48 protein-coding genes and 1 pseudogene (1 of these 49 running past the window's edge) are annotated in these 57,671 nt (G+C 41.9%); 15 read left to right on the top strand and 34 right to left on the bottom strand.

The annotated features are described in order from the left end of the window. The 4 genes from FD716_RS06870 to gltP form a co-directional block, all read left to right on the top strand. Positions 1-769: the 3' portion of an HlyD family secretion protein gene (locus FD716_RS06870; RefSeq protein ID WP_139851598.1), read on the top strand. It extends 434 nt beyond the left edge of the window; 769 of the gene's 1,203 nt are visible here — the last part of the coding sequence; the start codon falls outside the window, past its left edge; it ends in the stop codon at positions 767-769. Next, positions 769-1,899: an ABC transporter permease gene (locus FD716_RS06865; protein ID WP_139851597.1), complete on the top strand. Its 1,131-nt coding sequence runs from the start codon at positions 769-771 to the stop codon at positions 1,897-1,899. Before FD716_RS06870 ends, FD716_RS06865 begins: the two co-directional genes overlap by 1 nt. Then, positions 1,896-3,005 (top strand): ABC transporter permease, encoded by a 1,110-nt coding sequence (locus FD716_RS06860; protein ID WP_139851596.1) that lies wholly within the window; start codon positions 1,896-1,898, stop codon positions 3,003-3,005. The genes FD716_RS06865 and FD716_RS06860 overlap by 4 nt, the downstream gene beginning before the upstream one ends. A 323-nt stretch (positions 3,006-3,328) precedes the next feature. Next, positions 3,329-4,624, top strand: coding sequence for a glutamate/aspartate:proton symporter GltP (gene gltP, locus FD716_RS06855; protein WP_139851595.1), 1,296 nt, complete (start codon positions 3,329-3,331; stop codon positions 4,622-4,624). Between the two features lie 42 nt (positions 4,625-4,666). On the opposite strand, the gene FD716_RS06850 is transcribed toward gltP, so the two are convergent. The 5 genes from FD716_RS06850 to FD716_RS06830 form a co-directional block, all read right to left on the bottom strand. Beyond that, the gene (locus tag FD716_RS06850) at positions 4,667-5,191 is read right to left on the bottom strand and encodes a hypothetical protein (protein ID WP_215895455.1); all 525 of its coding nucleotides are present in this window, start codon (positions 5,189-5,191) and stop codon (positions 4,667-4,669) included. Positions 5,192-5,440: 249 nt separating this feature from the next. Next, positions 5,441-5,989 (bottom strand): hypothetical protein, encoded by a 549-nt coding sequence (locus tag FD716_RS06845; RefSeq protein WP_139851593.1) that lies wholly within the window; start codon positions 5,987-5,989, stop codon positions 5,441-5,443. A 245-nt stretch (positions 5,990-6,234) separates the two neighbouring features. Then, positions 6,235-9,243 (bottom strand): DNA gyrase subunit A, encoded by a 3,009-nt coding sequence (gene gyrA / locus FD716_RS06840; RefSeq protein ID WP_139851592.1) that lies wholly within the window; start codon positions 9,241-9,243, stop codon positions 6,235-6,237. Between the two features lie 384 nt (positions 9,244-9,627). Then, complete coding sequence (locus FD716_RS06835) at positions 9,628-10,560, bottom strand: electron transfer flavoprotein subunit alpha/FixB family protein (protein ID WP_139851591.1); 933 nt, start codon at positions 10,558-10,560, stop codon at positions 9,628-9,630. A gap of 18 nt (positions 10,561-10,578) precedes the next feature. After that, entirely contained in the window at positions 10,579-11,328 is a 750-nt protein-coding gene (locus FD716_RS06830; RefSeq protein WP_139851590.1) for an electron transfer flavoprotein subunit beta/FixA family protein, read from the bottom strand. A 541-nt stretch (positions 11,329-11,869) separates the two neighbouring features. Between FD716_RS06830 and FD716_RS06825 the strand changes: the two genes are divergently transcribed. After that, positions 11,870-12,427 (top strand): GNAT family N-acetyltransferase, encoded by a 558-nt coding sequence (locus FD716_RS06825; RefSeq protein WP_139853632.1) that lies wholly within the window; start codon positions 11,870-11,872, stop codon positions 12,425-12,427. A 43-nt stretch (positions 12,428-12,470) separates the two neighbouring features. Here the strand turns inward: FD716_RS06825 and FD716_RS06820 are convergent, their stop codons facing one another. The 7 genes from FD716_RS06820 to FD716_RS06790 all read right to left on the bottom strand — a co-directional run bounded on the left by FD716_RS06820 (position 12,471) and on the right by FD716_RS06790 (position 19,006). Beyond that, positions 12,471-13,358 (bottom strand): tyrosine recombinase XerC, encoded by an 888-nt coding sequence (locus tag FD716_RS06820; protein WP_171477086.1) that lies wholly within the window; start codon positions 13,356-13,358, stop codon positions 12,471-12,473. Positions 13,359-13,473: 115 nt separating this feature from the next. After that, positions 13,474-13,911 carry a DUF7832 domain-containing protein gene (locus tag FD716_RS06815; RefSeq protein ID WP_139851588.1) on the bottom strand — a complete coding sequence of 146 codons (438 nt, stop codon included), beginning with the start codon at positions 13,909-13,911 and terminating at the stop codon, positions 13,474-13,476. Between the two features lie 75 nt (positions 13,912-13,986). Further along, positions 13,987-14,925: an ADP-ribosylglycohydrolase family protein gene (locus tag FD716_RS06810; protein WP_139851587.1), complete on the bottom strand. Its 939-nt coding sequence runs from the start codon at positions 14,923-14,925 to the stop codon at positions 13,987-13,989. 172 nt (positions 14,926-15,097) lie between these two features. Beyond that, positions 15,098-15,943, bottom strand: a complete 846-nt coding sequence (dapF, locus tag FD716_RS06805) for a diaminopimelate epimerase (protein WP_139851586.1) — start codon at positions 15,941-15,943, stop codon at positions 15,098-15,100. Positions 15,944-15,949: 6 nt separating this feature from the next. Beyond that, entirely contained in the window at positions 15,950-17,200 is a 1,251-nt protein-coding gene (gene lysA, locus FD716_RS06800) for a diaminopimelate decarboxylase (protein WP_139851585.1), read from the bottom strand. A gap of 32 nt (positions 17,201-17,232) precedes the next feature. Next, positions 17,233-17,463, bottom strand: coding sequence for an LPS translocon maturation chaperone LptM (lptM, locus tag FD716_RS06795; protein ID WP_139851584.1), 231 nt, complete (start codon positions 17,461-17,463; stop codon positions 17,233-17,235). Between the two features lie 139 nt (positions 17,464-17,602). Next, positions 17,603-19,006, bottom strand: a complete 1,404-nt coding sequence (locus FD716_RS06790; RefSeq protein WP_139851583.1) for an amino acid permease — start codon at positions 19,004-19,006, stop codon at positions 17,603-17,605. A 398-nt stretch (positions 19,007-19,404) separates the two neighbouring features. On the opposite strand from FD716_RS06790, the gene FD716_RS06785 reads away from it, so the two are divergent. From FD716_RS06785 to FD716_RS06775, 3 genes are all read left to right on the top strand, one after another. Beyond that, positions 19,405-20,760 (top strand): alanine/glycine:cation symporter family protein, encoded by a 1,356-nt coding sequence (locus FD716_RS06785; RefSeq protein WP_139851582.1) that lies wholly within the window; start codon positions 19,405-19,407, stop codon positions 20,758-20,760. 205 nt (positions 20,761-20,965) lie between these two features. After that, positions 20,966-22,357 (top strand): DNA repair protein RadA, encoded by a 1,392-nt coding sequence (gene radA, locus FD716_RS06780; RefSeq protein ID WP_139851581.1) that lies wholly within the window; start codon positions 20,966-20,968, stop codon positions 22,355-22,357. A 115-nt stretch (positions 22,358-22,472) separates the two neighbouring features. Then, the gene (locus FD716_RS06775; protein ID WP_139851580.1) at positions 22,473-23,438 is read left to right on the top strand and encodes a Tim44 domain-containing protein; all 966 of its coding nucleotides are present in this window, start codon (positions 22,473-22,475) and stop codon (positions 23,436-23,438) included. 70 nt (positions 23,439-23,508) lie between these two features. Here FD716_RS06775 and FD716_RS06770 read toward each other — a convergent pair whose 3' ends face one another. The 4 genes from FD716_RS06770 to FD716_RS06755 form a co-directional block, all read right to left on the bottom strand. Continuing rightward, on the bottom strand, positions 23,509-24,855 hold the full coding sequence (locus FD716_RS06770) for an MFS transporter (RefSeq protein WP_139851579.1): 1,347 nt from the start codon (positions 24,853-24,855) through the stop codon (positions 23,509-23,511). 90 nt (positions 24,856-24,945) lie between these two features. Then, positions 24,946-26,232, bottom strand: a complete 1,287-nt coding sequence (locus FD716_RS06765; protein WP_139851578.1) for an L-fuconate dehydratase — start codon at positions 26,230-26,232, stop codon at positions 24,946-24,948. Positions 26,233-26,446: 214 nt separating this feature from the next. Next, positions 26,447-27,298, bottom strand: a complete 852-nt coding sequence (locus FD716_RS06760) for a fumarylacetoacetate hydrolase family protein (RefSeq protein WP_139851577.1) — start codon at positions 27,296-27,298, stop codon at positions 26,447-26,449. A gap of 24 nt (positions 27,299-27,322) precedes the next feature. Continuing rightward, positions 27,323-28,075, bottom strand: a complete 753-nt coding sequence (locus FD716_RS06755; RefSeq protein WP_139851576.1) for an SDR family oxidoreductase — start codon at positions 28,073-28,075, stop codon at positions 27,323-27,325. Positions 28,076-28,202: 127 nt separating this feature from the next. On the opposite strand from FD716_RS06755, the gene FD716_RS19045 reads away from it, so the two are divergent. Then, positions 28,203-28,532: a FadR/GntR family transcriptional regulator gene (locus tag FD716_RS19045; RefSeq protein WP_228714922.1), complete on the top strand. Its 330-nt coding sequence runs from the start codon at positions 28,203-28,205 to the stop codon at positions 28,530-28,532. Here FD716_RS19045 and FD716_RS06745 read toward each other — a convergent pair. Continuing rightward, positions 28,439-29,529, bottom strand: a protein-coding gene (locus tag FD716_RS06745; RefSeq protein WP_139851575.1) for an IS4-like element ISAba1 family transposase whose coding sequence is annotated in 2 segments (ribosomal slippage) — positions 28,439-28,989 and positions 28,989-29,529 — 1,092 coding nt in all. Because the reading frame shifts where the segments join, the coding sequence is not laid out codon by codon here. The two genes, FD716_RS19045 and FD716_RS06745, sit on opposite strands and share 94 nt — an antisense overlap. An 87-nt stretch (positions 29,530-29,616) precedes the next feature. On the opposite strand from FD716_RS06745, the gene FD716_RS06740 reads away from it, so the two are divergent. After that, on the top strand, positions 29,617-30,117 hold the full coding sequence (locus FD716_RS06740; RefSeq protein WP_228714921.1) for a FadR/GntR family transcriptional regulator: 501 nt from the start codon (positions 29,617-29,619) through the stop codon (positions 30,115-30,117). Between the two features lie 584 nt (positions 30,118-30,701). Then, positions 30,702-31,739, top strand: a complete 1,038-nt coding sequence (locus tag FD716_RS06735; RefSeq protein WP_139851573.1) for a linear amide C-N hydrolase — start codon at positions 30,702-30,704, stop codon at positions 31,737-31,739. A 289-nt stretch (positions 31,740-32,028) separates the two neighbouring features. On the opposite strand, the gene FD716_RS06730 is transcribed toward FD716_RS06735, so the two are convergent. The 11 genes from FD716_RS06730 to efp all read right to left on the bottom strand — a co-directional run bounded on the left by FD716_RS06730 (position 32,029) and on the right by efp (position 44,412). After that, positions 32,029-33,006: a linear amide C-N hydrolase gene (locus FD716_RS06730; protein WP_139851572.1), complete on the bottom strand. Its 978-nt coding sequence runs from the start codon at positions 33,004-33,006 to the stop codon at positions 32,029-32,031. A 253-nt stretch (positions 33,007-33,259) separates the two neighbouring features. Next, a complete protein-coding gene (locus tag FD716_RS06725; RefSeq protein WP_171476999.1) occupies positions 33,260-34,183 on the bottom strand; it encodes a LysR family transcriptional regulator in 924 nt (307 codons plus the stop codon). Positions 34,184-34,420: 237 nt separating this feature from the next. After that, the gene (locus tag FD716_RS06720) at positions 34,421-35,437 is read right to left on the bottom strand and encodes a histone deacetylase family protein (protein WP_139851570.1); all 1,017 of its coding nucleotides are present in this window, start codon (positions 35,435-35,437) and stop codon (positions 34,421-34,423) included. Between the two features lie 107 nt (positions 35,438-35,544). Next, positions 35,545-36,783 carry a Zn-dependent hydrolase gene (locus tag FD716_RS06715; protein WP_139851569.1) on the bottom strand — a complete coding sequence of 413 codons (1,239 nt, stop codon included), beginning with the start codon at positions 36,781-36,783 and terminating at the stop codon, positions 35,545-35,547. Then, positions 36,784-37,707: a 2-hydroxyacid dehydrogenase gene (locus FD716_RS06710; protein WP_139851568.1), complete on the bottom strand. Its 924-nt coding sequence runs from the start codon at positions 37,705-37,707 to the stop codon at positions 36,784-36,786. Next, entirely contained in the window at positions 37,704-38,456 is a 753-nt protein-coding gene (locus FD716_RS06705; protein WP_139851567.1) for a class II aldolase/adducin family protein, read from the bottom strand. The genes FD716_RS06710 and FD716_RS06705 overlap by 4 nt, the downstream gene beginning before the upstream one ends. An 18-nt stretch (positions 38,457-38,474) precedes the next feature. Further along, entirely contained in the window at positions 38,475-39,785 is a 1,311-nt protein-coding gene (locus FD716_RS06700; RefSeq protein ID WP_139851566.1) for an MFS transporter, read from the bottom strand. 455 nt (positions 39,786-40,240) lie between these two features. After that, on the bottom strand, positions 40,241-40,951 hold the full coding sequence (locus tag FD716_RS06695) for a hypothetical protein (RefSeq protein WP_139851565.1): 711 nt from the start codon (positions 40,949-40,951) through the stop codon (positions 40,241-40,243). Positions 40,952-41,192: 241 nt separating this feature from the next. Then, complete coding sequence (locus tag FD716_RS06690; protein WP_139851564.1) at positions 41,193-41,495, bottom strand: YbdD/YjiX family protein; 303 nt, start codon at positions 41,493-41,495, stop codon at positions 41,193-41,195. A gap of 54 nt (positions 41,496-41,549) precedes the next feature. Continuing rightward, positions 41,550-43,649 carry a carbon starvation CstA family protein gene (locus tag FD716_RS06685; protein ID WP_139851563.1) on the bottom strand — a complete coding sequence of 700 codons (2,100 nt, stop codon included), beginning with the start codon at positions 43,647-43,649 and terminating at the stop codon, positions 41,550-41,552. 193 nt (positions 43,650-43,842) lie between these two features. Further along, positions 43,843-44,412 carry an elongation factor P gene (gene efp, locus FD716_RS06680; protein ID WP_139851562.1) on the bottom strand — a complete coding sequence of 190 codons (570 nt, stop codon included), beginning with the start codon at positions 44,410-44,412 and terminating at the stop codon, positions 43,843-43,845. 377 nt (positions 44,413-44,789) lie between these two features. On the opposite strand from efp, the gene epmB reads away from it, so the two are divergent. After that, on the top strand, positions 44,790-45,806 hold the full coding sequence (gene epmB / locus FD716_RS06675; protein ID WP_139851561.1) for an EF-P beta-lysylation protein EpmB: 1,017 nt from the start codon (positions 44,790-44,792) through the stop codon (positions 45,804-45,806). A 14-nt stretch (positions 45,807-45,820) separates the two neighbouring features. Next, positions 45,821-47,458 carry a GTPase gene (locus FD716_RS06670; protein WP_139851560.1) on the top strand — a complete coding sequence of 546 codons (1,638 nt, stop codon included), beginning with the start codon at positions 45,821-45,823 and terminating at the stop codon, positions 47,456-47,458. Positions 47,459-47,738: 280 nt separating this feature from the next. Here the strand turns inward: FD716_RS06670 and FD716_RS06665 are convergent, their stop codons facing one another. Together FD716_RS06665 and FD716_RS06660 are read right to left on the bottom strand one after the other, a co-directional pair. After that, a complete protein-coding gene (locus tag FD716_RS06665; RefSeq protein ID WP_139851559.1) occupies positions 47,739-48,281 on the bottom strand; it encodes a cysteine hydrolase family protein in 543 nt (180 codons plus the stop codon). A gap of 83 nt (positions 48,282-48,364) precedes the next feature. Further along, positions 48,365-49,249, bottom strand: coding sequence for an MBL fold metallo-hydrolase (locus FD716_RS06660; protein ID WP_139851558.1), 885 nt, complete (start codon positions 49,247-49,249; stop codon positions 48,365-48,367). 138 nt (positions 49,250-49,387) lie between these two features. Between FD716_RS06660 and FD716_RS06655 the strand changes: the two genes are divergently transcribed. Continuing rightward, the gene (locus FD716_RS06655; protein ID WP_139853631.1) at positions 49,388-50,365 is read left to right on the top strand and encodes a GlxA family transcriptional regulator; all 978 of its coding nucleotides are present in this window, start codon (positions 49,388-49,390) and stop codon (positions 50,363-50,365) included. Between the two features lie 227 nt (positions 50,366-50,592). Here the strand turns inward: FD716_RS06655 and rpmE are convergent, their stop codons facing one another. From rpmE to FD716_RS06635, 4 genes are all read right to left on the bottom strand, one after another. Next, positions 50,593-50,820 (bottom strand): 50S ribosomal protein L31, encoded by a 228-nt coding sequence (gene rpmE, locus FD716_RS06650; protein WP_139851557.1) that lies wholly within the window; start codon positions 50,818-50,820, stop codon positions 50,593-50,595. A gap of 231 nt (positions 50,821-51,051) precedes the next feature. Continuing rightward, positions 51,052-52,065, bottom strand: a complete 1,014-nt coding sequence (locus FD716_RS06645) for a bile acid:sodium symporter family protein (RefSeq protein ID WP_139851556.1) — start codon at positions 52,063-52,065, stop codon at positions 51,052-51,054. Positions 52,066-52,215: 150 nt separating this feature from the next. Beyond that, a complete protein-coding gene (gloA, locus tag FD716_RS06640; protein ID WP_215895454.1) occupies positions 52,216-52,614 on the bottom strand; it encodes a lactoylglutathione lyase in 399 nt (132 codons plus the stop codon). A gap of 1 nt (position 52,615) precedes the next feature. Next, positions 52,616-54,841, bottom strand: coding sequence for an AmpG family muropeptide MFS transporter (locus FD716_RS06635; protein WP_139851554.1), 2,226 nt, complete (start codon positions 54,839-54,841; stop codon positions 52,616-52,618). Positions 54,842-55,033: 192 nt separating this feature from the next. On the opposite strand from FD716_RS06635, the pseudogene FD716_RS06630 reads away from it, so the two are divergent. Then, positions 55,034-57,575, top strand: a pseudogene (locus FD716_RS06630) (Lon protease family protein); the annotation flags it as partial. Positions 57,576-57,671 lie beyond the last annotated feature (96 nt).

The following is a 57,671-nucleotide window of genomic DNA, read 5'->3' as shown; positions in this document are numbered from 1 at the left end:
GCTGCATAGCCCTGAAGTAGAAACGAAAAAGCAGCAAGCACTCGGCCTCCTCCAAAGTGCCCTTGCCCTGCAATCCACAACCGATCGCGGTTCACAACAAGAGAATATCGAAACCTTTTATGCCAACTGGCAAAGCCTGAAAGCCCAAGCACAATTGGCTGCGACCACTTATCAACGTGGCGCACATTTATATAAAGAAGGGGTCATTTCAAGACAACGCCGAGATGAAATGCATGCAGCATCTATTTCGTCACAACAACTGGCTGAAGCAGCTTATCAGCAATATGCCCGACTAAAACGCGGCAGCACCGCAGAAGAAAAATCGACTGCGAATGCACAAGTCGATATTGCCCGCGCTGCGGTTGCCGAAGCAAATTCATTAGAGACAGAAACGGTACTGCTTGCCCCAGTCGATGGCACTGTGTCTAAAATTTATGGCAATGTCTCTGAATTGGTGGCAATGGCTGTGCCGGTACTCAGCTTAATTGATGATGCTGAAATCAAGGTCAATCTTAACGTGCGTGAAGACCAATATGCATCTGTGTATCAAGCCAAAACGCTAGAGGGTTATATTCCTGCCCTACAAAAAAATGCAGCCTTTAAAATCACCCATATCGATGCGGAAGGTGACTTTGCCACCATTAAAACCACACGTCAAACAGGTGGTTATGACATACGCAGCTTCAAACTAAATTTAGAGCCAATACAGGCCATTCCTGAGTTAAAAGTAGGCATGAGTGTATTGTTTAAAGTACAAGAGACAAAATAATGTGGTCTGGCATATTGCGAGAGCTGCGTTATTTAAGCACGCATAAATGGGACCTCAGCATGGTGACAGTGGTTCCCCTGCTGATTATCGTCATGATGAGTGCGATGTTTTACTCAGGTAAGGCTGAGCATTTACCCATTGCGTTGATTGACCAAGATCAGAGTCAACTCAGTCGCAATGTTGAAAAATATTTAAGCCAAAACCAATCCCTAAAGATTGACCTGGTAACCCACAATATCGATGAAGCCGAACAATGGCTCAATCAAAATAAAGTATGGGGCTATGTGCATATCCCCAGTGGTGCAGAACAGCGCTTGGTTCAGGCCAAAGATGCTGGTATTTCCGTTGCCTACAACCAGAGTTATTTTAGTGTGGGCAATATTATTTCCTCTGCCATGAGTATGAGCGTGGTTCAAGCCATCTCAGATTATTTGGGTGAGGAGTATTTGGCAGAGAGCATCCCCTATGCCGATGTTTCCACACCGAATGTTAAGATTTCAGTACTGTATAACCCGGGCATGAGCTATGAATTCTACTTAGAATTATTTGCCATTCCAGCGATCCTGCATTTATTACTGGGTTGCTGTGTCGCATTTTCAATTGGGCAAGAGTTTAAGTTTAACAAAGCACAGCATTGGCTTGAACACTATGGAATATTTACCGCGCTTAGCTCGAAAATCTTGGTTTATGTCCTTATTTTTAGTCTATGGACTTGGCTATGGATGTTCTGGTTAATAGAATATCGTGACTGGTTTATCGCTGGGCATTTATGGCTCATCATCTTGGCGCAATTTATTTTTTATGCAGCCTATGGCTTTATGGCAGCGATGACCGTCCTGATAATTAAAGACTTAGCTGAAAGTTTTGGGGTTATCGCAATCTATGGCGGATCTTCACTGAGTTTTGCCGGAGTCACATTACCTGTCAACAATGCCAGTGCATTTACCCGCAGTTGGTCTGACCTTATTCCCTATACCACTTATGCAAAACTGCAAACTCAGCAATGGGTGATGGGCAGTTCAATCAGCACTTCGCTGCCCATGCTGCTGATCCTGATTATTTTTTGCAGTGTCTTTGCCACAATCTGCCTGGTGATGCTCCATCGCTATAAAAAAGGAGCAACAGCATGAAAACATTTATGTTTTATCTGTTGAAAACCTTTAAGGACATTGTCAAAAGTAAAGCTATTTTGAGCAGCCTACTGCTCTCGGTGCTGTTTTATAGTTTCTTCTACCCTTCAGCCTACCAAGCGCAACAAGCCGCCTCACTTCCCATTGTGATTGTCGATGAAGAACACAGCGATTTGACCGCTCAAATCATTCAAACCATTCGGCAAAGTCCCAACCTTGAGGTGACAACAGTCACCGGGAATTTTGCTGAAGCAGAAATGATGGTCAAACAAGAGCAAGCCGATGCGATTTTACTGTTGCCATATAATCTCTCGAATAGCCTAGCGCGTGGTGAAGTCGGCGGGATCGGTTTATATCTGAGTTCTGCCTATTTCATTAAAACCAGTCAAATCGGTAAAGGCTTGGCGCTATCAATTGAACAGAGTTTAGCCAATCATTTAGAGAAATTTTCACACGCTACAGCATTTGAGCCACAACTTTCCATTCACAGCATCCCACTGTTTAATGTCCTGTCTGGCTATGGTAGCTATGTCTTTCCTGCCATTGCAGCGCTGATTATTCACCAAACCATTTTACTGAGTATGGGAATGTTAATCGCTGGATATCGCCAACACGCTTGGCGTCCAACTGCAACTGAGTTTTGGGCCTGCTTTAGCGCAATCTTTATCATCGGCTGCTTGGGCTGTTTCTACTTATTTGGTTTTACCTTCTGGCTCTACGACTACCCACATGGCGGCAACTTCTGGGGCATGTTACTGGCTGTGCCCATTTATATTAGCTGTGTGATTGGGCTTGGCTTTGTGTTTGGCTCTTATTTAGATATGCCTGAACGCAGTGGCCATGTGATTGTATTTAGCTCAGTTCCGATCTTTTTACTGTCTGGAACTGCTTGGCCGCACGCTGCAATGCCAGCATGGTTACAGTGGATTGGAGAGGTGCTGCCTTCAACGCAAGCTATTCAAATGTTCCTTCAGCTTAATCAAATGGGTGTTCCCACGCTCCTAGTGATCCCCAAGCTGATTTATTTGGCAAGTCTTGGCGCAATTTTATTGCTCTGGGGGTATTACCGTTTGCGTTACAGTCGCATCACCGCCAAGCAAGAATAATCCAGTTCCAACTGATTCGAAGCGCTGACTTCCGCTCACCCAGTCTTCGAATCAGCTGCATAAATGCAGAAATATGCCTTGAATACCGAGAAAAACACAAAATAGAGTGATATAAATCACCAAAATTTAACAACTTTAACTTAATAATATTCATATATTTAAATAAATTATTAATAATTAATTAGGTTCATCACAAAAATTCAAGCAAAATACCGTACTTTCCACACTCTCTATGCTTATCGTCAGCTATTCAACGGAATGATGAATTGTAAGTATCAAATAGAGAAATTTCTTTTAAGCACAGTTTATTGTATGAGCGCTGCATGAAAAAAATGAAACTCAGCCTAGCCTGGCAAATTGTAATTGCACTTATACTTGGTGTCGCAGTTGGCGCCTTTCTTCACGAATCAACTGAATATCGCGAAGCCTTAATTAATAATTTACTGCATCCTTTGGGCAGTATTTCTATTAATTTAATCAAAATGATCGTTATTCCATTGGTCGTTTCAATGTTGATTTTGGGCATTGCAAATGCTGGAGGAACCAAGAGCTTGGGTAAACTTGGTTTTAGAACCATGGTTTATTTTGAAGTGATTACCACCATTGCGATTATTGTCGGACTGGTTGCGGCCAATGTATTCCAACCCGGTGTTGGGATTGATATGTCCACGCTGACCACAACCGACATTTCGCAATATGAGCAAACCACTCAACAGGTCAACAATCAAGCACATGGCTTGGTCAATACCATCCTCTCGCTCATTCCTTCGAATATTTTTGCAGCAATGGACAGTGGGCAGATGCTGCCGATTATTTTCTTTGCCGTGATATTCGGAATCGGTCTTGGTTCACTTACCCGTGAAACCAAACAACCATTACTGGATGTTTTAAAGTCCATTTCTGAAACCATGTTCAAAGTCACCCACATGATCATGATGTTTGCACCATTTGGTGTATTCGGTCTAATTGCTGCAACAGTGGCAAGTTTTGGCTTTAGCTCTTTGCTGCCTTTGCTTAAACTTGCAGTTGTGGTCTATGGTGCGATTTTCTTCTTTATTTTCGTTATCTTAGGCTTTGTGGCGAAGTTCTGTGGTTTTAATATTTTAACCCTGATTAAAATTTTAAAAGATGAACTGATTTTGGCCTTTTCCACCGCCAGTTCTGAAACTGTATTGCCACGTATGATGGAAAAAATGGAAGCTTACGGGGCACCCAAATCGGTGACCAGTTTTGTAATTCCCATTGGTTATTCATTTAACCTTGATGGTTCAACCCTTTATCAAAGTATTGCTGCGATTTTCATTGCACAACTGTATGGGATCGATCTATCCCTCACCCAACAATTGGTTTTGGTCGTAACCTTAATGATTACCTCTAAAGGCATTGCGGGTGTGCCCGGTGTGTCTTTTGTGGTGTTACTCGCCACCTTAGGTAGTGTCGGTATTCCACTTGAAGGCCTAGCCTTTATTGCCGGTATTGACCGTATTCTTGATATGGGACGTACCGTGGTCAACGTTATTGGCAATGCTTTGGCGGTCCTTGTGATCAGCAAATGGGAAGGTAACTTCGACACTGAAATGCAAAAAAACTACAGCATCAAAGCCAACGATACCTTGTAAGTCACTCAATATGATGGTTAAAGCCTAGCTTTAGCCGTCTCTTCAGTCATCTTTTTTTGCCAACGTTGCGAGATCAAGTTCGATCTGATCCATGCTGCTGGAGGAGATGGTTTGATCAACCTGATCAATCGTCAGTGCCAAGATGGTTGTTCCCCCATCCTCCCCCTTAAAAACGACAGTTACTGCAATCACAGCTGCTGGATATTCAAAGAGTGCAACTGCTGTTGTCACTTTTCCAACGGATGGTGTCGTCGATACCAGTGTTGTAAACACTCGATAATGCTCTGCTTTCTCACTCGGTACCAATTGAAAAATATGCTGCATAATTTCAGGCGATTGCTTGATCTGCTGCTGTAAACTCGCATCTAATAATGGCTTCACCACGTCCAGTTGTTTGGATTGTAAGGCACGATAGAGCAATTGGATTTTTTGCTCTTGTGCTGCGGATACGGCTATTGGTTGTGGTTTCAGCTCACTGTTATTTTGATCAGCCATAAAAGATTCCATCATATCCGTAATACGTTCACAAGCAACTAGACTAAAACTTAGACTAAGCAACACGATCATTTTTATTGTCTTTTTTATTGTCGTTGGCATTGTTTGACTCTTATTGATTGGGGTCTTGAAGACCCGTCTATTTCGCCACAATCGGATTAAAAAAACCGTTGTATCTCTTTATTATTGTTGTTATTTAGACGCATGTTTCTGAATAGTTTAATATCCAAAGCGAAGAAGCGGGTGATTGTAAAGCTGACCGATGCAACCACCTAATCACCCTCTAGATGAAGTGCTGATTCACCACGCAATATTTCGTATTTAAACCCTAATGATTTGACTATCCGTTTCAACCACATCGCTGGCATTGCGCTCTGCTGGAATGACGACTTCAGCTTCACGACTTGGTCGCACCACATCAGCATTTTCCTTCGGATGCAGGGTGATAAAGAAACCGACGATTTTGCTCCCTCCATCATGCCCTTCAAATACCACCCGAAATAACAGTGACATTTTTGGATAATCATAAAGATATGAAACTGATGTAGTTTTTCCATCACTCGTGGTCATTGACTTGCTGGTAGTCTGTATTTCCATACGGGTCGCAGGCTGGGTTGGAATCAGCCTATAAAGTTGTTCCATCATCTCAGGCTTGGCTTGCAAGTCTTGTTGCACATTGGCTGCAACTAGCGCCTTGATCTGCGCTGTATTGCGTTCATGTAGTGCTTTATAGAGCTCCCCTGCTTTTTCATCTTGCTCAATTGTCGAGCGAATATCAGAGATGCCTAGCTTATCAAAGGCAAAATCGACGATGCGATCACATGCACTGAGGTTTAGGCTAAGTATTAGTATTAGAAGTATTTTTTTCATAGTGAGTTATATCGCTTCAGAAATCCTATCGTTATATCTGCGTTGCAACCTCGCTCCATCCGCTTCGCGGTGGAATGCTTAAGCAGTCAATATCATATATGCGTATCTGAATTCCAGCGTATAACAGTGCAACGAGAAAATCAGTATTTATGCAGATCATCTTAGCTTATATAGTCGCAGTCAATCAGACCTAAAAAAAGGACGCCGTAGCGTCCTTTCTGTATTACAAGGTACTTCAGTAAAAATCACTCATCTGTCGATTTTTCATCAGTATCAGAAGTATCAACTTCTTGGGTTTCGATGTCATGAACTTCAACTTCATGGATTTCATTTGCATCGGTGCTTTCAGTGAGATTTTCTTCACCTTCAATCACTTCAACAAACTCTTCTTCCTCAACCGCTTCAATTGAAACGACACCAACCAAGAGTTCTTCTTTACCCAAGCGAATCAGACGAACACCTTGCGCATTACGCCCAGTGGTCGCGACTTCAGATGCACGGGTTCTCACCAAGGTGCCGCCATCAGAAATCAACATCAATTCTTTGCTTTCATCAATCGACACTGCACCAACCAATTCACCATTACGTTCCGAGGTTTTAATGGCGATCACGCCTTTACCACCACGTTTTTTGGTTGGGAACTCGCCAACTGGAGTACGTTTACCATAACCATTGGCACATGCACACAGCACTTCGCCCGTTTCAGGTACAACCACCAAAGAAACGATACGACTGACCACATTGGTGTCAGCAACATCTTCTTCTTCGCCATCTACTTCTGGTTCTTCAGCTTCTTCCGCTGCGGCAACCGCAAGTGCAACGCGCATACCACGTACACCTTTGGCAGTACGTCCCATGACACGAACATCACCTTCAGCAAAGCGAATCGCCTTACCTTCGTTAGAGAACAACATAATTTGCTGTTCGCCATCGGTAATGGTCACGCCAATTAAGGTATCTTCTTCGTTCAATTCAATCGCACGTAAACCGTTTGAGCGTACGTTACTAAATTGTTCGAGTGCAACACGTTTAACCGTACCTGCTGCTGTCGCCATAAATACGAAATAGTTTTTACGTAGTGCTTCAGCTTGCTGTGCAAAGTCTTCGATGATTGCATCATCTAAGTCAGTGGTGCTGAGTGAAAGACCGAGCTGTTTTAAGGTTGCCATCAGGACATCGGTTAATTCAGCTTGTTCTTCAGTTTCGAGCAATGCCGCTTCTAGTGCAGCAAAATGCGCTTGAATCACTTCATTTTTTTGCAATACCGCAGCATTTGCAGTCACAAAGGCTTTAAATTCGGCAACACGTTCAATGAATTTCTTCGGTGCATCAATCACCGGTAAAATTGCAGTAATGGTTTCTGTTGCATCGAGTGGCAAGAGGTTGACCATTGGACGACCTTTGGCACCACGTGACGCTTGCGGTACTTCAAACACTCTTAGACGATACACTTTACCGACGTTGGTAAAGCAAAGTACCGTGGCATGGCTTGAAGTCACAATTAGATGTTGAATGAAATCATCATCTTTCATCGAAGTTGCAGATTTACCACGACCACCACGACGCTGTGCAGCATAGTCAGACAGCGGTTGCGTTTTGGCATAACCGGTTTGAGAAACCGTCAATACCATTTGTTCTTCTGGAATCAAGTCTTCACGTGAGAAATCGATACGAGATTCAATAATCTCGGTACGACGTCCATCACCATACTGCTGCAAAATCAAGGCTAATTCTTCACGAATCACATTCATCAATAAGTTGAAGTCATTTAAAATGGCTGTCAACTCAGCGATTTGTGCCAAAATTTCCGAATATTCAGCATGTAACTTGTCTTGTTCTAGACCTGTTAAACGATGTAAACGAAGTTCTAAGATTGCATTGACTTGGGTTGGTGATAAACGATAAATCTCGCCATCTAAACCAAACGGAAGTTTTGGATCTTCACCGTCAATGACTTCTGGGCGCACTGAAACTGAACCTGCTTTTTCAAGCAAGGCCATGACGCCACCACCTGCCCACTCACCAGTCTGTAAACGCTCACGCGCTTCAGCAGGATTTGCAGAAGTTTTAATGGTTTCAATAATGGCATCAATGTTGGCCAAAGCCACTGTTAAACCTTCTAAGATATGACCACGTTCACGTGCTTTACGCAGTTCAAACATAGTACGACGCGTCACCACTTCTTGACGATGACGAATAAATGCCGCAACAATATCTTTCAAGTTCATCAACTTAGGCTGTCCATTATCGAGACAAACCATGTTGATGCTAAATGAGTTTTCGAGTTGTGTTTGCTGGAATAGGTTATTGACCACCACTTCCGCATTTTCACCACGTTTTAAATCGATAGCGATACGCATACCGTCTTTATCGGATTCATCACGTAACTCTGAAATACCTTCGAGTTTTTTCTCTTTCACTAACTCGGCAATACGCTCGATAGTACGGGCTTTATTGACTTGATAAGGAATCTCAGTAAATACAATGGTAGTACGGCCATTTTTAGGATCTTCTTCAAAATGGTATTTACCACGAATATGCAGACGACCTTTACCTGTACGGTAAGCATCGACGATACCTGATTTACCGTAGATGATACCACCTGTAGGGAAATCGGGACCGGAGATATGCTCCATCAAGCCTTCAATTGAAATATTCGGATTGTCAGTATAAGCCAAACATGCATGAATGACTTCGGTTAGGTTGTGAGGCGCCATATTGGTCGCCATACCCACCGCAATACCAGCAGCACCATTGATGAGCAAGTTTGGAATACGGGTTGGCATGACCTGAGGAATTTTCTCAGAGCCATCATAGTTGTCTTCCCAATCAACGGTGTCTTTTTCTAAGTCCGCCAAAATTTCATGGGTTAACTTACGCATCCGCACTTCGGTATAACGCATTGCCGCTGCACTGTCACCGTCGACAGAACCGAAGTTCCCTTGACCGTCAACCAATTGATAACGCAAGCTAAAATCTTGTGCCATGCGGACAATGGTTTCATAAACAGCAGAGTCACCATGTGGGTGATATTTACCGATGACGTCACCAACAACACGGGCAGATTTCTTATAGGCTTTGTTATAGTCATTGCCGAGCTCGTGCATAGCAAAAAGCACACGACGATGAACAGGTTTTAGACCATCTCTCACATCTGGTAATGCACGTGACACAATCACGCTCATTGCATAGTCCAAATATGAGTGCTTGAGCTCATCTTCAATGGCAATCGGTCTGGTTTCCGATACGCTCATGCATACTCCTTATTACCAGCAGGTTTAGCTGCTCGATTTATGTCGTTAACGCTAAAAAAATTAACTCAAAAATAATGAGTTAAAATCAAAAAATACAGCAAAAAATTATAGCATAAATTGTTAACTTTGTGGCTAAAACTACATTCAAGTTGAATCATTCTTTGTGGTTATATTGACCAAGCCAAACCCATCAAATAAAAGCGTTGCAGCAAAAATAGCGGACTTAAATTTATTAGAAATTTCATCGTTTAAAAAACAAAAATAATGCACCGATCAAACCACTCTTCTCGGCATGTACTTTGACCTATTTATCGGCTCAATGTTTTTAAAAACAAAAAAAAGCACGCTGAATGCAGCGTGCTTTTTGAAAATCGGATCAGCAAATTAAAGCTTAGAAACGAGTTCCGGTACAACCGTATTCAAATCACCGACTAACCAGTAGTCAGCAACTGCATTGATTGGTGCTTCTTCGTCTTTGTTGATGGCAACAATGACTTTAGATTCTTTCATACCTGCCAAGTGCTGAATCGCACCTGAGATACCGACAGCGATATAAAGGTCTGGTGCAACAATTTTACCTGTTTGACCGACTTGCATATCGTTTGGTACAAAACCAGCATCAACCGCAGCACGTGACGCGCCTTGAGCAGCACCCAGTTTATCTGCCAATGGATCAAGTACGGCATGGTAGTTCTCACCAGAACCCACACCACGACCACCAGAAACAACGATGCGAGCAGCAGTCAATTCAGGGCGTTCAGATTTTACAATCTCTTCAGCCACAAATTTAGAAACACCTGCGTCTTTAGCATCAGCAATCGCTTCAACGGCAGCAGAACCACCTTCGCTTGCCACTGGATCAAAAGCCGTACCACGTACTGTACCCACAATGATTGCTTCTTCAGACTGTACAGTCGCAATCGCATTACCCGCATAGATTGGGCGTTTGAAGGTATTTGCAGATTCAACTGCAATAATGTCAGAAATCATGCTGACATCAAGTAAAGCCGCAGCGCGTGGCAAAATATTTTTACCATTTGAAGTCGCAGCGCCTAAAACATATTTATATGACTGAGCCACATCTGCAACTAAAGCAGCAACGTTTTCAGCCAATTGGTTTGCATAGTCTGCGTTGTCAGCAAGCAATACTTTGCTTACGCCCGCAACTTTTGCAGCAGCATCAGCAACAGCTTGAGCACCTGAACCTGCAACCAATACAGTGATATCACCACCGATTTTTTCAGCTGCAGCAACAACGTTTAAAGTTGCACCGTTCAGTGTCTTATTGTCGTGCTCAGCGATAACTAAAATACTCATGATTTTTATCCTTCTGTATTAGATCACTTTCGCTTCGTTTTTCAATTTTTCTACAAGCTCATCCACAGATTTCACTTGTACGCCTGCTTTACGCTCTGCAGGTGGCTCAACTTTCACAGTTTTCAGTTTAGTTGTAGCCGTCACGCCATAATCCGCTGGAGATTTAGTCTCTAGTGGTTTTTTACGTGCTTTCATAATGTTCGGAAGCGCCGCATAGCGTGGTTCGTTCAAACGTAAGTCAGTGGTGATAATTGCTGGCAATTTAAGCGCAACAGTTTGTAAACCACCATCGATTTCACGCGTGACTTGAACGCTGTCACCATCAACTTTAACTTCAGAAGCAAAAGTACCTTGGCCAGCACCAATCAGTGCTGCAAGCATTTGGCCGACTTGGTTTGAGTCATCATCAATCGCTTGTTTACCCAAAAGGATAAGTTGCGGCTGTTCTTGCTCAACAACACCTTTCAAAATTTTAGCAACTTCAAGCGCACCAATGTCGTCTGCAGTTTCAACTAAAATACCACGGTCTGCACCAAGCGCCATCGCAGAACGAATTTGCTCTTGTGCTTCTTTAGGACCGATAGAAACAACAATAATTTCTGATACAGTTCCCTTTTCTTTTAAGCGAACCGCTTCTTCCACTGCGATTTCACAAAATGGGTTAATTGACATTTTAACGTTGGTTAAGTCAACCCCACTGTTGTCCGGTTTTACGCGAACTTTCACGTTGGCATCAACCACACGTTTTACAGCAACAAGAGCCTTCATGTAATCCTCGGCTGTTTTAGCAAAAGTAAATATTGAGAAACGTTATAATAACGCTTCATTTCAATTTTTTAGGTGCCCTATCTTGCTATGTGTTTGGCATTTCGGTCAAGCCACAAATTACCAAACACCTGTAAAAAAGCGTAAAAATTCTTGAACCGCCCGTTCATTTTTTAAAAACACCGCAAAACTCAAGTCTTTTCCCAAATAGCAACCTATATTTTAATCATTGATTTATCACAATTTTATAACACACCTAAGCTTTTACGCATGAATGCTGCTGTTTTAAGCAATGCTTGCCCCCAAGCCAGGCATTTTCGCAAGCAGATGCAATCCGCTGCTATATAAATGTCAGTTTAGATAAAGTGTGACTGAATGGTTTGCAATTAAAACCAAAGCTTTTAGATGAATGCATACTTTACAATCAAAGCAAGCGCTCGTTTCATTTGCTTTGCCGTCGTAGGCCCAAGATATCTGTTGAATTGCTCAACAACCTTACTTAATCTATGTTGCAACGCACAACAGTGGAACGAGAAAATACTTGATGACGCATATTCAGATCACCACACTTGAAACCCCGCGATTAAGGCTTCGACAATGGCAAACCTCGGACTATGCCGCATTTGCGGAACTGAATGCCGACCCAGAAGTAATGCGCTATTTTCCCAATCCACTGACAACAGATGAAAGCAATCATCTTGCTGAACGCTGTAAAAACTTAATTGCAGCACATGGTTGGGGATTTTGGGCCGTCGAGCTCAAACAAACTGGACAATTTATTGCTTTTGTCGGTTTGCATGCTCAACCAACTCGGTTTAGTTTCTCACCGTGTGTTGAAATCGGCTGGCGTTTTGCCAAAGCCTATTGGCAGCAAGGCTATGCCACTGAAGCTGCACAAGCCTGCTTAACTTTTGCCTTTGATCAATTGCAACTCGAACACGTGGTGGCTTTTACCGCACATAACAATGCTGCTTCCGAAAAAGTCATGCAACGCCTAGGCATGCAATTTATGCAAGACTTTGAACACCCAGAGTTAGCCGCAGATAGCCCTTTGTTAAAACATAAGCTTTATCGAATTGAACGCAATCAGTTTCAAAGCTGAAACTGATTTTGATGTTCCACCGCTGAATAGCCCCCTTTAAGCCTTATTTCTTATTGGCTCTGGGATGCGCCTGATCATAGACCTGTGCCAAATGCTCAAAATCAAGATGGGTATAAATCTGGGTGGTGGTTAAATTGCTGTGTCCCAACATTTCTTGTACGGCACGTAAATCTCGGCTACTCGACAACATATGTGAGGCAAAGCAATGCCGCAGTAAATGCGGATGCAAGTCAACATTGACACCGGCACGTTGTGCTTGAAATTTCACCCGATTTTCAATTTGTCGTGGGCTGAGTCGTGCACCTTTCTGACTAATGAACACCGCAGACTCAGGTTTAAACTCACCTTGCCAAATACGATAGATCTTTAACCACTCAATCAGACTGTCTTTGGCCTTACCACCAAATGGCACAATTCGGGTTTTATTGCCCTTACCCGTAATTCGCAATAATAGGCGACCAAAATCGATATCGCGAATATCCAAGCCCTGCACTTCGGCCAAACGCAATCCGCTCGAATACAGTAATTCAAGTATGGCTTTGTCTCGCAACCACAATTGTTGTTCTAGCGGTTTTTCAGGGGCGGTTTGATCTAGGATGAAATTAATGGTTTCAACATCAACCATTCCCGGCAATGCACGTGGCTGCCGTTTTAGCTGTAAGTCATCACTGGGATTGATGGTTAAATAATTGCCTTGTTCCGCCCATTTCATAAATTGGCGAATAGAGGTTAAATGGCGTTGCAGGCTGGTCGAACTAAGCTGATGCTGCTCGACTTTAAATGCCAAATACTCTCGTAAGTCCGAAGCTTCAACCTGTTTTAATTCGATGTTTTTCTCATAACAAAATGCAATAAAACCAGATACATCCCGAAAGTAGGCATCGAGGGTGTGCTCGGATTGATTTTGAAGCTTCCGATCTTTTAACCAGATTGAGAGTAATTGCATCGCACCATATTGCGGGTTACTCATCCACCACACTCCTTCGAAGATCAAAGCGTTACAAGAGCAATCCCGAACGCTTCATTCTATCCACCCAGCGCTCTATTTACTTACTCTCTATTGATTTGGAAAGTTTCCACGCTTGATAACGTTCATCAATGGTCTTGGCCATGACATCATAATTTTCCCATGTATTTTTCACATGATAGATGCCTGCTGCATGTTGCGCTAAAACTTCTTCATAATCGCCAAAATAAATCGCGTCACCTTCATAGTAATATTGGGTAAATGCCAAGCCTTCTGCATTGAGATCTTCTTCCCAAAACTTCTCATCACAGAGTTCAATCAGATAATCACGACCCGTAATTTTTCGATCTTTGAGTAGCTGTAACTCTTCTGGACTTTCTTCTAGATGAATTTCACCGACCAAATTATTTTGAACAATCCAAGCCAAATAAATGCCGATATGCGTACCCGCATTGTCCCAATCTAGGCCTTCTTCGATTGCCGAATCGGCATGCCAGTCTATACGGTCTATCGCCATGCTCATGTCCTTTTATTTACGATTAAATATTAAAGTGTTTTGACCAATATGATGCTGATCAAAACAGATATAAAGTTAGTTTGATACAGCCAAATGCAGCATTAACGCTTCAAGCAAAGGCTCAACCATTTTTTTTGCACGCAACTGAAGCAACCAATGTTCAGGGATTCCAGAAACACCAAATATGATGCCTGCCAAACCACCTGCGACACAAGCCGTGGTATCAGTATCATTGCCCAGTGCAATGGCGGTTTTAATGACATCAGTATAATTAGACTGCTGTAATGCAAATTTAGCTGAATGCAAACAATCGACGACATAGCCACTTCCAGCAATGGCGTTGGCTGTTGCTGGAAAAATAAAGTTCTGCATTTCGTTTAATTCAGCAGGTCGATCATGATAAATCACATTTAAGCGCAACTGACTCGCTGACCATGCCGCATTGACCGACAGGCCTTGAAGTAAATAACGCGCCCATAAACAGTAAAATGCACAACAAATTTTTGAACGTAAATGCGCATGAGTAAGATGCGACTGTTGACCAGCCAGCTCAACCAACTGTTCATCACTGCCAACATGCCATAAAGCCAATGGTAAACAACGCATTAATGCACCATTGCCATTGGCGTACTCATCTGTAGCTGCCATTTCTGTAATGGCCGCGCCATGGCTAAAACGCAGCAAAGCCTGCCTGGTTTGTATACCAACATCAAATACTTTTGCATCAACTGCCATATAACCCACTTGATACCAATCAAGTAAACGTTGTGCAAAGTCAGTGGCATCAAAATCTTGGGCGTGTAACAACGAAGCAAGTAAGCACAAGGCCTGAGCACCATCATCAGACCAAGTGCCAATGGGGATATCTGCGTAAGTTCGATTAAAATCGCTGGGCGGTGTCATTTCAATGTCGGCATAACTGGGAAGTTGTGCTGCCGTATTGAACTCATAAGGCACGCCAACGGCATCACCGACCAATAAGCCGTAAATTGCACCCCTTATTTTCGCTTGCATTTCGATGTCCTCGTCTAGCTATCGCTAAAATAAAAAAGCGCCGTAAATGACGGCGCTCATTTTCAACGTTCAAACTGAAATCAGCACAGCTTAAAACGCGCAAGTTTAGTTCAACAACAAGCACATCACTTTAACAGCTCTTCAGCTTGATCGTACTTAGGTTCAGCAAGACTTAACTTTGGAAGTAACGTAAATCGAGACGGCCTTCATAAACCGTTGCGGTTGGGCCGGTCATCCAGACCACATCGCCTTCACGCCATTCAATTTGTAACTTACCACCAGCCAACTCAATCTCGACCGCACTGCCCAATAGACCACGGCGCATACCCGAAATTGCAGCAGCACATGCGCCTGTACCACAAGCTAAGGTTTCACCCACACCACGTTCAAAAACGCGTAAACGTGCATGTCCCTCATCTATAATCTGCATAAACCCAGCATTGACCCGCTGCGGAAAGCGCGAATGCGATTCGATCTGCGGTCCCATTTTCGCCACATCTGCCTTGAGAACTTCCGGCACAATGGTCACTGCATGAGGATTACCCATATTCACTACATCGATGGTAATCGTTTCATTATCAGCCAAGGTTAAGCTATATAGGTTTTCAACCTCATCTGCCAAAAATGGAATTTCTTCTGGCAAAAATTTTGGCATGCCCATATTCACTCGAACCCAACCATTTGGGCCCAATTCTGGTTCAACAATGCCAGCAGTGGTTTGTACTTTAAATTTGGTTTTGTTGGTGAGGTGGCGATCATGCACAAAACGGGCAAAACAACGTACACCATTACCGCACTGCTCAACCTCTGAACCATCTGCATTGAAAATGCGATATTTAAAATCGACATTGGCAAAATCAGGTGGCTCTACAATCAGTAATTGATCAAAGCCCACACCAAAATGACGATCCGCTAAACGACGAATCGTGAGTGCATCTAAATAGGCACGCTGGCTAATCAAATCAACCACCATGAAGTCGTTGCCCAAGCCATGCATTTTAGTAAATTCTAATAACATCTCGAATTACCCCTCAGGCAGTAAATGTTCATTTTCCCACAAAGATTCTATTGTTTCGCGTTCGCGAATGACATGGGCTTGCTCACCATCAACCATTATTTCTGCTGCACGGCCACGGCTGTTGTAATTTGAACTCATGACAAAACCATAAGCACCTGCGCCCATCACGGCCAAGTAATCACCCGCTGTTAATGCCAATTCGCGTTGTTTGCCCAAGAAATCACCCGTTTCACAAATGGCCCCGACAATATCCCAAGACTTACTTTCAACTTGTGTATTGTGATTGACGCTTTGAATATCCATCCAGGCTTCGTATAACGATGGGCGGATCATATCATTCATTGCTGCATCAACGATGGCGAAATTACGGTGATTGGTGGGTTTGAGCAAATCCACTTGTGTCAGCAAGACTCCAGCCAATGCTGAAATACTACGCCCCGGCTCCATATAGACTTTTAAGCCCAATTTTTCTAAAGCTGGACGCATTGAATTGGCATATTCGCTAAAGCTTGGTGGGGTTTCATCTTGATAACGCACCCCGAGTCCCCCCCCAATATCAATATGTTTTAACTGAATACCCAAGCCTTTCAGGTGCTCAATCATTTGGATCACCCGATCCAAAGCATCTTCAAAGGGCTGGGTTTCTGTTAATTGCGAACCGATATGGCAATCGATTCCGATGATATCAAGATGTGGCAAAGTAGCCGCATATTGATAGGTTTCAAAAACAACATCAGAAGGAATACCAAATTTGTTTTCTTTTAGCCCCGTCGAAATATAGGGATGGGTTTTTGCATCGACATCTGGATTGACACGTAATGAAATCGGCGCTTGTTGCCCAAGACGCGCAGCCACTTTTTCAATGCGATCCAGTTCGGCATAAGATTCAACATTAAAACAGGCAATGCCGACTTCAAGTGCTTTGGTAATATCGGCTTCGGTTTTTCCCAGTCCAGAAAAAACGATTTTGCTTGGATCTCCGCCTGCCGCCAATACCCGTGCCAGTTCACCGCCAGTCACGATATCAAAACCTGAACCCAATTTAGCCAGCACACGCAGTACCGCCAAATTAGAATTGGACTTTACCGCAAAACAAATTTGGTGATCGATAAAATCAAATGCCTGATCGAGGTCCAAATAATTTTGTTGCAATGTTGCTTTAGAATACACATACAACGGCGTAGAAAATTTTTGTGCTAAATCATCTAGTGAGCATTGTTCTGCATGCAAAACACCATCAACGCGAGTAAACCCCATGAAGTTTTCCTTTCAAAAGTCATATAAATCGTTTATTTAGATTCGATCGTTTCAGATGTCGCTTGCGCTGCATCCGCCTGATGAATTGCTCGTTGTTCCACTTTGGCTTGATTTGCCTTGTTTACAGGATTCGATTGCAACAAATAATGTGCGCGTTTATCGAGGTTTGGATCACTTGCCAACTGCAAAGCACCCGATTGACCGCAACCAACCAACAGCAAAGATGAAGCCAATAAGCTCATCGCACATAAGACAAGACGCATCTGATCACCCAAATTTTAAATTTGTGCAATTATACCTTGTTCAAATCAACTCTCCCAATATTTAAAGCAAAAACATAGACAATTGCCAAAAAAACACCAGCGCGCGGCTGGTGTTTTGGTTTTATTTGGTCATGAGGTTTTACTTTTGGCGCTTCTTATAAAAGAAGAAATAACCAATCGCCAAAATTACCAACCAAATTGGGCTGACTTTTAAGGCTTGGAAGGTATCCGCTTCTAATGACAAGACATAGATCACGCCAATAAAGAAGGCGATTACCGCGTAGCAAGTAAATAAACCACCAGGCAGTTTAAAGGTGGATTGCTGATGTAACTCAGGACGCGTTTTATAATAAATAATATAGCTCCACATAATAATCAGCCACACCAAGATAAATAAAATCGTGGATAAGGTGGTTGCCAAAGTGAAGGCTTTTACCGTGTCAGGAACGAAATATTGTAAAGCTGCACCCAGCAATAAACACAGTGTTGAGAAGTAAAGTGCATTGGCAGGTACCGCACGTTTATTTAATTTAGCAAAAGGTGCTGGGCCTTGTTTTTCACACGCCAAACCGAATAGCATACGGCTGGTTGAAAACACACCACTGTTCATTGACGACATCACAGAAGACAGCACCACCAAATTCATAATGATGGCTGCAGCTGCAACACCTGCGTGCGTAAATAAGTCAACAAAAGGACTGACCTTAGGATCGATATGGCTCCAAGGCGTCACTGACATCACCACAAATAACGCCAACACATAAAAGACAATAATACGAATCGGAATCGAGTTAATCGCTTTCGGTAAATTTTTTGCAGGGTCTTTGGTTTCTGCCGCAGTGGTACCGACCAACTCAACCCCAACAAAGGCAAAGATTGCAATTTGGAAGCCGGCTAAAAAGCCACTAAAGCCTGTTGGGAACATGCCCCCATAATTCCATAAATTACTAAATGCCGCGACATCACCTGCATCTGAAGTAAAGCCCGTAAAGACCATCCATACCCCAAGTACAATCAGTCCCAGAATGGCAATAATCTTGACCAAGGCGAACCAAAATTCGACCTCACCAAACATCTTCACCGTGACTAAGTTCAGCCCCATAATAAAGAAGATGGCCGCCACACTGATCATTACCCCTTCAATGGGCGAAAAAGTCTCTCCGCCATTAAAAAACTGTAGATAATAAATAATTGCGGATAAATCTGCGATCCCAATGGTGATCCAACACAACCAATAGGTCCAACCGACAAAATAACCGGCCCATGGCCCAATTAAATCCGTAGAGAAATCAATAAAAGATTTATATCTCAAATCTGATAACAACAATTCGCCAAGCGCGCGCATGACAAAAAAGATCATCAAACCAATGATCATATAAATAAATAAAATTGAAGGTCCTGCGAGGCTAATGGTTTTACCCGACCCCATAAATAATCCTGTCCCAATACATCCACCAATAGCAATTAACTGCAAATGGCGATTGGACAGGCTCCGTTGAAGCTCTCCGGCTTCAGGTGGTTGCGTAGAATTTCCGTTTGACATTTTTTATTTCGATTTAGGAACTAAGGCGCTACGTTAGCGCATATTAAGAAAAAAACAAAAAAAAATTAAACATTTTCAGACTATAGTTTAAACCTAAGTGATTAATGCTGAACCACCTCAGAACAGTTATAGCAAAAAGCCTTTGATTTTTTTTAAAACAAACCATTCTTTTTAAAGAATTATTAGCGAATAAAAGTATTGATATTTGTTTTTTTTGACGGAATACTACGATTTTCAAACGCCGAAAAAACAATGCCGTTAAACAGGCATTAAATGCATAAAAAATAATCAAAAATGTTTTAACCCCAAACAACAGGGAGATGCTTCAAGGATGGCATAACAGTTGCTTAAGCAAGAAGCGAGCAACATTTAACTGGATCAAATTAGAAGAAGATATTATGCAAAACTTACAAACAATCATGGAAACACTCAGTGGCTGGGTCTGGGGCCCTTATATGTTGGTGCTGCTGGTGGGTACCGGTGTATTTCTCAGCTTTCGATTACTTTTTTTACAATTTAGACTCTTACCCTTTGCCTTCAAACAAGTCTTCGGTCGACATGACAAGGCCCACACTCACGAAGGCGACATCTCACATTTTGCAGCACTGATGACAGCCTTGTCCGCAACCATTGGTACAGGGAATATCGCAGGGGTTGCAACCGCTTGTGTTTTGGGTGGTCCGGGTGCCGTTTTCTGGATGTGGATCACGGCTTTATTTGGTATGGCAACCAAATATGGTGAAGGCGTGTTGGCGGTTAAATACCGCATTAACAATGAAAAAGGCCAAATGTCAGGCGGCCCGATGTATTACATCGAACGCGGCCTAAAATTAAAATGGTTGGCACTGCTATTTGCATTCTTTGGCACCGTGGCCTCCTTTGGAATCGGCAGTTCGGTCCAATCCAATACTGTTGCTTTGGCCGTTCAAAATAGTATGGGCGTTTCAACCTGGATCACGGGCATTGTCATTACCCTATTCTCAGCCTTGGTGATTTTAGGCGGTATTAAATCAATCGCGAAAGCATCTTCTATTATTGTCCCGATTATGGCAGTGGGTTATGTGCTGGGTGGACTGGCAATTATTTTGTCCAATATTGACTTAGTGTTGCCTGCACTTAAATTAATTTTCGTTGATGCCTTTACTGGTGATGCTGTGGCGGGTGGTGCGATTGGTGCTGTAATTCGTTACGGTGTGGCACGTGGTGTTTTCTCCAATGAAGCGGGTATGGGATCTGCGCCAATTGCTGCTGCCGCTGCAAAAACAGATCATCCTGTACGTCAAGGTTTAGTCTCAATGACGGGGACCTTTATTGATACCATCATCGTTTGTAGTATCACCGGTATTGTTTTGGTGATGGGCTATATTGTCGCAGGCAATAGCTTTGGCCAAGAAACCGGTGCTGTACTCACCACGCGTATTTTTGATCAACTCTTACCGGGGATTGGCGGTTGGGTGGTCACACTTGGGATTATCTTCTTCGCCTATTCAACCATTTTAGGCTGGTGTTATTACGGTGAAAAATGTGCCTCATATTTGCTCGGTGAGAAATTTGTACTGCCTTACCGCATTATTTATATCATCACGGTCTTTATTGGCACCATTGCAACCTTAGACTTGGTCTGGCTATTTGCAGATACCTTCAATGGATTAATGGCTGTGCCAAACTTAATTGCCTTGTTATTACTTTCGAGTGTGATTGTTAAAGAAACCAAAGACTTCATCGACAAACGTAAAACAGGTGAGTTGTATTAAAAATTAGATCCCCTGATCCTGACCTTCTCTAGAGCCCCTCTTTTCCCAAGAGGGGCTCTTGCATTAAAGATCGTACTGAGTTTGATACACAGCACCCCGCCCTAGAAAAATGAATAGGGTACTTTTTAAATCCTGTAATTGCCTGATTCACGCCTACAATTGATGTATAGTTTGCAGCATCTTTATCGCTGCTGAATCAATCTCTATGGCCAAAGCTAAAACCATTTATCGCTGTGAACAATGTGGAACAGACCACCCAAAATGGTCAGGTCAATGTTCGGACTGTGGAGAATGGAACAGTTTGTCTGAAGTCCATATTGAAACTGTCACCCATCGCGCCAAAGTCAATACTGGTGGCGGCTATGCAGGCCAATCTGCCAAAGTCACCACGCTTAATCAAGTGTCGGTCAGCCGTGAATCGCGTCTGGTCACGGGTATTGGTGAATTTGACCGTGTGCTTGGTGGTGGTTTGGTTACTGGTTCAGTGGTTTTAATTGGCGGTGATCCTGGGATTGGCAAATCGACCATTTTATTACAAACCGCAACCCACATGGCCGCGGCCAACAGTCCAGCGCTCTACGTCACGGGTGAAGAATCCTTATCGCAAGTGGCCTTACGTGCGCAACGCTTAGATCTTCCCACCGATCAACTCAAAGTCATGGCGGAAACCTGTGTTGAGCGCATCTGTGAAGTGTTGGCGCAACAACGCCCTGCCGTTGCCATTCTAGATTCGATCCAAACCCTCTATACCGAAACTCTACAATCTGCACCGGGGGGTGTTTCACAAATTCGTGAATCGGCTGCTCTGCTCACTCGCTTTGCCAAAAATAGTGGCACTGCGCTATTTTTAGTGGGCCATGTCACCAAAGAAGGGGCTTTGGCTGGTCCACGTGTGCTTGAACATATGGTCGATTGTGTGCTGTATTTTGAAGGTCAATCTGACTCTCGCTATCGTATGATTCGCGCGGTTAAAAACCGTTTTGGGGCAGTCAACGAATTAGGGGTCTTTGGGATGACAGACAAAGGCCTCAAAGAAGTGGCCAATCCTTCTGCCATTTTCTTAAGTCGCTATGATGAAGCCATTCCAGGTTCAGTCGTGATGATTAGCCGTGAGGGCACGCGCCCATTGTTGGTTGAAGTCCAAGCCTTAGTAGATGATGCACATGGGCAACCGCGTCGTGTGGCCCTAGGCCTCGATCAAAATCGCTTAAATATGTTGTTGGCCGTGATGCATCGCCACGGTGGTGTGCAAACTTCGGGACAAGATGTCTATGTCAACGTGGTCGGTGGTCTTAAAATCACCGAAACAGGTTCCGATTTGGCTGTGTTATTGGCCTGCGCATCCAGCTTACGTTCCAAGGCGCTACCGCAACAACTGGCAGTCTTTGGTGAAGTCGGCTTGTCTGGTGAAATTCGCCCAGTACCCAATGGTCAAGAGCGCTTAAAAGAAGCGATTAAACACGGGTTTAAGTACATTATTGTACCGCGAGGCAATGCACCGCAAAAACCAGTTGCTGGTGTGCAAATTATTTCTGTAGCGCGTTTACATGAGGCGTTACATGAAGCCATGCAGCTCTGTGATGAAATCAGCACCTAATCCGCGACATTATTCGGGTATTTTGCTAAATACTTTCATTCTTCTGTTGAAATTATGCGGAAAAGACCGCATAAATAGAGATTCTATTTTTTATATCTTTTCAAAGGTAAATGTGATGCAAGTACGACAGCGTGGTTTGATGGCAGGTGTATTAATGGCTGCCTTAATGGTTGCTCCTTTAGCAGAAGCAAAACGTGCCGGTGGCGGTAAAAGTCACGGTATGAGCCGTTCAAATGCATCTAGCCAACAAGCTCGCCCAGCACCAGCACCACAACAAGCCGCTCCACAGCGTTCTGGTCCAGGTGTTGGCGGTATGGTTGCTGCTGGTGTTGCCGGTGCTGCAATTGGTGCGGTTGCTGCGAACGCAATGGCAGATGACAATAATGCAGCTCCTGCGAGCCAAGCAACAGATGCGGCGGCTGATCAACAAGCCGTACAACAAGAGAAAGAAAAAGGTGGTATTCCAAGCTGGGCTTGGTTGCTGTTAATCGCTGGTGCTGCTTTCCTTCTATTCCGTAAATTCGGAGCAAAAAAAAAAATAGCAGCGTCTAATCCCTATGCGCCAAACAGTTCTGGTCCGAATGCTTCGCCATTTGGCCAGACCCCACCAACAGGTCGTGGATCAAATGACACAACCAATGTTTTTGGTCAATCTGTAGGTGGTGGCGCGGCACCAGCAGCAGGCGCATTTAGCCAAAGCGGTAGCCAACTTCCAGATGGTACTGAACCTGCGGCATTCTTGCGTATCGCTCGTCAGCGTTTTAATCATATTCAGTCAATGAACACTGCGAGTAACATTGAAGAGATCCGTCGCTATTTAACACCAGATCTCTATCAATCGATGTATCGCGATATTATGGCGAATCAAGACCAAGACGTTGCTGAGTTTTCGAACTTAAACGCGATGGTTGCAGGTAGCTCAACTGAAAATGGTCAATACGTCGTAAGCGTACGTTTTACCGGTACAGTGAGCGAAGATTTAAATAGTCTTCCACAGCCATTTGCTGAGGTTTGGCACTTTAGTAAGCCCGCTGCTTCAACCGAAGAATGGTTGGTTGCAGGGATCCAGCAAGAAAGCTAAGTATTCAAAGCCCAAAAAACCAGTGCCGATGTGCACTGGTTTTTTTATGCCATCCAAATTTAATTGAATGCTACTGCGCTGGGTCATTTACATGTGGCAATGGGTGCTGAGTTTCTTTATGTTGATCAAACAATAAGGCACATAACAAAATTACCCCAACACATCCAACTGCAGCCAAGGCCAATAAACCCGCAATATCATTGTGCCAATAACTGTCTAAATAGTTCTTTAAATTCGGTGCAACAAAGCCACCCAAATTGCCAAGTGAACCAATCAGTGCCGTTCCAATCGCAATCGCCCTTCCAGATAAATACTGGGTTGGAATATTCCAAAAAATCGGCTGGACCACGATAAATCCAACAATCGCAATAGAAACAAAGATCAGAAAACCAAAGAGATGCGTCACTAACGTGGAAGAAACAATGCCAAAAACAGCGCAACTTAACATACAGATTGCCATCTTGGTCCAATTGGCCTTACGATCGGCATAGCGCGTGATGATCGGTAATAAAATTAAAGTACATACCCAAGGAATTGCACTGTAATAACCGACTTCTAAGCCAACATTAGTTTGCAGTAACAGCGCCAACTTGGTTGGCAAATAAAATAAAATACCGTAAACACTCATTTGAATTGAAAAGTAAATAAATACGAAACGCCATACACGCCAATCCCGAAAAACGTTGTCATTGCCAGTCAGTTCAGTTTCTGCCGAGATTTCACGATCAAGAATTAAAGCCTGATTCAATAGATTTTTTTCTTCTGGATTTAACCACTTCGCATCATCAGGCCGACTCACCAACACAAAATAAGCCACGATGCCGACCAAAACCGTGAGTATCCCCTGCACAATGAACATCCATTGCCAGTTTTTAAAGCCCAAGGTAAAGCTCGACTCTAATAACCAACCTGAAAATGGCCCACCTAGCATCAGTGCAATTGGCACACCTAAATAGAACCAACCATAGGCCTGACCTCGAAAAGTTTTTGGAAACCAATAGGTTAAAAATAGAATAGCGCCAGGGGTAAAGCCTGCTTCAGCCACACCCAGCAAAAAACGTAACACATAAAAACTCAATGGATCGCGCACCAACACCATGCAGATTGAGACGATTCCCCAAGTCACCATAATGCGACTTAACCAAAAACGTGCACCAAATTTATGTAGCATGATATTGCTTGGGACTTCAAATAAGGCATAACCAATAAAGAAAATACCGGCACCGAGTGCATAAGCACTGGCACTGATCCCAGCATCGACTTCAATATAATGTTTAACAAAACCGACATTGGAACGATCGAGCATCGCCAAAGCAAACATTAAAACGATTAAGGGGATTAAGCGTAATTTTACTTTTTTTATAATTTGTTTTAATTCTGGACGTTCAAAAAACGTCAAATCTTTGATCGTATGCATACCCGTTACCCTTTGATATGAATCCTTTTAAAATTCATACTCATCCTAAGTAAATCGTTTTAAACAGCGTCGATGATACTCTTCACACAATTAAGCTTCTGCAGCTTTAAACAAAAACTCAGCTCTTGATGCTGCCTTCATCTCAATCGAAAAACCTGCGCGCTGTGGTGGCATATAGGCAGCATCTTTGATCACGCAGGGATCAATAAAATGTTCATGTAAATGATCCACGTATTCAGTGACTCTGCCCAATTTGCTCGCTGAGAAACATAAATAATCAATCATCGATAAGTGCTGAACATATTCACATAGCCCAACACCACCCGCATGCGGACAAACTTTGAGTTGATACTTCGCGGCCATTAATAGCACGGCAAGTAATTCATTCATTCCCCCCATACGACACGCATCGACCTGAACAATATCAATTGCTTCGCGCATAATAAACTGTTTAAAAAGTATGCGGTTTTGGCACATTTCTCCAGTTGCAACCTGTATTGGGCGAATCGCTTGACGAATTGCACGATGTGCTTCAACGTCATCTGGGGAAGTCGGTTCTTCAATAAACCACGGTTTTGCAAAAGCTAATTGCTGCACCCAATCAATCGCTTGATCACGCTCCCAAATTTGATTGGCATCGATCATCAACTTACGGTCGGGTCCGATAATCGCTCGGGCAATTTTGACGCGACGTTTGTCTTCCGCAAGATCACGTCCCACTTTGAGCTTGATATGATCAAAGCCTGCATCCACTGCTTCTTGGCACAGGCGCGCTAATTTTTCATCGCTATAGCCTAACCAACCCGCTGAAGTGGTGTAGCAAGGATAGCCTTCCGCCCTTAAAATCTGCTCCCGTTCATCCTTGCCTTTTGCTTGTTTTTGCAACAGTTCGAGCGCTTCGTCTGGCGTGATGCAATCACTCAAATAGCGAAAATCAATACAATTCACGATCTGTGCTGGTGACATATCTGCAACCATTTTCCATACTGGCTTGCCTTCAACTTTTGCCCACAAATCCCAAATCGCATTGACCACAGCCCCCGTAGCCAAATGCATTGCACCTTTGTCTGGACCAATCCAACGTAATTGACTATCAGCAGTTAGCGTGCGCCACATCAAGGCTGGATTTTGCTTTACCTCCTCAATAGTCAAACCAATCACCAAATGGCGCATCGCTGCAATTGCAGCACAGCAAACGTCATTCCCACGGCCAATGGTAAAGGTCAGGCCATGGCCTGTTAGATCGGGGTTCTCCGTTTTTAAGATCACATAGGCTGCTGAATAATCAGGATCTGGATTCATCGCATCCGAACCATCTAAATGTTGTGAGGTTGGAAAACGGATGTCCAAAACTTCCATATCAACTATTTTTATCATGCGATATCCTTATTTTGATTGATTTAACGTGTTGAGAAAATTGTTTTAATTTATCTATTCAACGCTAGTTTTTATTTTTAAGCACAAAGGTGCTGCACCAACAATGTCGTGTCATGTCAGTTAGAGTTTCAATTGATTCTATTTAGGCAATCAGTCTCTGCCATAAGCGCTGCTCGGCTTATGGCTGAGTGCGAAAAATTCATTTGCTGTCAGCTTAGCCGACTGCGTTAATCACCTGTTGTCGTTGTTCACCCAGCCCATCAATACCTAAGTGCATGATTTGCCCTGCTTTGAGATAAACTGGTGGTTTTTGTCCCAACCCCACACCTGGTGGTGTACCGGTCGCGATCACATCCCCGGCTTGTAAACTCATGAATTGGCTTAAGTAACTAACAATGGTGGCAACATCAAAAACCATCGTGCGGGTATTGCCATTTTGGTAACGATGACCATCGACCTCCAACCACAAATTTAAATTTTGTGGATCGGTAATTTCATCTTTGGTCACCAACCAAGGGCCAATCGGGCCAAACGTGTCATTGCCCTTGCCCTTGCCCTTATCCCAAGTACCAGTACCTTCCAATTGAAAATGACGTTCAGAAACATCATTAATCACACAATAACCAGCCACATAGTCCATGGCCTGTTGTTTTTTGATATAGCGACCTGACTGACCAATAACCACGCCCAACTCCACTTCCCAATCGGTTTTCACCGAATTTAATGGAATTTCAACATCATCATTTGGTCCAACCACTGCACTGGTCCATTTATTAAAAATAATAGGCTCTGCCGGAACATCAACACCCGTCTCAGCGGCATGGTCTGAGTAATTCAGCCCGATACAGATAAACTTACCAATCTTGCCAACACAAGCACCAATCCGTACCCCAGCATCGACAAGGGGTAAAAGATTGAGATCTGTCTGGCGAATTTTATCTAGATCATGCGCCAATACCGCCCCATCAATATCACTTACCACAGCAGACAGGTCACGAATTCTCCCTTGTGCATCTAAGACCCCTGGCTTTTCTTGTGATTTTGGACCAAAACGTAATAATTTCATTGCTCTATCCTTAGCATATTTGAATTAATTGGACCAACCACCATCTATCATGTTGAAAGTCCCGGTACTAAAGCCCGATTCATCACTGGCCAAATACACTGCCAACGCAGCAATTTCCTCAGCTTTTCCAATCCGCCCCATCGGCTGACGTGCTACAAACTGCTGATAAATATCAGAGACAGAACGCTTTTCTTGTTCAGCCTGTGCTGCAATACGTTGATGTAATGAAGGCGAATCAACCGTGCCTGGGCAAATGGCATTGCAACGCACCCCTTGCGTAATATAGTCTGCGGCAATCGCTTTGGTTATCCCCAAAACGGCTGCTTTGGTTGCACTATACGCAAATCGATTTGCGACCCCTTTAATACTCGAGGCTGCTGAAGACATATTAATAATTGAAGCATTTCCGCTCTTAAGCAATGCTGGTAATAGTGACTGAATCATATAATACATTGAATCTACGTTAATTTTAAAAGATTTCTCCCAATCATTTTCATCACATTCATAAATAGAGCCTGCAGCAACCCAACCTACACAATTAAAAAGCACATCCACATCTTTATATTTATTTGCAAAATCCTGAGTTTTTTGTTTATCGGTTACATCTAAAAATTCAATTTGAATTTGCTCACACTCAGCTTTAAGCTGTTCAAGTTGTGCAAAGTCAATATCCGTGGCGATGACTGTCGCCCCCTGTCGGGCAAATGCCAGTGCTGTGGCACGACCAATTCCTTGAGCCGCTGCGGTAATCACACATGTTTTATTGGCAAGTCGCATATTTTGTCCTTGTTTTACTTTATAATGAAGACCAGTTCATTTTGGTCTAGCCAAAATCAATCGGTCCAACCAAAATATGTGAGATTATATTTTTCCGCAAGCCTCATTGATCGAAAGTTAATTTCTTATGATACAGACGCGTATTTATCAAAATATTTTCAATAAAATTCAAGAAGATATAAAAAATGGAATTTACCCCGTAGGTTCTAAACTCCCACCAGAACGAGACCTTGCACAATTATTTGCTGTGAGCCGAACCTCTGTACGTGAAGCGATTATTGCTTTAGAGGTCAATGGCATTGTTGAGGTTAAATTGGGCAGTGGCGTTTATATTTTAAAAACAACCTCTGTACACGACAAATTTCACAGAACCCTTATCCTATCAGGGTTCTGCCTTCTTAAAATTGCCAAAATTTCCTTAAACTCTTCTTTTTTCCCAAAACCAATTAAACGCTGAATCGCCATTTGAACATAGTCTAAACCATCGCGAAATAAACTCATTGAGAGTCGTCCATGCTTCTTTATTTTTATCACTTTTTTTTGATCATGTTGCCATTCACCCGTTAAGTAACACCAACAGAAGCTTATAGCTAACACCGCAATCAATTTTTTCACTCGTCTAGGGTCTGTCAAGCGCGTATTTTCAAGATTAAACCCGCGTCCTTTGAGACAACTGAATAAGGTTTCAATTTCCCAGCGTAATGCATAATCCTGAATAGCATTGGCATTAAACTGAGGAGAAACGACGAGTAAAAGCTCTCCATTTTCTAACTGTAGTGCACTTATATATAGTTTCACCCGACCAACCAAAATCCGTCGTTTACGACATTCAATTTGACCAACTTTAAGATGGCGAAATAAATCACTAATTTTATGATTCTTTCCTAAATGATTGGTGACAATGAAGTTTTTTTAACACGAATGCAGAAGTTGATGTCTTGTTCAATTAACCATGTAAACCACTGCTCACCGATAAACTCTCTGTCTGCGAACACATTCACAATACGGTCTTTACCAAAAATGGCTATAAAGCGTTGAATCAAAGCAATACGCTCTTTCGTATCTGAATTTCCACGTTTATTAAGCAATGTCCAAAGGATAGGTATCGCTATTCCACGATAAACGATTGCGAGCATCAGGATATTAATATTTCGTTTTCCCCATTTCCAATTGGTTCTATCTAAAGTCAGTTGCACTTGGTCGAATGAAAACATATTGAAAATCAACTGAGAAATTTGACGATAATCAAAATACTGACCTGCAAAGAAGCGCTGCATACGTCGATAAAATGATTGTGGTAAGCACTTGATGGGCAAGGCTTTAGATGCAGAAGAAAGATTACATGTTTGCTTTAAAATAATCACAAGCATGATGAGCGCAAAGCACTTTAAATGTGACTTGTTCCATTTTAGATATTTGTTTAAGATAAGATATAACTCATTGAGATGTGTCATAGTATTCGTCGTTAGAAAACAATTATTATGACATTATTTCAATGAGTTATCTATTTTTGTCGTGTACAGAGAAAAACAACAGCAAATTTGCCAGCATCATCCGAAGTCAGCGCTATCAGCCCTGATATTCATCCGTTGTTATTGCCGCATTTAAAAGAGCAAAGTATTACACCATTTGAGGTTTTAGAAGCGCGTTTAGCAATTGAGCCGTATTTGGCTGAGTTGGCTGCGCTACATCGCAATGAGCAGCAATTGGCCGCCATTAAAGAAGCATTTCTCATGAATGTCAGCGATAACCTAGAGCAATCAACCGATCATATTGGCGATCGTTTATTTCATATTCGCATTGCTGAAGCCAGTCAAAATAATGCCTATGCTTATTTTCTAAAGTTTTTATTGAGCCAACATTATACTGAAATGTTTAGTCGCCTTCGCAGCCTTTACACTTCCGAAGATATGGCATTTCGTTCACAAGCAGAACATCAAGAAATTTTATCGGCAATACAAAAACAAGATGGGCCTACAGCAAAAAATGCCATGAAAAAGCATATTCAACATGTAATTAAAATATTCTTAGATCAAAGCTAGCTTTCAATCGTGCCTCAGTTTAAAGACCGCTTAAATACACCCGAAACAGTCTTGCTTGACGCTCAACAATTGCGCTCATGCGCTGTATTATTGATTTATTTTTACTCACGCAACTTCAACTAAAAAGCTGCAAATAAATGTACTGGACAAATCGCGATATGCGCGACGAACATTTTAAAATAAGTTTAAATGACATCTTCTATTTTAATTTTGGCTAAGCATTATACGAGTACAGATGCCTAGAAATAGATGACTCCCATTAACTCAATTTATGTTGTTGATCTCTATTTCTATAGAGCTGGATTCAGTCACTAAACTTTTGTTGCATTTTATTTAAAATCTAAAATAATTCATATTAACGTACTACTATATTCAGCAACATCATATCAGGTATAAATAACCAAACAAAAATTACTGCACCAGATCACCAATGTGAAATCTTGCTTTAATTTTATACTTTTGAATAACGCTAAATCTAATGATGAAAAACTTTGATCTATTCATAGGGTCAGATTTCAAGAGTTGAAATTCTCAACATGTTAAACAGTTCATTTAAATAATTAGACCATCGAGGAACACAGAAAATGACACAGAATAACCCTCAACCCAATGTTGCTTTTGCCTGTACATCTTTACGTATTAAAGATAAACAAGGAAATATTTATCATGGTCGAACTTTAGAATTTGAGGAGTCGCCACTTATCTCAAGTTTCACTTATTTTCCAGTCGGCCATGCATTTCAGCATAAAGCACCGGATGGTTCTTTGGGGCTAAAATATACGGCAAAATATCCAATCATGGCATTAACCATGCCGCAAAGTGCAGATGAAATGCATGATTGCTTAGAAGGTATCAATGCTGCAGGTCTTTCATTTAGTTTAAATATGTACCACAACAAAGGGCTTAAAACGCTCACAGCTGAACAATATCCAAATTCAGTACGTTATGAAGCCATTGGAGAATGGGGCCTTGCAAATTTCGCAACCGTTCAAGAGATTAAAGACAATCTTGCTCAGGTCGATTTTTGGTCAGCAGTGATTGAAGTTTTAGGAATTCAATCGCCTTTCCACTTTATCTTTTACGATAAAACAGGTGCGTGCTTAGTCATTGAGGTTGAAAACGGTGAGCTTGCTATTTATGACAATCCAACAGGTGTAATGACCAATGGTCCTGAACTGCCTTGGCACCTCACCAATTTGCATAACTATTCACATTTAACCAATATTGATACTGCGATGGGTAATGTCGGTGGTATGCAGTTATTACAACCCGATAGTGGTATTGCTTCTGCGGCGTTGCCTTCTTCAAATACTTCCGTTGGGCGTTTTGTCAAAGCATTTTATTATTCAAGTTTTGCCAATCAAGTCGATAATCCAGATGAGCAAATTATTGAGTTATCGCATGTGATGAATAACTTTGATCGCCCTAAAAATATCAGCGTGGTGATCAGTGAACAAGGGACCAAGAAAATAGTAGCGCGTGAATATACGGTATGGACGGCATTAACCGATTTAAGCCGAGGTTATTTATATGTACGTGCTTATAGCCAATTGAATTATACACTCTATACATTTGAGCAATTTAAAGATAAAACCGCCCTGTATTCTTTTGAAATTAACTAAATCGTTTTAAGCCTACTCCAAAGCAAGCGCTGCATCAGTGCTTGCTTTGAATGGTTTAAATATAATCGATTCTAGAAAGCCAAAACTAAACATGTGCCCTATGAGGTTCTAAAACCCAAGTTAAGTGATTCGAGTGCATCAATGGATTTGGATGATTCCATCCGCTTTAATCTGTACTGACTCCGTCATATAACCCAGATAGCTCAAGGTTTAGCGCATTAAAGAACGCGATATTAAAAGACACCTCGAAAGGTGCCTCATTTAAACCCTAAGCATCTATCGTATTCGCTTATGCGACGCTCATAAACGTAAAAGGTTTGGTTTCTACAAAAGATGCGTTGACCTTACCTGCATATATATTAGATTGATCTGCACCTAAATCTAATTTTCGAGTAATCCCATCTCCAAAATCAATCTCGGCTAAATCGACCCAGAAGACATTCGGTGATACCGCAGACTCAAAGAAATAGCGCCCCTGTTTATGTTGAATCACCGTTCTCCAACGCGTTGAAGAAATATTCGGTTCTTCTTCTGTATTTAAGCCAAATGGAACGGATACATTACGAATCACACCAAAAACGCTCGCCAAGGTATGTGCGGTTGTGGCATGTTGCGGAATAGCATTGACATAAAATGAAGCGCGAACAAAACGATCCGCAGCTCGATTGGTTCCAGGCAACATGGTGGTGCCACCAATTTGTTTCCAATAGCAATTCAGTGCAATTTGTTGATCAAAGGTCGGTGAATTGGTCATGACTTGATAACTGCGGTCATGGTGAATCACCTGCTCTCCATTGATATATTCAATAATGGCACTGTCACCCGTCGCATCAGAAATCGATAAGTGTAATGTCGCCAAGCGATCTTCACCCGGAACTTGGCTGGTGACGACAATGAAAGGGACTTTTTCTAGTGCTGCGACTGTTTCAGCAACCGTTGCATAATTATCAAGTACATATTGCGCCCATAAAGTAATACTTAACTGTGGTTGAGTCCCTTTTTTAATTTTTGGATATTCAGATTCAACCAACCAAAGTAAATTGGTGACCAAACCTTTTTCATTAACACCATCTGTGGTGGAAATATCATAACCCGAAGCCACAACACTGCCATATTTGGAAGTCCATTCAATCGAGTTCGCACCAGCTGCACCATTGCGTGCCACATTGCGTGGCAATGTCCACAAATTGGTGCCAATATCACTTTTCCAGTCCATAGAACGTGCGGTCATTACATCATCACCAAGATATACAACACGGGTACACATGCTCAGTTCTCCAATTTCTTAAATATAAGTCATAAAAAGTTTTAAAGTTATAAAGTTTTTTATTCAATTATCCTGTGAAGCAGTTGGATAATTTATTTCAATAACTCAAACATGCTAACGGATTTCTTTTATTGTTTTGTCTATAAATCGTATTTTATACGCGCGATAATCAATCCAGTTTAAATAGAAGATAAATAATATAGCTAAGGTGGCTTAGTGCCGCAATCGCAGTGGTTGCGCAACACTCTTGTTGTTATTCTCGGTTAAATGCCACCCTTAGATCATTAATAAAATACTGTTCAACCAATGAAAGTTCGCGCTCTTTATTCCATGCCAAATACACAGGAACAATACTAATATAGGGCAGCGGTGGGAGCTGTTTAAAAGCTTTGGGATTTGGACGGGCTGCAACCACATGTTTTGGTAAAAAACCAAAACCAAAACCATTTTCCATAAAACGAATGACTTCATCTAGGTTATTGGTGGTCACCAGCAATTTATTATTCTCTAAGATTTTCTCTCGTACTTCATTGAGTGGTGAATAGGGATCATTTAACTGATCGCTTTGAAAAGAAATAAATCCATGATCAATGATTTCATCAACACTGTGAATCTCCATATTGTAGAGTGGATGGCTTTCACAACAATACAGCGCATATTTTTGATTCAGTAAAGCATCATAAACAATCTTGGGATGCAGATGACGACTGAGTGTAATACCCAACGCAGGCACTTTTTGTAAAATCAGTTGTTGGATCTCAGCACTTTTATGCACATCCACTTGAAAATCTACCAGTGGATATTTTTGATGAAAATCATGCAATACCTTGTCAAAACGAAAAGATTCTATTCGACTTAATACCAACAATTTAATGGTGCCTGAAACACTATTCTTCTGTGTATTTAGGCGCTGCTCAAAATCCATTAAATGATTATAAATCGCCAAACTTGCTTCAAAGACTACTTCGCCAGCAGCGGTTAAATAAAATTTACCGCCGGTGCGAACAATTAAACTCTCTCCAATTTGCTCTTCTAAGCGTTTTAAACTTTGGCTAATTGCAGATTGCGTCAAACAAAGTTTGACCGCTGCCTTATTTAAACTTCCCTCTTGGACAATCACACGAAAAATCCGCAACAAAGACCAATTACATTTATCGACCAAGGTATTTGCACGCATTCTTGTATTACTCCCTAACATTTAAATTTAAATCCGTTTAAATCGCTTCGAGTATAGTCAGATTTTAAAGCGTATATAAATAAATATAGTCATGCCGTACTTGCTTTAACTTGCTGGCTACAGCTTCGGTTCGTCTGAATTAATCCTAAGTCCCCCTTAAGCCTAGGTATTTAAAGCCGTCCAATTACTTCCAATACCTCACTCCATCCTGTCATTCTTCATGATCATCCTGCTAATTTAAGCTGAAAAACCGCGCACAAAATGCTTAAAGTTTTCTCCCAATTGCTCAATACAATAGCCCCCCTCAATCAGACTCACCGTGGGCACCCCAATACTTTTAATTTTTTCTGCAACCCGACTAAACCCCGCACTGCTGACACTACATTTCGCCTGCGGATCATCGACATACACATCAAAGCCCATGACATGTACCACCACATCAGGCTGGAACATTTTCACATAATCAACGGCTTGATCGACATATTCAAAATAGCCCGCCTCATCAGTGCCATGCGGCATTGGATAGTTTTTATTAAATCCAAAACCAAGCCCCGTACCGTATTCATCTGCAAAGCCCGCCACGACAGGATAAAAATTGGTGGGATCACCATGAACCGAAACATAGAGCACATCATCACGATCATAAAAAATCTCTTGAACACCTTGGCCATGATGCATATCCGTATCAATAATCGCGATACGCTGATATTTCTGCTTTAGATATTGAGCAATCACTGCAGCATTGTTCACATAACAGAAACCACCCGCAGCATCTTTGCGTGCATGATGTCCTGCTGGCCGTGTTAATCCAATGGCCAACTGCTCACCGGCAAGTATTTGATCTGCACAAGAAAGTGCGGTCTGTGCCGACCAATACACTGAAGTCCAGGTTTCTGCACCAATTGGGGCGCTGCCATCTGCCAAATACTTTGCAGCCTTGGCCAAAATACCAATTTCACGATTATTTTCACGAATAAAAACATTGGACAGCACTTCATCCCCCCAGTCGTCTGGAAGTTTCATCCACTCCGCATGGGCATTTTTTAAAAAGTCGAGATAACCTGGGGTATGTACCCCAAGCAGTGGTGCTGTTCCATGGTCCTGAGCCGTTTGTACTTCGAGCCCCATAACTTCAATTGCTTTTAAAACTGCATACATACGCTCTGGTTTTTCTTGTGGCTCCCGCATTTTTCCGCGTGACAAATAACTCATTGGGCGATGTTTTAACTGTTCTGGATGAAAGAAAATTTGCATGTTTTTTCCTTAAGTCATTAAATTTTGGCTAAATTTTCCCTAAAGCTTTAGCCAAGAATTTGCTAAAACTTTGAACTTTTCATTTTTCAATCTTTAAAAAAAAAGGTTTAACTGACTTTGGCAAGCGCTCTAAGCTGATCTGCTTTTAAGATGGCATTTAACAATACATCTGCACCTTGCTCGGCTTGTGCTGCACTAATATTTTCAGCTTCGTTATGACTTAGACCACCTTCACATGGAATAAAAATCATGGTGGTTGGACAATGTTTGGCCAGATTAATCGCATCATGACCTGCGCCACTGACAATATGTTGATGACTAAAACCAAGTTCAGTCACTGCTGCTTGTACTGTTGCCACACATTGCGTATCAAAATAAGTTGCAGGATTATGCCAATGCCGTGAAACATCGACACTGACACCGCGTTTTTCTGCCAAAGCATCAATGATTTTCTGCGTTTCTTGTTCCATTTTTAACAGCAAGTCATCATTAGGATGACGTAAATCAATGCTCCACTGCACCGTGGCAGGAATGGTATTCCGCGAAGAGTTTGGCACCGATATCTCACCAAATGTAATTAAGCCTTCTGGAAATTGTTCGAGTACCATCGCTTCTAATTGCGCCATCATATTTGCAGTGGCAATCATGCTGTCTTTACGCATTTGCATGGGCGTCGTGCCGGCATGTGCAGCTTTTCCAGACGTTTTTGCATCTAACCATAAAATGGCCTGACCACCGGTCACCACACCGATTTCGATTTGGCTGTTTTCCAGTACCGGACCTTGTTCAATATGCGCTTCATAATAAGCGGTAAAAGGTCGCGCGAATGGCAAATCTCCAATTTGCTGCGTGCGTTTAAGCTCCGATGCCACACTCACGCCTTCCTTGTCCGTGGTTGCCAAGACCTGTGCTAAAGAAAATACATTTGTGAAAACTGCCGATCCCATCATGGCTGGGGTAAAGCGTGCCCCTTCTTCATTCATCCACACCACCAATTCGATTGGATGATGTGTCTGTAATTTCTGTTCATGCAAGCAACGAATCACTTCAAGCCCTGAAAGTACCCCATAAATCCCATCAAAGCGTCCGCCCTTTGGCTGGGTATCTAAATGGCTGCCCATCACAATTGGATCAACCGCAGCAGTGCCTTCACGGCGTAAAAACAAATTGCCTACCGCATCATAATAAATGCTTAGATCGATTTCTTTTGCCCATTGAATCAGTAACTGACGACCTGCGACATCAAGGTCGGTCAGTGCTAAACGGGTATTCCCGCCCTTTTCTGTTGCACCAATTTTCGCCATTTCCATTAGGCTTTGCCACAATCTTTGTCCATTAGATTTCATTTAATACCCTCGTGCTAAGTCGATTTGATTCACTAAACGCTGTTTTGCAATCAGTCGTTGATCATTCGCTAAGATTTGCTCAACCACTGCTTTGAGTGAAGCATGTGAGGCAATATGTGGCGTGATCACCACACGATCGCTGTGCCACAATATGTGATTTTTATCTAAGGGCTCTTCTGGAAAAACATCCAAAATTGCCCCACGAATATGTGCTGCTTTAATCTGTTCCAATAAATCATCTGGATTTAAATGTGCGCCACGACCACTGTTAATCACCGCTGCACCTTGCGGTAATTTCTTAAAGGTTTGATTGGATAAAATCCCCTTGGTCTGTTCAGTTAACGGCAGTAAATTAATCAAAATTTGCGTTTGTGATAAAAAATCATCAAATTGAGATTCACCCGTAAAACACTGAATGCCAGTACAGGCTTTTTCAGATCTAGACCAACCTAAAACGGTATAGCCCAGCGCTGCCAATTTCTGTCCAACATAAGCACCAAGCTCTCCTAGCCCCATAATGCCCACTACAGTTGCCGCTTCGCTCTGTTGTGGAAGTTGTTGCCAAATCGCCTGTTTTTGATTTTCCAAATAGCGATCAAAATGGCGCTGATAATAAAGAATGCCCCAGAGCAAATAGCTGAACATACCTTGTTTATGGCTTTCATCCACAATGCGGCAAACCTGATATTTCCCAAGCAATGCTTCTAAATCTAAATGTTCAACCCCTGCTGCCATTGAATGAACCAAGGCTAAGTTCGGCAGTTTTTTAAGTTGCTCAAGATCTGGAAACCAACATGCGGCTGTGGTTGCCAATAGCGCATGTGGGCTATCGGCACGGCAAAACGAATCCGCTGGGGCATATTGCTGGAATGCATCCAGCAATATTTGCTCAACGTCGGGCACACTTGAGGCAATGACAATCATGAACTGTACGATTCCTTCTGATCTGCAATCAGTGACAGGGCTGCATTCCAAGCATTATTTAAAATCGGTTCAGCATGCGGACTGTCAAATTGCTTGGCCGTATGCTCACAGACTTCCGGACTTGGATAAATTAAATCAGGACTGCTCAAGGCTTTGATCTGGGCTTGGCAAGCACGTTCCAAGAAATAGATTTCATGAAATGCGCGCTGCACCGTATTGCCTGTCGCCAACAAACCATGATTACGTAAAATCATGCAGCGATGTGTGCCCATATCCGCCACCAAGCGCTCACGTTCTTCCGTAGACAGCGCAATGCCTTCATAGGTGTGATAGGCCAAACGTTGATAGAATTTCAACGCATGTTGTGAAATAGGCAACAAGCCATTTTTCTGTGCTGAAACGGCAATTCCATCTGCAGTATGCGTGTGCACAACACAGTTAATATCTTCTCGTGCATGGTGTAATGCAGAATGAATCACAAAACCTGCAACATTCACTATTTTTGCCTGATCATAGGCTTCGACAATATTTCCATCATGATCAATTTTGACCAAATCGGAGGCACGCATTTTGTCAAAAGCTACACCATAATGATTAATTAAAAAATGATTCGGTTCATCTGGCACTCTTAAACTAATATGCGTATCGATTAGATCGGTCATGCGGTAATACGCGATCAATCGGTATAAGGCTGCAAGTTGACAACGGGCTTCCCATTCTACGGGTTGAACGACATGCTTGAGATTCATCTAAATAACTCCATTTAATTAATCGATTTGAGCAGGTTGAACTTGCTGAAATTGCACTTGTTTAATTTGCTTTTTCCGCAATAACGTTACTCCACAAATACCAATCAATGACAGCAAAGACAAGAAACTAAATAACAAAGCCAGCGGCATCCACTCACCTGCATATTCTTTCGCCAATAGCGTGCCCAAAAATGGGGTTGTGCCTGCAGCCAGTGCTGCGATCATCTGATAAGAAATCGAAATCCCTGAATAACGCACATGGGTTGGAAATGCTTCTGCCATAAACCCTGCTGCAACCGCATATAAGGCCGATAAACTAATCACAGCAAGGGTAATCCCTAAAGTGATGTAATAAATATTTTGGGTTTGTACCAACATAAACATTGGATATGGAATCGCGATACACAGTAAAGCCGTCCAAAATAAGAACTTCGAGGTCCCAATTTTTTCTGCATACCAAGCAGCAACCGGCATGGTTAGAAATTGAAAAACAGTGACCCAGAACAATGCATTTAGAATCGTTGCTTTACTAATTCCCATGTATTGCGTCACATAAGTGATCATAAAGGTATTGGTAAAGAAAAAGCCTGCTGCACCAATGGTCATGGTCAGACCTGCAAAGACGACCTGCGGCCAATAATTTTTAAGTAATTCTTTGACTGGAAACTTTTCAGTTTCATTTTCTTTCTGCATTTTGACAAATTCAGGCGACTCTGCAACGCCCAAACGAATATAGAAGCCCACTGCCATTAATGGGAAACTAAGCAAAAATGGAATACGCCAGCCCCACTCTGCAAAGGCTTGCTCATCTAAACCACTAATTCCCCTAAATACCAATAAACATAAAATTAAGCCGGCTGGACTGCCGAGTTGTGCAAATGAGGCAAAGAAAGTTTTCTTATTCTTGGGTGCATGTTCACTGGCCATCAATACCGCGCCACCCCATTCGCCCCCAACAGAAATCCCTTGTAAAAAGCGAAATACAACTAATAAAATCGGCGCCCAAACCCCAATCGAAGCATAACTTGGAATCAGGCCAATGCCGGTTGTGGCCAAGCCCATCAGCACCATGGTGAATAACAGCATTTTCTTGCGACCGAGTTTGTCGCCCAAATGCCCAAAAACCACACCAGCAAGTGGTCTAGCAATAAAACCAACAGCAAAAGTTGCAAATGCAGCCAATGTGCCCGTCACAGGATCGGTTGCAGGGAAAAATACCCGCCCGAGAATTAAAGCAGCGGCAGTGGCATAAACATAAAAGTCGTAGAACTCAATGGTGGTTCCCATAAATGCAGCGGCGGCGGCACGTTTTGATTGATCTTTTTTCATCCTTTTCCTACCTTTAATGATTGAAGCAGGCTTGATGAGAATTTTTATTATTGCTCTTTTGGCAATGTGCTAGATCGAGCAAGTTATTTTAAGACTCATCAAATCATCCATGAGCACTAAGATAAAGGAAATCAAATACCCCCAAAAGAGATATTTTTTAAAGTGGCGTATTAGTTTTACTAATATCTATTTTTACCAACATGATCTTGAATACTCTTTTTAAATAACAACTTATTGATATTTTTTATTCCACAAGATTTATGGCAAGTTTGATTTATCGAAAATGAGCCTCTTCACCTTTATCTCATTCAAATTTTAAATAAGTTTAACTAATAGACTCAAACGACCTCATCGCACAGTGCTGTACATCCCTTCTTTCATCACTCCAGCAATCCCCCAATAAGCTTTTTAAAATCTAAGCCGCCACATTGTTTTAATAAGCATACATAGCTGTTTTAATAACCATTTTGTTTGAGCAGTTGTCTTCTTTGTTGGTATTGCTGTTGAATGGCTTGCTGCATTGCCGTTGAGATCGGTTCACCCTCTTGTTGTAACTTTTTGATATGGCTGATTCGATAAAATTCAGCTTGATTCAAACCATTGATCTTCTTCTGAGCCAGTTTGATCTGTTTTGGGAAATTGGGGAAAAATAGCTTAAAGTCTTCTGCTGTTTCGATGCCAGAATAGGCAAATGAACGCCATTCATTGGTCACAAGATTCCGCACAAAAATCGTATCATAGCGCACGTTCATCACATGCCCATCATATTTGAGTTTCTCAACTGTTGGGACGATGCACAGTTCGCCAACCTCTGCCATAAAATTGGCTTTTGGCTGCATATACTGGCTGTGTATCAAACGGTAGTTTCTACGATCCAACGTATAACGGGGTAAGACCTGTTTAACCATATCTTCAACTTGGGTTTTATCTTTCCACTCTCCGAATAAATACATTTGATCAGCATGTATGCCCTTAAATAAGGCCGAATAAGTAATTTGTTGAGTAAACCGAAGATAGCCTGCGATATCCTTTGTTTCGATGAAGTGCTTTTGATCAGCGAATTGTTGATTAAAAATATCATAGCTTTGTCTGCACATTAATGCTTCTGCTGCTGACGCAAAGCTGGGGAACACACTAGTAAATATCAGGGGGATTAATTTTTTCATCGCATTAAAAGTCAGTTGTCATCGGTCAATATGGTTATAAATATGAAAATCAATAAAACGTTAATTTTCATCAAGCGATCACTTAATAAATGGTGATAAACATAACATAAGTGCCATCAATAGTTAAATTAATCGCGTATTTTCAATCAAAATGCTTCTGCTTTAAACATAAAAAAAACGGCCAATGCATCGCATCAGCCGTTTGCTTTTCTAAGACCTATTGCTTAACACAGCATGCAGTCTAACAAGGACATTTTTTTAAACCACCACCCGCACTTGGATAACGTGCATCGACACAGTAGCGATAAAAAGTTTTGGCATCCATCGCTTCTAAATCAGGATGATGCTGCTGCATGTGATTTAAGTAAGTTTGATAGTCAGGCACACCCACCATCAATCTAAAACTTTGCTGTAAGCGTGTCCATAAAGTCGCAATCCGTGACCAATTCTTTGGTGAAAAAATCACTTTCTTTTGCGACATAATGGTCATCTTGATGATGTTGTACATCAAAGCTTTACCATTTTTAGCAAATTTCAGTTTCATTCAATATTCTCCTTAAGACTCATTACTTAAGACTGATTACCTAAAACGTATTACTTAAGATTTGCTGCCTAAGCTTGAATCTGGCTCATCGCTATAAATCGCTTCTGCTTCATGCACTGTTGGTGTTTTACTGGCCAAGGCACGACGAATCACCCCAATAGAAGCAAGAATCATCACCACAGCAACAATCATAAAGAAGCCACAAAGTACGGCATTGATTTGATTTGAAAGCACAATACTCTGCATTTCAGCGAAACTTTTTGCAGGTTTTAACAACTCACCACGTGCAATTGCATCGGCAAAACGATTGGACTGTGCCAAGAAACCAATCTTCGGATTTTCATGGAAGATTTTTTGCCAACCGGCCGTCATCGAAGTCACAAACAAGAAAATCGTTGGGATAATGGTGACCCAAACATATTTTTCTTTTTTCATCTTGAACAGAATAACCGTACCTAAAATCAATGCCATTGCTGCCAAGATTTGGTTACCAATGCCGAATAATGGCCATAAGCTATTGATTCCGCCAAGTGGATCGACCACCCCTTGATAAACAAAATAACCCCACGCGGCCACAGCCACTAAGGTCCCCAACATATTGCCCACAAATGATTTAGATGATTTCACCCCAGGAATCACAATGCCTACGGTGTCTTGCACCATAAAGCGACATGCACGGGTACCTGCATCAACAGCAGTCAAAATAAACAAGGCTTCAAATAAAATCGCAAAGTGATACCAGAACGACATCATTGAACGATCATTAAAGATTTCAGTAATAATATGCGCCATTCCAATGGCAAAGGTCGGTGCGCCACCCGTCCGCGATAAGATTGAGTTTTCCCCAACTTCTTGCGCCAGTAAACTTAAGGTTTCAGGGGTGACCACAAAGCCCAAGGTACGTACCGCTTCAGCAGCACTTTCAACGGTGGTCCCTAATAGTGCCGTTGGTGAGTTAATCGCAAAATAAATCCCTGGCTCCAGTACCGTGGCACAGATCATGGCCATGATGGCAACAAAGGACTCCATCAACATGCCGCCATAACCGATCACACGAATATCCGTTTCTTTGTCGACCAATTTCGGTGTGGTTCCTGAAGAGACCAAGGCATGGAAACCAGAAATTGCACCACAAGCAATGGTAATAAATAAGAATGGGAACATGGAACCTGAAAATACTGGACCACTGCCATCAATGAATGGCGTCACTGAAGGCATTTTCAACATTGGCATCGCGACGATAATACCCACCGCCAAGCCGGCAATTACCCCAATTTTCAAGAATGTAGATAGATAATCACGCGGTGCGAGTAGTAACCACACTGGCAATACAGAGGCAATAAAGCCATAGATGACCAAACACCAAGTGAGTTGTGTTCCTGTTAAAGTAAAGAACGGTCCCCAATAGGCATGCTGCGCAACGTCCCCACCATAAATAATCCCCGCCATCATCAATACAAAACCAATAATGGAGACTTCTGCGATTTTTCCTGGGCGAATATAACGCATATAAATGCCCATAAAAATTGCAATGGGAATAGTCGCAGCAATACTAAATACCCCCCACGGACTGTTGGTTAAGGCTTTTACCACCACCAAGGCCAAAACCGCCAAGATAATAACCATCACCCCAAGTGCACCCAGCATCACAATAATACCGGGTACCGTTCCGAGTTCTTGTTTTGCCATTTCACCGAGCGAACGGCCATCACGGCGCGTTGAAATAAACAACACTAAAAAGTCTTGGACAGCACCAGCTAGAACCACCCCAACCAATAACCAAATAGTCCCAGGGAGATAACCCATTTGTGCCGCTAAAATTGGACCGACCAACGGACCAGCACCGGCAATCGCTGCAAAGTGATGACCAAATAACACAGATCGATTGGTGGGTACATAATCTAGACCATCGGCTAAGCGATGTGCTGGGGTTAAACGTCTGGCGTTTAATTCAAAAACTTTGGTTGCAATAAAGAGACTATAAAATCGGTATGCAATGCTGTACACACAGATGGCTGCTAACACCAACCATACTGCATTGACATGCTCACCACGACTCACCGCAAGTATCCCAAAAGATACTGCACCAATTAATGCAACGATGCCCCAAATAAACTTGGACAGCGTTGTTGGTTTTTTTTGTATATTTTCCATTCACACCTCATCTATTATTTCTAAGTTCTTTGGTCTGTTCAAATGATGCCATTGTTTTTATTCAATACATGCCTGAATGACATACTTGGTTAATTACTCTATTCCCTGTAAAACAAATTTCCTCTTAGACTTTAGAATGAAAAAAGGGGATGATTTTCATCATCCCCTTCGATCATAGTCGATTTAATAACAGTTATGCACGTTCTAAATAATCGCCAGTACGGGTATCAACACGCACATTTTCTTCTTGCTGAACGAATAATGGAACACGTACCACAGCACCTGTTTCAAGCTTCGCTGGCTTACCACCACTACCAGAAGTATCACCACGTAGACCTGGGTCAGTTTCAACAACTTTCAATACCACAAAGTTAGGTGCATTGACGTTTAATGGAACGCCATTGAACAACATCACGTTGCAAAGTTCGTTCGAATCATCTTTCAACCATTTAGCTGCATCACCCATTGCAATTTTATCAGCTGCAATTTGTTCAAAGCTTACTGGATCCATAAAGTTCCATAGTTCGCCATCGTTGTATAAGTAGTTCATTTCTACTTCAACAATGTCAGCGCCTTCTAAAGACTCGCCTGATTTGAAGGTTTTTTCTAATACTTTACCGCTGCGAAGATTACGTAATTTTACGCGGTTAAAGGCTTGGCCCTTACCCGGTTTTACGTATTCGTTTTCCATGATTGAACATGGGTTGCCATCAAGCATGATCTTTAGGCCTTGCTTAAAGTCATTTGTAGAATAATAAGCCATGAATGGCACACTCCATCTTTAAAATTTAAATCAATAAATTCAATGAACTGCGCAACCTCATCAACAGGGTCGCCACAGTAAAAAAATTGTATCCGCGCAAAACGGAACGTGATAGGCAGTATTCTAAATGAGCAATACATCATGAAGCAACGGCAAAATGAAGATCACCGCCGTTAGCCGCAAAAAATTTTGGTAATTTTAGCGCTATTCTTAGCCAAGATGAATCATTTTAATTCACTTGGATGCATTATTACGTTGTAGTTGATCAGACTAAAGCCAGAAAGTCCGATCTGCTGGCTTCTCGGCTGTGGTGGTCAAGCAATTCGGTGATGAATTGTCTATAATCCACCGTTCATCTTTACTGTTTTATCTGTGGCATGACCAACTATTTATTTAAAACGCAAAATTGGCAAGCGCAAATGAGTGATCTCATCACTGACCCTGCTGAACTCCTCAATATTCTGCAACTTTCTCCAGCACAGTTACTGTCTGGGGCAATCTTAGCCAGTTCACAATTTAAGTTGCGTGTGCCACGAGCCTTCGTCGATAAAATGCGTGTCGGTGATCCACTCGACCCCCTACTGCTACAAGTCCTGCCACATCATTTAGAACTTGAACAACATGCGGGCTATGTCACAGATCCTCTCGGTGAAGAAGCTGCCAATCAATTGCCTGGCGTACTGCATAAATATAAATCGCGCTTTTTACTGACCTTAACTGGGGCTTGTGCGGTGCATTGTCGTTATTGTTTCCGTCGTCATTTTCCCTATCAGGCCAACTTGCCAAAGGAGAATGATTGGCTCGCCATGCAGCAGTACCTCCTAGACCACCCTGAAATCAATGAAGTGATCTTAAGTGGTGGTGATCCGCTGACCTTGTCAAATCGAAAGTTAGCATTGTGGTTTGAGCGCTTAGAATCCCTTCCACAAATTAAAACCCTGCGCATCCACTCTCGGGTACCCATTGTGATTCCACATCGTATTGATGATGAGTTTCTGCAACTGCTTGCAAATCGAAAATTTCAAATCGTCTTGGTGGTACACGCCAATCACGCCAATGAATTAGATGATTTTACCTGTGCCCAGTTAAAACGCGTGGCTGCCCAACAGATTTGGGTTTTCAATCAGGCCGTTATACTCAATAAAGTCAATGACTCCGCAGCATGCCTAGTTGATCTGAGTCAACGCCTGTTTCAAGCTCAAGTCATGCCATATTATTTACATGTACTGGATAAGGTACAGGGCGCACATCATTTTGATATGCAGCCAGAGAAAATTGATCTAATCTATCAAGAACTTCTCGCAAGTTTACCGGGCTATTTGGTGCCTAAATTGGTGAGAGAAATTGCGGGTGAAAACAACAAAACCCCACTTTATGGCACAAATACTTTTTAGAGCGTCATTAAACCATGGCTAACAAAGATCTTCCTGCATCGTTTCACACGCCAACAGTATTAAACCGAACATCATTAAGTTTTTGTGATACATCGGTCAAAGCACTAACCGTGTGGATGGGTACTTTGTCTTTGCACAAACTGGGAGATACTGCCGAAGCCTTGTTAAATGCGCTCAATGAATTGACTGAGCTCAAATGCAATGAAACTTTGCGCTACGATTTAATTCAAGTTTTACATCCGTTTATCGAACATGTACTGATCATCTTGGTCAATCATGCCCTGCAATTGAGTGCACCGTATTCGGATCGTAAAAACCAGCTGATTGAACTCTGCCTGCGTATTCGTATCCGTTTCATTCATCTCTATATGGATATGGTCTATCGTAGCCATCAACAACTCACTGACTTAAAGGGAGCATTTTTTAAATTTACATTAAAGCGTAGTTTAAAAAATGTTCGTCAGCTTTCCAGCTTTTATGCGTTACGACTGTTTTCCCGACTGTTGGTTCTACAGCAAAAAAACTATGATCATTGCTTAGTTGATCAATGGCTCAGCACCCATATGTTGTATCAACTCGCCTGTAAAAATGGTGAGCAACTGGTCAATATAAATCAATTACAAGGCAGTAATTACTCACTACAACATATACGCCATGTTTATGCACAAGCCTTACTTCTCAATATTTTATATACCTATCAAGTTCGTCCAGTTGAAACCGAAGCGTTATTTCATTGCACCGGTGAATGGGTCAATCTTGTGCAAGTTACTCAAGAAGAAACCTTGTCTTCACGCTATAGCATTGACACCAATCTAGACAGCCCCCCCATTTATAAACAGAAAAGACCACGCGATTCGAATGCCAATCTTTTTCTCTGCACCCAAGATTTACTTGAGCATATCAACAACACCATTCAATATAATTCAAATTCCATGTCCAAGATTGAAACGCAATACTTAACCCCAGCGTTGCAATTTCATATTCAAAATATCTTAGGCACCAACCATGCTGAACGTCGACATCAACGTTTTGAACATTCAGCACAGCTTGAAATCTGTTTTAGTGTGCAGGCGGCACACTATCATTTAACCCAAGCAAAACATACACCTGAGCAGCCAACACTGTTACTCCCCACCCTCGATCGTGAAACCATTCAAGTTCATATCACCAATGTGCTGGATATCAGTGCACAGGGTTATCGTATTCATTTTCCCAATGAACGACCAAAATTGCTCAATACAGGTGAGTTTATTCTACTTAAAGAACAAACAGATCAACATTGGAAAGCGGGTGTAATTCGTTGGGAAAAGAAGTATGTAATGAACAGCTATGCCTTTGGCGTGGAGGTTCTGGCCACACAATTACAAGCCTGCTATCTTCAATTTGCGAACCAAGCAACGAAGCAGTCTGCACAGAGTATCCCCAGTTTAATTTTATTTCAGCCATCCTTTGGTCGCAGTAATTTTTCTTTGATCCTTCCAAACCTTGCAGAATTTAATGCAGAGGCGCCACTCATTTTAAATCTGGCGGATCAATACTTCGAAATTCAGCTCACTAAAAAATTACTGATCACTGAAAGTGTACTGCAATTTAATTTTGCTTTAAGCGATCCTGAACAATACCGTTCCCTGCTTAATTTGTTGCAACACTAACAACTTTAAACTGAACCAAACGCGGATAAAGTAACGAGTGAGCCCAAAGACAACACAACAGGTGTTGTTCATCTGCGATCAGCCTAGCTATTTTCACACTGACCAAATGAGTCGTGTGAAACTTTGCTCAAGGATTAATCGTAGAACAATCTAAATGATGTTAAAAACCCTAGTCTTGTGATTAGGGTTTCCATAAAGTATTTAAGATATTGATTTATATTTTAATAAAAGCATGATTTCGCATAACGCGCATTATGTTATTTTCAGATAATCTTAATCTTTAGCGAACATAATCTTCAGTTGATATAACTTGAGCATATGCAAATTCAAAAGCGGCCATTAATGTTGCATGTACATGGCCAGCAGGTACTTTGACGCCATTAAATTCTAAGCCTAGCGTTGCACAAGCATCATGAATCACTTTTACCTTATAACCAAAATCAGAAGCAGCACGAACAGCAGCATCAACACACATATGGCTCATAGCACCGATCACGACGAGCTCAGTCACTTTATTGGTATCTAAAATTTCTTTGAGAGTAGTGTTTAAAAACGCGTTGATATTTTTTTTAATAACCACAGTTTCATCTGCTTGTGGCTTAACTATCTCCTGAAATTCAATACCGTTTGAGTTAGGTTCAAATATAGGAGATTCAGCATTCGCAATATGCTGGACATGAATCACCTGAGTACCTTCTTGACGAGCCTTAGCAATTACTTTTACTGCGTTAACAGCAGCTTGTTCAATATTTACCAATGGTAATTTACCTGTAGGTAGATATTCATTTTGTAAGTCGATAACTAATAAAACTGATTTTGACATATCTTTTCCTTTATTTAACTAATATTTGCTTTGTTCTGGCTTATGTTTTAAAGAAATGGAAGAATTCCACTTCTTTAAGCTACTTAAAATGAAAGGGTTTCACCATCAGCTGGAATCAGGACTTTATCTTGGATCCCAGTGTCTTTTACATATTCTGCAAGCTGAACACGTGTTACTGACATATGGTTAATTGCATCCATGTGGACAGCAACCACTTTAGCATTTGGTGCTTTCTGAGTTGCGCGATGTGTATCTTCTCTTCCCATAATAATAGATTCTTTAAAGCCATTAACCAAAGCGTTACCTGTATTTAATACAATCACATCTGGTTTAAATGATTGAATTGCTTGATCAACTTCAGGATGCCAAATGGTATCACCAGCCACATAAACCGTTTCATGACCATCAGCTTCAAATACCACACCCATTGCTTCACCTAATCCAGCTTTGAGTTTAGGAATACGATACATGGCATCAGTCCCGTGTTGACCACCAATTTTAGTCAGTTTAATGCCTTCAAACGTTGTTTGTGTTAATACACGAACATCTTTAAAACCTTGTAATTGGATGACTTTTTGGTCTTCTTTATTTTGGACAAACAAAGGTATATTTTTCGGAATAGCGGTTTGTGCTGCATCATCCCAATGATCTAAATGTGTATGGGTCACGATCACCGCATCTACATCTTCTAAAATCATTTCAGGCTTGACGGGTAAATCGACTAATGGATTACGTAAATAGCTACGATGAGTATCTGGAAAACCCTCATAGGACCCTTTTTTCGCAAACATTGGATCAATTAAAAAGGTCGTATCAGCATAGGTTACTTTAATCGTTGCATTGCGAATTTCTTGTATATGCGTAACTTTAGAGGTATCTCGCTGAACCATCTTATCATTCGCATATAAATTGACTGAAACCATTACTAGAGAGAGTGCAATAACGGAGCTACTTAAAATTTTATTCATGTTCCAGATCCAATCATTTAGTCATACTTGAATCATGAGAGAAATCATCAAACAAAAAAATTGTCCTTAAGGACAATCATCGAAACTATTGGGACAACATGCTATATTCATTATTTTAGAGAGGTAGGTTAAATGGCTATACCAATACCAGTGATTGGATTGTTCGTTTATCCAAATATAAATCCATTTCACTTCTCTATTCCCCACATTATCTTCAATATTAAAATTGAAGATAAACCTTTATTTGACCTTAAAATTTTTTCTATAGATGGCCAACCCGTAAAAACAGAACAATCTATACTGATTATCCCTGATGCTGGAATCGAACTTATTAAAGAGTCGGATCTCATTATTATTCCGGGATGGGATGATTTTAATCACAAGCCTGAACAAGTACTTATTGATTCTCTAAATTGGGCATATCAGACTAAAATTAGAATCGTAGGGTTATGCTATGGAACTTATGCATTGGCATATGCTGGTTTACTTGACCATAAAAAAGCAGCTACGCACTGGATGGCTGAACAAGATTTCAGTGAGCGATTTCCACAGGTTCAGCTTGATCGTGATGCCCTGTATGTAGAAGATCAAAGAATTGTCACCTCTGCTGGAACAGGCGCAGCGTTAGACTGCTGTCTGTACTTGGTACGTGAAATCTATAATGCAAAAATTGCGAATAAAGTTTCTAGAGTAATGGTCATACCACCTCATCGTGAAGGTGGACAAGCTCAATTTATTGAACAGCCAGTAGCAGAATCGAGCCAAGATGCACAAATTAATCTGTTACTTGATTTTTTAAGAAAAAATTTAGCTATACAACATACGATTGAAGGCCTAGCTAAACGGACATATATGACACGTAGAACGTTCACACGGCATTTTAAGAAAGCTACAGGTATGACGTTAGTCGATTGGCTGAATACTGAAAGAATTAGATTAAGCTGCGAACTCTTAGAAATGACAAACTTGTCTATCGAAAAGATAACCGAGCTTTCAGGTTTTAATAATACCGTGTCATTTAGAAAAAATTTTCGTGAAAAATATGGCACAAGCCCTCAAGCATGGAGAAAATCTTTTGGGATCAAAAATGACGATAATCAACCCCACCTAACATAAAAGGTGTTATGCGAAAATAACAGTGAGAACTCCACTTAAAGTATCTATATTCTCACCAATAAAAGCGCGCGTTAGACCATGATTATGTTTCAATTGCACCATGATTGATGCTTCAGTAAGTGAAATTCAATATAGGAATTACAAGCAAACCTTCGAACAAATGCACAAAGACAAAATACGCAGGCACAAAAAAACGGGCAAATGCCCGTTTCTTTTTACGCTGTGGATTAGTCGCGTTTGATAGAACGTGACATACCAGCAAAACGTTGTTTGAACTTGTCGATACGACCGCCAGTGTCCACATTCTTTTGTTTACCAGTATAGAATGGGTGGCATGCAGAACATACGTCTAGGTAAATGGTTTCTTTACCAATTGCAGAACGGGTTTCAATCACGTTACCACATGAACAAGTTGCAACAAGTGTTTCGTATTTTGGGTGAATATCGGCGCGCATGGTCGATTAACTCCTAATGAAGAAAGGTTCAGCTGTCATCGCAATTGATCACTCTCGACTCTTTAAGTAACACTTATTCAAGTCAAGGAACGCCAACTCAAAGAACATGTTCATAGAATCAGCAGATCAACACCACAACAGACCATTTCTCTTGGCCCACCGAGACATTCGTGTCAGGGCAAAGCACAACAAGTGGGCAAGATTATACGCCAACTAAATCGTGAATGCGAGTTAATACTTCACCGAATCTTCGGGCTGTTGTGCAAGTTGCTCTTCTGCTTGCTCCTGCTGACGCGCCCAGTGATTGGCAATAATACCGCACACCATCAGTTGAATTTGGTGGAAAATCATAATCGGTAGCACGATCATGCCCAAAGGTTGGCCTGCAAATAAAATTTGTGCCATCGGTACGCCACTGGCCAAGGTTTTCTTTGAACCACAGAAAAACACCGTGATTTGATCAGCTTTATTGAAGCCACACCATTTGGGTATATACAGCGACAATAGCATGATAATGGTGAGTAGAACTGAACATGCAATAGTCAAATACAGCAAAGTCAGCCCACTGACTTGATGCCATAAACCAGCGACAACAGCACCACTAAAAGCACCATATACCACCAATAAAATTGTGCCCTGATCAAAGTTTCGTACAATGCTTGGAGCTTTCTGCATCAATGGAAAAACGTATGGGCGCAGTACTTGACCTGCAATAAATGGCACCAACAGCAATAAGGTAATTTCAATAATTGATGAAGTCGGATCATAATTATGTTTTGACTGACCAAAGATAAAGAAACTAACCAAGACTGGGGTAATAAACATACCGACTAAGTTGGAAAAGGAAGCACTACATACTGCTGCTGCGACATTACCACGCGCAACTGAGGTAAAGGCAATTGAAGACTGCACGGTTGATGGCAAAAAGCACATAAACAGAAAGCCCCAATACAATTGCTGTCCTAACATCGGCTCAAGAATCGGCTTCGCCAACAGGCCTAACAATGGAAAGAGTGCAAAGGTAATTGCAAAAACCAAGGTATGCAATTTCCAGTGTAAAACCCCCTCTACAATCGCCTGACGCGATAGCTTCGCCCCATGTAAAAAGAACAGTATTGCGATCGCAATATTGGTCACAACCGAAAAAATACTCGCGGCTTGACCATGTACTGGCAAGAATGTTGCCAAAGCCACCATAATAAACAGTGAGATGGTAAAACGATCGAGCGCTAAGAGTTTTAACATGATTACATCCTGTATTTGTTATAGCGATAAAAAAGCTTAGCAAGATATTTTTATCGTTTGATAAACTTGTATCTTACTAAGCTTGATAGATAAAGCTATTTCTTGAACAAAATGTTCAATATTTATTTACTACACACTTCATTAAATCAATTACTTGCGTGCATTTTGGTCTTGTTGAATCAGTTCAACCTTATAACCATCCGGATCTTCAACGAAAGCAATCACTGTCACGCCAGCCTTCATTGGCCCTGCTTCACGAACCACTTTACCACCGCGCGCCTTAATTTCTTCACAGGCAGCATAGGCATCATCAACCCCAATCGCGATATGTCCATAGGCATTCCCAAGCTCATAGCTGCTGGTGTCCCAGTTATGGGTAAGCTCTAGAACGGTATGGTTCTGTTCTTCGCCATAGCCCACAAAAGCCAAGGTAAAACGCCCTTCAGGATAATCATTTTTACGAAGTAAGGTCATACCAAGCACCTCAGTATAGAACGCCAAAGACTGTTCTAAGTTGCCTACACGCAACATGGTATGCAGCATACGCATATTATTCACCTCTCGTTGATGTCGTATTTGAATGTGCTTTTAACAATCGTGCTACCCAAACCACTAAAATCAAAATTGGAATACCAATCAAAGTGGTCATAAAAAAGAACTTCGGATAGCCAATATTCGTCACAATTGTTCCCGAATATCCGCCCAAAATCTTAGGTGTCAGTGTCATTAATGAACTGAAAATCGCATATTGTACCGCAGTAAATGACACACTGGTCAGACTCGACAAAAATGCAATAAATGCAGCACCCGCAAAACCAGAAGCCAAATTGTCTAGAATAATCGCAAAATACAGCCAAAGTGAGCTGTAAGCTTTAATCACTTTACCTTGAATTTCTACAGGCCCTGCGGCATCGAAAGCAACAGCGGTCAGTGGCTGTACATCAATCGAGATTTTATCCTGCTGGGTTTGATTGGTGACTTGATAATTTAACGCCAATTTTTCTGCAGCACCCTTTAAAACAGGATCAGTAACACTCAAAGTTAATTGCTTATGTTTGGCTTTGGCTAAAGCCTCACCATTAATTGCAGCACTAAAGCCACCTTGGTCATCTACTTTTGCAGGATATTTTTTCTGATCAAGCACAAACTCAATACTTTGATCTTTATTTATTTTTGCTAAATCAACACCATTCAACTGCCCCTTCACCACCACACTTTGTTTTAAATCAGCAGTAGAAAGCTGCTGATTGGGTGTGATTGGCAACAGTAAAATCTGTGCCTGTCTGCTTTGCTTTAAATAGGGCAAGACCGTACTAAATTTAGAAGCACTATCATCTTTAAACTGTGTTGTCACCTCAACTTGATTGGACTGTAAGAGCACCTCGCGATCCACATTCAGTTTAAAATACCCAACCTCATCTGGTGCAACCTGATAGGTTTTTGAGCCAATTTGAACCTGTACGTCAGACAAGGGTTGTCCTGACTTAACCAATCCAATAAAAATTAAGTTGGTGGAGCTGGCCAAAATTGCACCGACAAACATCAGCTTCATAATGTTCATGCGTTGCGCCAACAACCCACCCAAAAAGCCGCCCATCAAGGTAAAAACGACCCCATAAACTTTAACGGCTTCAGCGATTTGTTCTTTGCTAAAGTTTAAATCTTGATAGAACACATTTGAAATCACACCCGCGATAATATCGGAAATGCGATAGAAACCAATTAATAAGAGTAAAACCAATGCAAGCTTGGCGCCATAGCGTTTAAAGAAATCCGCAATAGGGCTAACCCAAGTTTCATAGGCCATCTGCTGATTTACAACACCTTTTTTCACCAGAAGAAAAGCAACGAGAACAGCCAATGCACCAGCACTGATAAAACGAATGGCTTCAAAGATAAACTTTAAGAAGCTGTCCTTGATATTTAAACTTGCCTGAATGGCATCAAATAGATCTGCAGAATAAACATAATAAATAATAAAGCTCAGTAGCGCTGAGATAAACACCAGAATCAGGCGATAATAATCTGTGCGTTTATATTCTTTATAAATGCGATCAACTTGTGGTTCACGAATAGACAATGTGGTGATAATTCCCACCAGCATGACCCCAGCCATCGCTAAATAAGTATATTGCCACGCTTCGTAAATATAGTTGCCTTTGGCCGTTCCTAAATACGCCGCCAGAAATAAGGCACCCGCGCCCGCAGTGATCATGCCAATACGGTAACCCGCATTATAGGTTGATGCCAAAATCGTCTGCATTTCAGTTTCGGCCAACTCAATACGATAAGCATCAATCACAATATCTTGGGTTGCACCGGAGAAACCAAGCAATACGGCACCCATCGCCATTTGCACAATAGACCAATTTTCTATATGAATTGGAATATGTAGGCCAGCAAAACTTAAAATATAATTAATCGGTTGTTTTAAGGCTGGATTGGTAAATGCCATAATACAAATCGCGCAGATAATCATGCACTGTGCAATGAATAGCCATGCTCGACGACGACCTAATTTTTTCGTTAAATATGGCACAGGCAACTCATCCACCAGTGGTGCCCAAATAAACTTAAAAGAATAGCCAAGCGCTGCCCAACTAAAAAATGTCACCGCACTTTTATCAATGCCTGCCTCGCCAAGCCACAAAGATAGGCTCGAAAATATAAGTAGAATCGGTACCCCAGCAGAAAATCCGAGGAAGAGCATAATCAGGGCACGGCGATCTAAAAATGCCTTAAAGGCAGATGCCCAACTTGAACGTTGCGTTGTCATTGGCTTGTTATTTTCGTCACAAATTAAATAGTGCTATTCAACCTTTTAATCCACAGAGATTCAATGTTTTTATGCATTGATTGCGCTCAATCCTAGTGAAATCACAATTATTCCGCATGCATTGCTTGAATTTTTTGCTTAAACCTGTATACCTTTAACTTTTCAACCGTACTTTAGTTTTGGATTTCACCTGTGGCCCAGAAACACGATCAAATTAACTCAGATACTCTTGCGACCACCATAACAACATCGCTGCCTATTCATGAAAATTTATTACCAAGCGTCTTTGAGCAGCCAATTATCCACAGTACTTTAACTCAAACAGCACTGAAAGCAGCTCAACTGACGCATACACCCGCTTTTGATTCGATTCCAAGTTCGACACGTCGTTTAAAACCACTGAATAATTTTTTAGGGCAAGACCGTGCCCGCGCTTCAGTTGAAGCCGGTATTGCACTGCCCTACTCAGGCTATAATATTTTTGCAGTCGGGACTGCTGGCCTAGGTAAGCGCACCATGATCAAGCGCTTGCTACAACAACATGCCAAGAATATGCCGACGCCAGATGACTGGGCCTATGTTTATAATTTTAAAAATGCCCGCCAACCCATCGCACTGCGCTTTCCTGCTGGTCAAGCCAATAAGTTCCAAGCCCAACTGGATCAAACTTGGCAAACCATCGTAAAGCAACTGGAACGACGCTTTAGTGCCGAAACCTATCACAATCACATTGAACGCATTCGACTGGTTACAGGCAAAGAACAGCAACTGGCCTTAATTGAACTCACCAAAGAAGGTGAAGATCTCGATTTAAAATTAATTAGCCAAGACAATGAGCACTGCTTTGTGCCAATTCATTACAAAGATGAAAAGGTACAGGAAATTTCTCAAGAAGAAATCAATGCCTTAACCACCAAAGAACGTGCCGACATTGCCTCTAAAATCCGTTACATGGATAAAAAACTGGAACGTCTCGGTTCGCAATTGGGGCATTTAGAAGAAGATGCGCGTGATCAAGTTTCAGAACTAAATCGTGATATCGCCAAACAAGTGGTGATACCGCGTACCGATGCGATTCTCAGCAAGTTTGAAGATGTCAAAGGCCTAGAGCAATACTTACGTCACTATGCCAATGATATTATCGACAATGTTGAGTTGATCTTAGATCAAAATGAAGAAGAATATTCATCTAACCTTTTCAACCGTGTTCCTTCACGTTATCAAAGTAATGTGGTGGTCAGTAACCGTGCTAACTCGGGTGCACCGGTCATCTTCGATGACTTCCCAACCCATTACAATTTACTCGGTCATGTCGAGCAATTCACACACAATGGCACCATCACCACTGATTTCACTCTCATTCGACCGGGAGCATTGCACCGTTCGAATGGTGGTTTCCTCATTTTAGAAGCAGAGCAACTACTGGAACAGCCCTATGCATGGCAAGGCTTAAAACGCGCCTTGAAATCAGGTCAGTTAAAACTGTCGTCTTTAGAGCATATGCTGACTTTGACGGGCAGTATTTCAATTGAGCCTGAAGCCATTCCACTACAAATGAAAGTGGTGCTGTTGGCTGAACCTGAAATTTACTATGAAATTTTAGAGCTTGAACCTGAGCTTGGCAGTGTATTTAAAATCCGTGCCGATTTTACCGATACCTTGCAACGCAATGAAGACAACGAACAAGCCTATATGCAGTTGATTGCCGATTATGTGCAACAAGATAAGTTGTTGCCCTTTGATCGCTCTGCATTGGCAGCCCTGCTCACCGATTCAAGCCGTCAAGCCGAAGACCAAAGCTCATTGTCCCTACATGCATTGACGCTAGGTGATTTAATTCGTGAATCACATCACCATGCTGCACAGACTGGGCAGAAAATGGTTTCGGCAGAGCATATCAATACCGCACTTAAACATCGCCAATATCGCTTAGGCTATTTACGTGAGCTGTATTGGCAAGATCTGTCGCGTGGTACGCAATTGATTGAAACCCGTGGTCATCGCCTTGGTCAGATTAATGCACTCTCGGTCATTCAATATGCCGATGTCGAATTTGGCCTGCCTTCGCGCTTGACCGCCTCAGTCTATCAAGGTGGTGGGGATATCCTCGATATCGAGCGCAGTGTCGAACTGGGTGGCTCTCTACATGCCAAAGGCGTGTTGTTGATGTCTAGCTTCCTAAAAGCCCATTTTGGCCGCGCACAGATCTTACATTTCTCTGCTGCACTTGCCTTTGAGCAAAGTTATGGTCAAGTCGATGGTGATAGTGCGACGGTGGCTGAGCTTTCAGCGCTTATTTCAGCAATTAGCCAACTGCCGATTGATCAGTCTTGGGCGATAACCGGTTCAATGAACCAATTGGGTCAAGTACAGCCCATTGGTGGCGTCAATGCAAAAATTGAAGGCTTCTTTGATGCTTGTAAATTGCAAGGACTGACTGCCAAGCAAGGTGTGATTATTCCACGGCAAAACATGCAACATTTGATGCTACGTCAAGATGTGATTGATGCTGTCGAAGCTGGACAGTTCCACATTCAAGCAGTTAACACCATTGATCAAGCCCTTGAAATTTTAATGGCCCGCCCTGTCGGCAACCTCGACAAAAAAGGTCGTTATTGCAAAGGTTCAATCTATGCTGCGGTAATGGCGCAACTCGAATATTGGCAAGCGATCGAAGACGGGGCACAACTCGAAATCGTTCCGAAAAAGAAAAAGAAGAAAAAATCCAAAGCCGAGAAAGCAGCCAAAGCAGAAAAGGCGGCAAAGTCAGAAAAAACAGAGAAATCTGAAAAAACTGAAACGTCAGATCCAGTTGTTGTCGATATCCCTG

The organism is Acinetobacter pullicarnis, from assembly GCF_006352475.1.
In the GTDB taxonomy this organism is placed as follows: Bacteria; Pseudomonadota; Gammaproteobacteria; order Pseudomonadales; family Moraxellaceae; genus Acinetobacter; species Acinetobacter pullicarnis.
Note: the sequence above shows the minus strand (reverse complement) of the source record. Positions and strands in the feature narration are given on the sequence as shown.

Coding starts and splice junctions, on each gene's coding strand:
- FD716_RS06705 (WP_139851567.1), bottom strand. CDS start 38,456: ATGAATCTCAAGCATGTCGTTCAACCCGTAGAATGGGAAGCCCGTTGT.
- FD716_RS06670 (WP_139851560.1), top strand. CDS start 45,821: ATGGCTAACAAAGATCTTCCTGCATCGTTTCACACGCCAACAGTATTA.
- FD716_RS06685 (WP_139851563.1), bottom strand. CDS start 43,649: ATGGAAAATATACAAAAAAAACCAACAACGCTGTCCAAGTTTATTTGG.
- FD716_RS06810 (WP_139851587.1), bottom strand. CDS start 14,925: ATGCAAGCGAAAATAAGGGGTGCAATTTACGGCTTATTGGTCGGTGAT.
- FD716_RS06710 (WP_139851568.1), bottom strand. CDS start 37,707: ATGATTGTCATTGCCTCAAGTGTGCCCGACGTTGAGCAAATATTGCTG.
- FD716_RS06725 (WP_171476999.1), bottom strand. CDS start 34,183: ATGCGTGCAAATACCTTGGTCGATAAATGTAATTGGTCTTTGTTGCGG.
- FD716_RS06865 (WP_139851597.1), top strand. CDS start 769: ATGTGGTCTGGCATATTGCGAGAGCTGCGTTATTTAAGCACGCATAAA.
- FD716_RS06755 (WP_139851576.1), bottom strand. CDS start 28,075: ATGCGACTTGCCAATAAAACATGTGTGATTACCGCAGCGGCTCAAGGA.
- FD716_RS06860 (WP_139851596.1), top strand. CDS start 1,896: ATGAAAACATTTATGTTTTATCTGTTGAAAACCTTTAAGGACATTGTC.
- FD716_RS06695 (WP_139851565.1), bottom strand. CDS start 40,951: ATGAAAAAATTAATCCCCCTGATATTTACTAGTGTGTTCCCCAGCTTT.
- FD716_RS06815 (WP_139851588.1), bottom strand. CDS start 13,911: ATGGCGATAGACCGTATAGACTGGCATGCCGATTCGGCAATCGAAGAA.
- lptM (WP_139851584.1), bottom strand. CDS start 17,463: ATGCGTCTTGTCTTATGTGCGATGAGCTTATTGGCTTCATCTTTGCTG.
- gloA (WP_215895454.1), bottom strand. CDS start 52,614: ATGCGTATGCTGCATACCATGTTGCGTGTAGGCAACTTAGAACAGTCT.
- FD716_RS06715 (WP_139851569.1), bottom strand. CDS start 36,783: ATGAAATCTAATGGACAAAGATTGTGGCAAAGCCTAATGGAAATGGCG.
- FD716_RS06700 (WP_139851566.1), bottom strand. CDS start 39,785: ATGAAAAAAGATCAATCAAAACGTGCCGCCGCCGCTGCATTTATGGGA.
- FD716_RS06790 (WP_139851583.1), bottom strand. CDS start 19,006: ATGTCAAACGGAAATTCTACGCAACCACCTGAAGCCGGAGAGCTTCAA.
- FD716_RS06665 (WP_139851559.1), bottom strand. CDS start 48,281: ATGTCAAAATCAGTTTTATTAGTTATCGACTTACAAAATGAATATCTA.
- FD716_RS06645 (WP_139851556.1), bottom strand. CDS start 52,065: ATGTTAAAACTCTTAGCGCTCGATCGTTTTACCATCTCACTGTTTATT.
- FD716_RS06775 (WP_139851580.1), top strand. CDS start 22,473: ATGCAAGTACGACAGCGTGGTTTGATGGCAGGTGTATTAATGGCTGCC.
- FD716_RS06835 (WP_139851591.1), bottom strand. CDS start 10,560: ATGAGTATTTTAGTTATCGCTGAGCACGACAATAAGACACTGAACGGT.
- FD716_RS06845 (WP_139851593.1), bottom strand. CDS start 5,989: ATGAAAAAAATACTTCTAATACTAATACTTAGCCTAAACCTCAGTGCA.
- gyrA (WP_139851592.1), bottom strand. CDS start 9,243: ATGAGCGTATCGGAAACCAGACCGATTGCCATTGAAGATGAGCTCAAG.
- FD716_RS06760 (WP_139851577.1), bottom strand. CDS start 27,298: ATGAAATTATTACGTTTTGGTCCAAAATCACAAGAAAAGCCAGGGGTC.
- radA (WP_139851581.1), top strand. CDS start 20,966: ATGGCCAAAGCTAAAACCATTTATCGCTGTGAACAATGTGGAACAGAC.
- FD716_RS06635 (WP_139851554.1), bottom strand. CDS start 54,841: ATGACAACGCAACGTTCAAGTTGGGCATCTGCCTTTAAGGCATTTTTA.
- lysA (WP_139851585.1), bottom strand. CDS start 17,200: ATGGGGTTTACTCGCGTTGATGGTGTTTTGCATGCAGAACAATGCTCA.
- FD716_RS06690 (WP_139851564.1), bottom strand. CDS start 41,495: ATGAAACTGAAATTTGCTAAAAATGGTAAAGCTTTGATGTACAACATC.
- FD716_RS06785 (WP_139851582.1), top strand. CDS start 19,405: ATGCAAAACTTACAAACAATCATGGAAACACTCAGTGGCTGGGTCTGG.
- FD716_RS06850 (WP_215895455.1), bottom strand. CDS start 5,191: ATGATCGTGTTGCTTAGTCTAAGTTTTAGTCTAGTTGCTTGTGAACGT.
- FD716_RS06830 (WP_139851590.1), bottom strand. CDS start 11,328: ATGAAGGCTCTTGTTGCTGTAAAACGTGTGGTTGATGCCAACGTGAAA.
- FD716_RS06825 (WP_139853632.1), top strand. CDS start 11,870: ATGACGCATATTCAGATCACCACACTTGAAACCCCGCGATTAAGGCTT.
- FD716_RS06765 (WP_139851578.1), bottom strand. CDS start 26,232: ATGATAAAAATAGTTGATATGGAAGTTTTGGACATCCGTTTTCCAACC.
- rpmE (WP_139851557.1), bottom strand. CDS start 50,820: ATGCGCGCCGATATTCACCCAAAATACGAAACACTTGTTGCAACTTGT.
- FD716_RS06660 (WP_139851558.1), bottom strand. CDS start 49,249: ATGAATAAAATTTTAAGTAGCTCCGTTATTGCACTCTCTCTAGTAATG.
- epmB (WP_139851561.1), top strand. CDS start 44,790: ATGACCAACTATTTATTTAAAACGCAAAATTGGCAAGCGCAAATGAGT.
- FD716_RS06730 (WP_139851572.1), bottom strand. CDS start 33,006: ATGTGTACCCGTGTTGTATATCTTGGTGATGATGTAATGACCGCACGT.
- efp (WP_139851562.1), bottom strand. CDS start 44,412: ATGGCTTATTATTCTACAAATGACTTTAAGCAAGGCCTAAAGATCATG.
- FD716_RS06735 (WP_139851573.1), top strand. CDS start 30,702: ATGACACAGAATAACCCTCAACCCAATGTTGCTTTTGCCTGTACATCT.
- FD716_RS06720 (WP_139851570.1), bottom strand. CDS start 35,437: ATGCAAATTTTCTTTCATCCAGAACAGTTAAAACATCGCCCAATGAGT.
- FD716_RS19045 (WP_228714922.1), top strand. CDS start 28,203: ATGATACAGACGCGTATTTATCAAAATATTTTCAATAAAATTCAAGAA.
- dapF (WP_139851586.1), bottom strand. CDS start 15,943: ATGTTATTAGAATTTACTAAAATGCATGGCTTGGGCAACGACTTCATG.
- FD716_RS06770 (WP_139851579.1), bottom strand. CDS start 24,855: ATGCATACGATCAAAGATTTGACGTTTTTTGAACGTCCAGAATTAAAA.
- gltP (WP_139851595.1), top strand. CDS start 3,329: ATGAAAAAAATGAAACTCAGCCTAGCCTGGCAAATTGTAATTGCACTT.